At 57.5% G+C, this 56082-nt stretch carries 56 protein-coding genes and 1 rRNA gene (1 of these 57 only partly in view); 42 read left to right on the top strand and 15 right to left on the bottom strand.

Translation table 11 applies throughout. The features are described 5' to 3' along the window. Positions 1 to 82 precede the first annotated feature (82 nt). The 6 genes from rrf (at position 83) to QZ305_RS00645 (ending at position 4707) form a co-directional block, all read left to right on the top strand. Positions 83 to 189: ribosomal RNA gene (gene rrf, locus QZ305_RS00620) — 5S ribosomal RNA — on the top strand. 189 nt (positions 190 to 378) lie between these two features. Next, on the top strand, positions 379 to 957 hold the full coding sequence (locus QZ305_RS00625) for a hypothetical protein (RefSeq protein WP_294729560.1): 579 nt from the start codon (positions 379 to 381) through the stop codon (positions 955 to 957). 224 nt (positions 958 to 1181) lie between these two features. Continuing rightward, on the top strand, positions 1182 to 1910 hold the full coding sequence (locus QZ305_RS00630) for an HAD family hydrolase (protein WP_294729561.1): 729 nt from the start codon (positions 1182 to 1184) through the stop codon (positions 1908 to 1910). Between the two features lie 115 nt (positions 1911 to 2025). Next, on the top strand, positions 2026 to 2784 hold the full coding sequence (locus QZ305_RS00635; protein WP_294729562.1) for a DeoR/GlpR family DNA-binding transcription regulator: 759 nt from the start codon (positions 2026 to 2028) through the stop codon (positions 2782 to 2784). Positions 2785 to 2849: 65 nt separating this feature from the next. Then, positions 2850 to 3698 (top strand): transketolase, encoded by an 849-nt coding sequence (locus QZ305_RS00640; protein ID WP_294729663.1) that lies wholly within the window; start codon positions 2850 to 2852, stop codon positions 3696 to 3698. Positions 3699 to 3702: 4 nt separating this feature from the next. Then, positions 3703 to 4707 (top strand): transketolase family protein, encoded by a 1005-nt coding sequence (locus QZ305_RS00645; RefSeq protein ID WP_294729563.1) that lies wholly within the window; start codon positions 3703 to 3705, stop codon positions 4705 to 4707. 91 nt (positions 4708 to 4798) lie between these two features. Here QZ305_RS00645 and murQ read toward each other — a convergent pair whose 3' ends face one another. The 3 genes from murQ to QZ305_RS00660 form a co-directional block, all read right to left on the bottom strand. After that, a complete protein-coding gene (murQ, locus tag QZ305_RS00650; protein ID WP_294729564.1) occupies positions 4799 to 6109 on the bottom strand; it encodes an N-acetylmuramic acid 6-phosphate etherase in 1311 nt (436 codons plus the stop codon). A 128-nt stretch (positions 6110 to 6237) separates the two neighbouring features. Then, entirely contained in the window at positions 6238 to 7335 is a 1098-nt protein-coding gene (locus tag QZ305_RS00655) for a family 20 glycosylhydrolase (protein ID WP_294729565.1), read from the bottom strand. Continuing rightward, complete coding sequence (locus QZ305_RS00660; protein WP_294729566.1) at positions 7328 to 7693, bottom strand: hypothetical protein; 366 nt, start codon at positions 7691 to 7693, stop codon at positions 7328 to 7330. Before QZ305_RS00660 ends, QZ305_RS00655 begins: the two co-directional genes overlap by 8 nt. Positions 7694 to 7907: 214 nt before the next feature. Here QZ305_RS00660 and QZ305_RS00665 point away from each other — a divergent pair, with 214 nt between their 5' ends. Continuing rightward, positions 7908 to 8198 carry a metal-sensing transcriptional repressor gene (locus QZ305_RS00665; protein WP_294729567.1) on the top strand — a complete coding sequence of 97 codons (291 nt, stop codon included), beginning with the start codon at positions 7908 to 7910 and terminating at the stop codon, positions 8196 to 8198. Between the two features lie 27 nt (positions 8199 to 8225). After that, positions 8226 to 10817: a heavy metal translocating P-type ATPase gene (locus QZ305_RS00670; protein ID WP_294729568.1), complete on the top strand. Its 2592-nt coding sequence runs from the start codon at positions 8226 to 8228 to the stop codon at positions 10815 to 10817. Positions 10818 to 10889: 72 nt separating this feature from the next. Here the strand turns inward: QZ305_RS00670 and QZ305_RS00675 are convergent, their stop codons facing one another. Together QZ305_RS00675 and QZ305_RS00680 are read right to left on the bottom strand one after the other, a co-directional pair. Beyond that, positions 10890 to 11912 carry a HipA domain-containing protein gene (locus tag QZ305_RS00675; RefSeq protein WP_294729569.1) on the bottom strand — a complete coding sequence of 341 codons (1023 nt, stop codon included), beginning with the start codon at positions 11910 to 11912 and terminating at the stop codon, positions 10890 to 10892. A 96-nt stretch (positions 11913 to 12008) separates the two neighbouring features. Then, complete coding sequence (locus QZ305_RS00680) at positions 12009 to 12677, bottom strand: hypothetical protein (protein ID WP_294729570.1); 669 nt, start codon at positions 12675 to 12677, stop codon at positions 12009 to 12011. Between the two features lie 204 nt (positions 12678 to 12881). On the opposite strand from QZ305_RS00680, the gene QZ305_RS00685 reads away from it, so the two are divergent. From QZ305_RS00685 to QZ305_RS00700, 4 genes are all read left to right on the top strand, one after another. After that, positions 12882 to 13880, top strand: coding sequence for a hypothetical protein (locus tag QZ305_RS00685; protein ID WP_294729571.1), 999 nt, complete (start codon positions 12882 to 12884; stop codon positions 13878 to 13880). 217 nt (positions 13881 to 14097) lie between these two features. Continuing rightward, on the top strand, positions 14098 to 14484 hold the full coding sequence (locus QZ305_RS00690; RefSeq protein ID WP_294729572.1) for a YxeA family protein: 387 nt from the start codon (positions 14098 to 14100) through the stop codon (positions 14482 to 14484). A 247-nt stretch (positions 14485 to 14731) separates the two neighbouring features. Next, positions 14732 to 15316 carry a TVP38/TMEM64 family protein gene (locus tag QZ305_RS00695; protein ID WP_294729573.1) on the top strand — a complete coding sequence of 195 codons (585 nt, stop codon included), beginning with the start codon at positions 14732 to 14734 and terminating at the stop codon, positions 15314 to 15316. 225 nt (positions 15317 to 15541) lie between these two features. Beyond that, on the top strand, positions 15542 to 15970 hold the full coding sequence (locus tag QZ305_RS00700; protein WP_294729574.1) for a hypothetical protein: 429 nt from the start codon (positions 15542 to 15544) through the stop codon (positions 15968 to 15970). Positions 15971 to 16056: 86 nt separating this feature from the next. Here the strand turns inward: QZ305_RS00700 and QZ305_RS00705 are convergent, their stop codons facing one another. Continuing rightward, the gene (locus tag QZ305_RS00705; protein WP_294729575.1) at positions 16057 to 17049 is read right to left on the bottom strand and encodes a pyruvate kinase; all 993 of its coding nucleotides are present in this window, start codon (positions 17047 to 17049) and stop codon (positions 16057 to 16059) included. Between the two features lie 112 nt (positions 17050 to 17161). On the opposite strand from QZ305_RS00705, the gene QZ305_RS00710 reads away from it, so the two are divergent. Beyond that, positions 17162 to 18178 carry an aromatic acid exporter family protein gene (locus QZ305_RS00710; RefSeq protein ID WP_294729576.1) on the top strand — a complete coding sequence of 339 codons (1017 nt, stop codon included), beginning with the start codon at positions 17162 to 17164 and terminating at the stop codon, positions 18176 to 18178. A 149-nt stretch (positions 18179 to 18327) separates the two neighbouring features. Here QZ305_RS00710 and QZ305_RS00715 read toward each other — a convergent pair whose 3' ends face one another. The 4 genes from QZ305_RS00715 to QZ305_RS00730 form a co-directional block, all read right to left on the bottom strand. Continuing rightward, on the bottom strand, positions 18328 to 19314 hold the full coding sequence (locus QZ305_RS00715) for a C39 family peptidase (RefSeq protein WP_294729577.1): 987 nt from the start codon (positions 19312 to 19314) through the stop codon (positions 18328 to 18330). Positions 19315 to 19493: 179 nt separating this feature from the next. Continuing rightward, the gene (locus QZ305_RS00720; protein WP_294729578.1) at positions 19494 to 20357 is read right to left on the bottom strand and encodes a DMT family transporter; all 864 of its coding nucleotides are present in this window, start codon (positions 20355 to 20357) and stop codon (positions 19494 to 19496) included. Continuing rightward, entirely contained in the window at positions 20354 to 21130 is a 777-nt protein-coding gene (locus QZ305_RS00725) for a hypothetical protein (protein ID WP_294729579.1), read from the bottom strand. The genes QZ305_RS00720 and QZ305_RS00725 overlap by 4 nt, the downstream gene beginning before the upstream one ends. A gap of 52 nt (positions 21131 to 21182) precedes the next feature. Beyond that, positions 21183 to 22109 (bottom strand): diacylglycerol kinase family protein, encoded by a 927-nt coding sequence (locus QZ305_RS00730; protein WP_294729580.1) that lies wholly within the window; start codon positions 22107 to 22109, stop codon positions 21183 to 21185. A 101-nt stretch (positions 22110 to 22210) separates the two neighbouring features. Here QZ305_RS00730 and QZ305_RS00735 point away from each other — a divergent pair, with 101 nt between their 5' ends. The 6 genes from QZ305_RS00735 to QZ305_RS00760 all read left to right on the top strand — a co-directional run bounded on the left by QZ305_RS00735 (position 22211) and on the right by QZ305_RS00760 (position 28418). After that, entirely contained in the window at positions 22211 to 22639 is a 429-nt protein-coding gene (locus QZ305_RS00735; protein WP_294729581.1) for a potassium channel family protein, read from the top strand. Further along, positions 22636 to 23079, top strand: a complete 444-nt coding sequence (locus QZ305_RS00740) for a potassium channel family protein (RefSeq protein WP_294729582.1) — start codon at positions 22636 to 22638, stop codon at positions 23077 to 23079. The genes QZ305_RS00735 and QZ305_RS00740 overlap by 4 nt, the downstream gene beginning before the upstream one ends. A 292-nt stretch (positions 23080 to 23371) precedes the next feature. Then, positions 23372 to 24193, top strand: a complete 822-nt coding sequence (locus tag QZ305_RS00745) for an HAD hydrolase family protein (protein ID WP_294729583.1) — start codon at positions 23372 to 23374, stop codon at positions 24191 to 24193. Further along, positions 24171 to 24830 (top strand): 2-C-methyl-D-erythritol 4-phosphate cytidylyltransferase, encoded by a 660-nt coding sequence (gene ispD, locus QZ305_RS00750; protein ID WP_294729584.1) that lies wholly within the window; start codon positions 24171 to 24173, stop codon positions 24828 to 24830. Before QZ305_RS00745 ends, ispD begins: the two co-directional genes overlap by 23 nt. Positions 24831 to 24997: 167 nt before the next feature. Beyond that, positions 24998 to 26026, top strand: coding sequence for a hypothetical protein (locus QZ305_RS00755; protein ID WP_294729585.1), 1029 nt, complete (start codon positions 24998 to 25000; stop codon positions 26024 to 26026). A 106-nt stretch (positions 26027 to 26132) separates the two neighbouring features. Beyond that, positions 26133 to 28418 carry an HAD-IC family P-type ATPase gene (locus QZ305_RS00760; RefSeq protein WP_294729586.1) on the top strand — a complete coding sequence of 762 codons (2286 nt, stop codon included), beginning with the start codon at positions 26133 to 26135 and terminating at the stop codon, positions 28416 to 28418. A gap of 222 nt (positions 28419 to 28640) precedes the next feature. Here the strand turns inward: QZ305_RS00760 and QZ305_RS00765 are convergent, their stop codons facing one another. Then, positions 28641 to 29126 (bottom strand): peptidylprolyl isomerase, encoded by a 486-nt coding sequence (locus QZ305_RS00765; protein WP_294729587.1) that lies wholly within the window; start codon positions 29124 to 29126, stop codon positions 28641 to 28643. Between the two features lie 83 nt (positions 29127 to 29209). Between QZ305_RS00765 and QZ305_RS00770 the strand changes: the two genes are divergently transcribed. Genes QZ305_RS00770 through QZ305_RS00785 form a run of 4 tightly spaced genes read left to right on the top strand, consistent with a single transcriptional unit; the run spans position 29210 to position 33534 of the window. Next, entirely contained in the window at positions 29210 to 30037 is an 828-nt protein-coding gene (locus QZ305_RS00770) for an LD-carboxypeptidase (protein ID WP_294729588.1), read from the top strand. Then, positions 30034 to 30804 carry a hypothetical protein gene (locus QZ305_RS00775; RefSeq protein ID WP_294729589.1) on the top strand — a complete coding sequence of 257 codons (771 nt, stop codon included), beginning with the start codon at positions 30034 to 30036 and terminating at the stop codon, positions 30802 to 30804. The genes QZ305_RS00770 and QZ305_RS00775 overlap by 4 nt, the downstream gene beginning before the upstream one ends. Then, complete coding sequence (locus QZ305_RS00780; protein ID WP_294729590.1) at positions 30791 to 32761, top strand: ATP-dependent DNA helicase RecG; 1971 nt, start codon at positions 30791 to 30793, stop codon at positions 32759 to 32761. Before QZ305_RS00775 ends, QZ305_RS00780 begins: the two co-directional genes overlap by 14 nt. Positions 32762 to 32784: 23 nt before the next feature. Continuing rightward, positions 32785 to 33534 (top strand): hypothetical protein, encoded by a 750-nt coding sequence (locus QZ305_RS00785; protein WP_294729591.1) that lies wholly within the window; start codon positions 32785 to 32787, stop codon positions 33532 to 33534. A 191-nt stretch (positions 33535 to 33725) separates the two neighbouring features. Here the strand turns inward: QZ305_RS00785 and QZ305_RS00790 are convergent, their stop codons facing one another. After that, on the bottom strand, positions 33726 to 34124 hold the full coding sequence (locus QZ305_RS00790; protein ID WP_294729592.1) for an HIT family protein: 399 nt from the start codon (positions 34122 to 34124) through the stop codon (positions 33726 to 33728). A 751-nt stretch (positions 34125 to 34875) separates the two neighbouring features. Between QZ305_RS00790 and celB the strand changes: the two genes are divergently transcribed. From celB to QZ305_RS00805, 3 genes are read left to right on the top strand one after another with little or no spacing between them, the layout of a single operon-like run. Next, positions 34876 to 36210 carry a PTS cellobiose transporter subunit IIC gene (celB, locus tag QZ305_RS00795; protein WP_294729593.1) on the top strand — a complete coding sequence of 445 codons (1335 nt, stop codon included), beginning with the start codon at positions 34876 to 34878 and terminating at the stop codon, positions 36208 to 36210. After that, complete coding sequence (locus tag QZ305_RS00800; RefSeq protein WP_294729594.1) at positions 36211 to 37101, top strand: ROK family protein; 891 nt, start codon at positions 36211 to 36213, stop codon at positions 37099 to 37101. It begins immediately after the preceding gene. A 38-nt stretch (positions 37102 to 37139) separates the two neighbouring features. Further along, positions 37140 to 37607: a hypothetical protein gene (locus tag QZ305_RS00805; protein WP_294729595.1), complete on the top strand. Its 468-nt coding sequence runs from the start codon at positions 37140 to 37142 to the stop codon at positions 37605 to 37607. A gap of 117 nt (positions 37608 to 37724) precedes the next feature. On the opposite strand, the gene QZ305_RS00810 is transcribed toward QZ305_RS00805, so the two are convergent. Next, on the bottom strand, positions 37725 to 39518 hold the full coding sequence (locus tag QZ305_RS00810) for a PTS sugar transporter subunit IIA (RefSeq protein ID WP_294729596.1): 1794 nt from the start codon (positions 39516 to 39518) through the stop codon (positions 37725 to 37727). 79 nt (positions 39519 to 39597) lie between these two features. On the opposite strand from QZ305_RS00810, the gene QZ305_RS00815 reads away from it, so the two are divergent. The 10 genes from QZ305_RS00815 (at position 39598) to QZ305_RS00865 (ending at position 50358) form a co-directional block, all read left to right on the top strand. Beyond that, the gene (locus QZ305_RS00815; RefSeq protein WP_294729597.1) at positions 39598 to 39906 is read left to right on the top strand and encodes a PTS sugar transporter subunit IIB; all 309 of its coding nucleotides are present in this window, start codon (positions 39598 to 39600) and stop codon (positions 39904 to 39906) included. A 133-nt stretch (positions 39907 to 40039) separates the two neighbouring features. Continuing rightward, positions 40040 to 42436: a UDP-N-acetylmuramoyl-tripeptide--D-alanyl-D-alanine ligase gene (gene murF, locus QZ305_RS11755; RefSeq protein ID WP_367268815.1), complete on the top strand. Its 2397-nt coding sequence runs from the start codon at positions 40040 to 40042 to the stop codon at positions 42434 to 42436. Next, the gene (alr, locus tag QZ305_RS00830; RefSeq protein WP_294729598.1) at positions 42430 to 43608 is read left to right on the top strand and encodes an alanine racemase; all 1179 of its coding nucleotides are present in this window, start codon (positions 42430 to 42432) and stop codon (positions 43606 to 43608) included. Before murF ends, alr begins: the two co-directional genes overlap by 7 nt. Beyond that, entirely contained in the window at positions 43598 to 44617 is a 1020-nt protein-coding gene (locus QZ305_RS00835) for an acyltransferase (RefSeq protein WP_294729599.1), read from the top strand. Before alr ends, QZ305_RS00835 begins: the two co-directional genes overlap by 11 nt. Before the next feature lie 183 nt (positions 44618 to 44800). After that, positions 44801 to 46408, top strand: coding sequence for an NAD(P)/FAD-dependent oxidoreductase (locus QZ305_RS00840; protein WP_294729600.1), 1608 nt, complete (start codon positions 44801 to 44803; stop codon positions 46406 to 46408). Between the two features lie 91 nt (positions 46409 to 46499). Then, on the top strand, positions 46500 to 46679 hold the full coding sequence (locus QZ305_RS00845) for a hypothetical protein (RefSeq protein ID WP_294729601.1): 180 nt from the start codon (positions 46500 to 46502) through the stop codon (positions 46677 to 46679). Positions 46680 to 46838: 159 nt separating this feature from the next. Then, positions 46839 to 48302 carry an amino acid adenylation domain-containing protein gene (locus QZ305_RS00850; protein ID WP_294729602.1) on the top strand — a complete coding sequence of 488 codons (1464 nt, stop codon included), beginning with the start codon at positions 46839 to 46841 and terminating at the stop codon, positions 48300 to 48302. Further along, positions 48299 to 48823, top strand: coding sequence for a GNAT family N-acetyltransferase (locus QZ305_RS00855; RefSeq protein WP_294729603.1), 525 nt, complete (start codon positions 48299 to 48301; stop codon positions 48821 to 48823). The genes QZ305_RS00850 and QZ305_RS00855 overlap by 4 nt, the downstream gene beginning before the upstream one ends. 3 nt (positions 48824 to 48826) lie before the next feature. Continuing rightward, a complete protein-coding gene (locus tag QZ305_RS00860; protein ID WP_294729604.1) occupies positions 48827 to 49492 on the top strand; it encodes a hypothetical protein in 666 nt (221 codons plus the stop codon). Beyond that, the gene (locus QZ305_RS00865) at positions 49489 to 50358 is read left to right on the top strand and encodes a patatin family protein (RefSeq protein WP_294729605.1); all 870 of its coding nucleotides are present in this window, start codon (positions 49489 to 49491) and stop codon (positions 50356 to 50358) included. The genes QZ305_RS00860 and QZ305_RS00865 overlap by 4 nt, the downstream gene beginning before the upstream one ends. An 82-nt stretch (positions 50359 to 50440) precedes the next feature. Here the strand turns inward: QZ305_RS00865 and QZ305_RS00870 are convergent, their stop codons facing one another. Both QZ305_RS00870 and QZ305_RS00875 read right to left on the bottom strand, forming a co-directional pair. Next, complete coding sequence (locus QZ305_RS00870) at positions 50441 to 50626, bottom strand: hypothetical protein (RefSeq protein WP_294729606.1); 186 nt, start codon at positions 50624 to 50626, stop codon at positions 50441 to 50443. Positions 50627 to 50767: 141 nt separating this feature from the next. Continuing rightward, positions 50768 to 51679, bottom strand: a complete 912-nt coding sequence (locus tag QZ305_RS00875; protein ID WP_294729607.1) for a hypothetical protein — start codon at positions 51677 to 51679, stop codon at positions 50768 to 50770. A gap of 376 nt (positions 51680 to 52055) precedes the next feature. On the opposite strand from QZ305_RS00875, the gene QZ305_RS00880 reads away from it, so the two are divergent. The 6 genes in view from QZ305_RS00880 to QZ305_RS00905 are tightly spaced (each overlapping or abutting the next) and all read left to right on the top strand, a layout consistent with a single transcriptional unit that may run on beyond the window. Continuing rightward, entirely contained in the window at positions 52056 to 52577 is a 522-nt protein-coding gene (locus tag QZ305_RS00880; protein ID WP_294729608.1) for a YqeG family HAD IIIA-type phosphatase, read from the top strand. Then, positions 52570 to 53652: a GTPase gene (locus tag QZ305_RS00885; protein ID WP_294729609.1), complete on the top strand. Its 1083-nt coding sequence runs from the start codon at positions 52570 to 52572 to the stop codon at positions 53650 to 53652. The genes QZ305_RS00880 and QZ305_RS00885 overlap by 8 nt, the downstream gene beginning before the upstream one ends. Beyond that, positions 53652 to 53945: a YhbY family RNA-binding protein gene (locus QZ305_RS00890; protein ID WP_294729610.1), complete on the top strand. Its 294-nt coding sequence runs from the start codon at positions 53652 to 53654 to the stop codon at positions 53943 to 53945. The genes QZ305_RS00885 and QZ305_RS00890 overlap by 1 nt, the downstream gene beginning before the upstream one ends. After that, positions 53942 to 55069 (top strand): nicotinate (nicotinamide) nucleotide adenylyltransferase, encoded by a 1128-nt coding sequence (nadD, locus tag QZ305_RS00895; protein ID WP_294729611.1) that lies wholly within the window; start codon positions 53942 to 53944, stop codon positions 55067 to 55069. Before QZ305_RS00890 ends, nadD begins: the two co-directional genes overlap by 4 nt. Further along, positions 55057 to 55428, top strand: a complete 372-nt coding sequence (rsfS, locus tag QZ305_RS00900; protein WP_294729612.1) for a ribosome silencing factor — start codon at positions 55057 to 55059, stop codon at positions 55426 to 55428. Before nadD ends, rsfS begins: the two co-directional genes overlap by 13 nt. After that, a protein-coding gene (locus tag QZ305_RS00905; protein ID WP_294729613.1) for a class I SAM-dependent methyltransferase crosses the window boundary here: on the top strand, positions 55425 to 56082 show its 5' portion. 47 nt of this gene lie beyond the right edge of the window; 658 of the gene's 705 nt are visible here — the first part of the coding sequence; the start codon lies at positions 55425 to 55427; its stop codon lies off the right edge, out of view. Before rsfS ends, QZ305_RS00905 begins: the two co-directional genes overlap by 4 nt.

Below are 56082 nucleotides of genomic sequence, written 5' to 3' on the forward strand. Positions count from 1 at the left end.
CAGCTTTGCGGAAGACAGGAAACAGGAAGAGATATCGTGTATGGTTTTCAGAGATTGGTAAAGACACGAATCCAGATACAGAAGTGGTCATCATGGCAGAGAGGAAATACCTGTACTCATCCCGAACACAGAAGTCAAGCTCTCTAACGGTGACGATAGCCGAGAGGCAAAAATAACACATGGCCACTGAGAAAGCCGGTATCCGAAAGGGTATCGGTTTTTTTACTTTCAGAATACAGGCTGACAGCACACATCTAATCTCCAGCCCCGGCCAGGGCTGCAGGCCCCATCGGCATCGTCTCCCGGAAACTTCACCGGGCATAAAGAAAGAATCCCGATCTGCGCTTTTTTATAATGGATTTGAAAAGGCAGGTATGTATGTTAGTCAACGAGAGGGATTACAAAGTTGTCCGGCGGTTGCCGGAGGGAAAAGCAGGGAGTTCCTGGGTTGTGACGGATGGCGAAAGGAACTATGTCCTGAAGGAATTCGACAGTGAGCTGGGGTCTCCGGCTGAACTGACCAGGGCACAGAAACTGGGGTCGCAGCGTCTGCGGGCGGCGGGGATCCGGGTTCCGGCGCTGGTGGATGTGGACTATGCCAGAAACAGAATACTCCGGGAGTATATTGACGGGGAAAATGCCTTTGCGCTGGTGCTGTGCCGGAGTGTGGGGGATGACATTGTGCTGCAGCTGTACGACATGAGTCAGAGAGCGGAATCAGCAGGGTGTAATCTGGATTATTTTCCGACGAATTTCGTTCTCGCAAAGGGACAGCTGTGGTATGTGAACTACGATGCAAATCCGTTCATGGAGGAGTGGAGTCTCGACAACTGGGGGATTCAGTACTGGCGGCAGTCACCGGAGCTGGAGCTGTATCTGCGGGAGTACGGTGCAGAATTTACCGGATATGAAACCGGTCATTCCACGGGGGTTCAGGAAACCCCGGCGGGATGCTAGGATGGAGTCACCAGAACACAGGTTATAACCCGATGAAAAAAGCGGGTGATCCGCAGCGGGGCAGGGCGGCGCGTCACAGAAGACGATAAAAGACAGAGAGAAAAGAGCCGGTTCCCAGGGGATAGAATGGGGCTGCCACAGTCAGCGGAATAACACAAGGGAGGGCACAGCAGTCCTCCCATTTTTTGTATGCGGCCGGATCAGAGTGGCGCGGGGGGATGCAGATGATTCAAATCATATTTCTGGACCTGGATGGAACGCTGATTCCCTGTGGTGCAAAAGAGCCGGCTTTCCGGGATATGGAAGCAGTCAGATATCTTCAGAAGCAGGGGATTCTCGTATTTGCGGTGACAGGGCGTTGCGCTTCGCAGGTACCGGAACTGGGGTTTGACGGAGTAATCAGCTATGACGGGGCCTGCATCCAGGACAAGGGCAAGACGATTGTCCAGGGTGGTTTTCTGGAGGGCCGGGAACTGGAGCAGATTCTGGGGTGTGCCCGGGACCGGGGGCACCGGATAGTGATTTCCGGCGGGTCTGCCGATCCGGTGCAGGAGGTGCTGGAGGGAGAGCCGGTACGGCGTCTGCGGGTGCGTCGGGCGTCGCTTCTGGAAGATGAACGGAGTGCAGAGGCGCTGGAAGAGGCGCTGGCGCACGGCTGTTTTGACAAGGGAATGGTCACTGCGCAGATCCTGAAGATTCTGCAGATTCCGGTTTGCCGGAGCATGGCAGTGGGTGATGGGTTCAATGACATGGGGATGCTGGCCGGGGCCGGGATCTCTGCGGCGATGAAGGATGCCCCGGCGCTGGTGCAGGCCTGTGCGGATTTTACGGCGGATGGCGTTCTGGATGCTTTGCGGCAGGCGGGACTGCTGACGGAATTTGTGCAGTCGGAGGCTATGGCTGGCACCGGGGGCACAGATCCGGTTTCTGTGGCGGGGAAGGCGGATGTCTGATGGTCCGGGGCAAGACCCGGATTTTTCGTCTGTTTTCGCAGATTTTCGGTTTGCGGATTCTGATGCCGAAAATCCTGTACAATGAATGAAACGGAACAGAATGGGAGGAATGGGTATGATGGCGGAAGAACGGCTGAGCCGGATTGTGGAGATGACCAATGCCCGGGGATATGTGTCCACGAAGGATCTGGCGGCGCAGCTGCAGGTGAGCGAGCCGACGATCCGGGCGGACTGCCGGGAGCTGGAGAAACTGGGGCGGATCATCCGGGTGCATGGAGGGGCCAAGAGCCGGCAGACCCGGGGCATTCTCACCCGGTCGCTGGAGAAAGCCATGGATGACCGGCAGAATGTGGATGAACGGGAAAAGGACCGGCTGTGCCGCTATGCCGCGTCGCTGGTGCAGGAAGACGACTGTATTTTCATTGACGGGGGAACGACGTTCGCGACAATCCTGCCGTATCTGAAAGGCAAGCGGGTGCGGATCGTGACGCACAGTCAGATCGTGGTGGATTCCTTCGGGGAGGACAACGGCGAGCTCTTTGTGATCGGGGGAAGCTACAGTCCGCAGTACAAGATGAACCTGGGCCCCATCGCGCTGTCCCAGCTGGAATCCTTCAATTTCCAGTATGCGTTTCTGAGCTGTGCGGGAGTGGATCTGACCCGGCGGAAGGCCTATACGGCGGAGCTGGAGACAGCGGAGGTGAAGAAAAAAGCCATGCAGCTGGCGGAGAAGTCATTTCTATTTGTCAACGGGGCCAAGCAGCGGGTCAAGGGGTTCTGCAGTTTCGCGGATCTGGATGACTTTGACGGCATTGTCACGGACAGTGCGGATCAGGATGTGCCGGAGAATTTCATTGTGCTGGAAGAGAGTTGATCTCTTCCTTTTCTTTTTCTCCGAAAACGAAAAATCACGACAACTATGGTTGCGCAGATTTTCGAATACTGGTATATTCTAGGTGTAAACAGCAGAAAACGAAAAGGAGCATCGAAATTATGAAAACCAGTCTTTTGGAAACACACAGCCGTCTGGCCCGGCGGAACATTGTGGAAATGATTGCCGCTGCGGGATCGGGTCATCCCGGGGGTTCACTGTCCTGCACGGATATTCTGACGTGGCTGTATGACTGCCGCATTGATCTGACAAACCCGGACAGAGACCGGCTGGTTCTTTCCAAAGGACACGCGGCACCGGCGCTGTATGCGCAGCTGGCGGTGCATGAACGGATCACCAGGGAGGAAATGCTGTCTCTGCGGAAACTGGGTTCCCGGCTGCAGGGGCATCCGAACATGGAAGATCTGCCGGATGTGGACATGAGCACCGGTTCGCTGGGACAGGGCCTGTCTGCTGCGGTGGGCATGGCCTGGGGGGACCGGTATCTGGGAAAGAACCGGCGGACCTGGTGTGTCTGTGGTGATGGCGAACTGGAGGAAGGACAGATCTGGGAAGCAGCCATGGCGGCGGGCAAATTCGGTCTGGACAACCTGACGCTGTTTCTGGATCTGAACGGACTGCAGATTGACGGATCTGTCAGAGAGGTTGGCGGTGCCAATGATTACAGAGGCGCGCTGGAGGCCTTTGGCTGGCATACAGCAGAAATCGATGGTCATGATTTTGCGCAGATTGAAGCCGCGGTGCAGGAGGCCGAGGCAGTGCCGGGTCCTTCGGCGATCATCTGCCGGACGGTGAAGGGCAGGGGCGTGTCCTATATGGAGAACGAAGCGGGCTGGCATGGAAAAGCGCCCAATGCAGCGCAGCTGCAGCAGGCACTGGTGGAACTGGAGGCATAAGACAATGAAACAGGCAACAAGAGAAGCATTCGGAGCGACGCTGGCACAGCTGGCGGCGCAGGACAGAAACATCGTGGTGCTGGATGCGGATCTGGCTCCGGCGACGAAAACAGGGGAGACCCGGAAAACCGCACCGCAGCAGTTTCTGCAGGCGGGCATTGCGGAGGCCAACATGACGGGAATCGCGGCAGGTCTGGCGGTATCCGGTCTGAAGCCCTTTGCGTCCAGCTTTGCGATGTTCCTGGCGGGCCGGTCTTATGAGCAGATCCGGAACTCCATTGCCTATCCCCATCTCAATGTCAAACTCTGCGCCACCCATGCGGGGATCACCGTGGGGGAAGATGGGGGAAGCCATCAGTGTCTGGAGGACATCAGTCTGCTGCGGGTGCTTCCGGGGATGATGGTGCTGCAGCCGGCAGATGGCCCGGAGACGGCGGCGATGGTGAAATGGCTTGCTCAGCAGGAGGGCCCGGCCTACCTGCGGCTGTCCCGGGCGGCGGTGGAGCAGGTCTATGAGCGGGAACCGGTATTCGATCCGAAGGCTGTGCCCATGCTCCGTCCAGGGCAGCGGATTGCTTTCGTGGCCAGCGGTGTGATGGTCCGGGAGTGCCTGGAGGCTGCGGACCGGCTGGCAGAGCAGGGAATTGAAGCGGCTGTGTATGACCTGCCGGTGATCAAGCCCCTGAGCACAGACCGGCTGAATGACATCATTGCCGCTTATGACAGGGTGTATGTGGCGGAGGAGCATCTGAAAGCCGGCGGCATCGCTTCCGCGATCCGGGAAGAGGTGCTGGAACCTGGAAAGGTGAAATCCATTGCCATTGAAGACCGGTTCGGTCAGAGCGGATCGGTACAGGATCTGATGGAGGAGTACGGTCTGAGTGCTTCCCGGATTGTCCGCCGGGTTCTGGCGGATGAAGCGGCGGGAGAGGGCAAGACGCCCGCTGCCCGCATCACCATTGCTGTCCCGACTGCTGGCGCACGTGTGCAGACCGGCAGCATCGGCTGAAGATTCACGGAATAAAACCCCGGAGTCGCACGGATATGGTGCAGTCTCCGGGGTTTTTGCATGGTTGCGGGAAAAGCATCAGGGCCGTCAGTCAGAAACCGGCACCGGGTATCTGTTCCAGGCGGCCGCCGGCTTTGTCCAGCAGTGCCAGGGCTTCTTCTTCGGTTGTCTGCAGGCGGTGCATCACGGCGGCGGTTTTCACAGACCGGCCGGGTACCAGCAGCCGGCTGGTTTCTGTGGCGGTACAGCCGGTGATCCGCCGGAGCATGACGGCAGCCCGCTCCTGCAGCTTTTCGTTGTCCGGACGCATATCCACCATTTCATTGCCATAGACACAGCCCAGGCGGGTGAAGGCAATGGTGGACAGCATGTTCAGGACCAGCTTGCAGGCGGTGCCGGCTTTCAGACGGGTGGATCCGGTGACGACTTCCGGGCCGCAGACCAGAGACAGGACCGGTGCCACGGCGGCAAAGGGAGACTCCCTGGTGCAGACAATAGCCGCAGCCTGCGCTTCATGCTCCCTGGCACAGCGCAGGGCACCCATGACATAGGGAGTCCGCCCGCTGGCAGCGATTCCCAGCACAAAATCCCGGTCATCCGGCTGCAGGGCATCCAGGGCTGCAAATCCCGCCTCTTCGGAATCCTCCGCGGTTTCATCGGGAATTCCGAAAGCGGAAAGACCACCTGCCACCAGACCGGTGACCCGTCCGTAGTCCACGCCGAACGTGGGGGGACATTCCACTGCATCCAGAACCCCCAGCCGTCCGGAGGTGCCGGCGCCAGCGTACACCAGGCGGCCGCCCCGGTGAAGACAGTCTGCGATGTCCTCTGCCAGGGCAGCGATCTCCGGTGCTTTGTTTTCCAGAACCTCCAGCACCTTCCGGTCTTCCCGGTTCATGAGCCGCACGGCTTCCAGTGCAGACAGGGACGAGAACCTGGCGGAAGCAGGATTGGGCTGTTCGGTGATCCGGTCCGGTTCATCCTCCAGAGCCAGCCGCATCCAGACGTGGGGAACCCCTTCGTCTTCCAGATCCGGTTCGCTCACAGGGATGCAGCCGTTCTTTTCATAAAAAGGTTCCGCCTGCACCTGGGCATGAAGCAGGATCTGACCCGCCCGCCGGTCTCTGGCCAGATCCGCTGCCCTTTTCAGCAGAGCCGAAGCGATGCCATGGCCCCGGTAACCGGGCAGAACAGCCAGCCGCTGCAGGTGACAGCCGTCTGTTTTCATGAGCAGACGGCAGGTACCGGCTGGCTGATCCTGTACCCGGGCCACCAGATGCAGTGCCCGGCTGTCCTCTGCGTCGAATTCCTGCGTGAAGCCCTGTTCCTGCAGAAACACCTGTTCCCGGATGGTCCGGGCTTCGTCCGGCAGAAAACTGTATTCGCCAATTTGTAATGTCATATCTTTTTCCATATCTCCATGATACCGGTTTTTGCAAAAAAAAGACCGGTTTTCAGCTGCAGACGGGCACAATGCCATCTGCAGCCGGAAACCGGCTGATTTGTTTGTGTCAGGTGCCTGCAACCCTGTCACGTTCCGGCTGCCTGACCGTTTTTCCGTCCCCAGGCTTCCATCCGCGGCAGCATGCCGTTCATGACCTGTGTCTGGGACTGAGAACCGGGGATGTCGCTCCAGATGCAGAAACAGCTGCCGCTGATGCGGGATTCATCCACGGGCCAGCCCAGAAACCATTGCGGTGTCCATTCCCGGTCAATGGCAGCCGCGCATCCCCCGGGATAGGAAAGATCCGGGTCCAGGATGTAATACAGATAGAAATTCATGCAGTTGATGATCTCATGACGTTCCTGGATCTGCCGGGGTGTCAGGGGCCCGAGCATCCAGTACGACACAGTGATTCGGCTGTTCAGGGACAGCACGCTGTCCCGGATCATGTCGGAATACATGCGGGTCTGGTCATATCCCAGGGAGCGGACAAACGCATCCGTGGCATTCATGTACAGCACGAATCCGTCATAGGCCGTGCACTGCAGGTTTCCGGTTTCCTGCTGCGCCAGATTTTCCCAGCTTTCCGCCCGGGACCACTGGGAACGGGCAAAGACTTCATCTCCGCCGATGTCAAACTGATGGCTCCCGGTCCGGGCAAACAGGTCTCCGTATTCCCGCAGCAGGGACCGGACAAAGGCCACGCCTTCCGGATTGGCAATGTCCAGACAGCCCGGGGCGAATCCGGTGCTGATGTCATGACCAGTCTGCTGTCGGTACCGTTCGAGAACATAGCGCATATGACCCGGGGAATCGAAGGAGGGAATCAGCTCGATGCCTTTTTCCTGTGCCGCGGCACCAATCTCCAGCACCTCATCCTGGGTCAGGACTTTTCCCGGGTCCGGATCGGGAACCGAAGGATTCAGGCTCCAGGCATTGTCGGATCCAGCCAGCCAGGGGTACTGCCTGGATTCCAGACGCAGTCCCATGTCATCGGAAAAATGCAGGACAAGTTCATTGGCCCCGCAGTCCTCCATGTGATCCAGCAGATCCAGGATCCACGCCTTCGAATAATACTTCCGCCCGCAGTCCAGCAGCACCGACCGGTGCGCTGAGGGAACCGGAGTCTGTGGAAACAGCAGGGAAGCGATGAACAGGGTAATGGCTGCGAAGAGTTTACCCACGGTGCTTTTTCAGGGAAACCGCAATCAGCAGACCCAGCAGCACGGATCCCGCCAGGTCCACCCAGAACAGAGCCCAGGTGCCGCTGACGGAAAACGCTACCAGAATGTTGAACGCCAGGGCAATGGTGAAAGCGGTCTGGATCATGAGCAGCCGGACATCTTTGGTGTATTTCCGGCTCTGGAAAGGCGTGGCAAACGCCTGCAGCCCTTCCTGTTTCGCATACAGGGAAATGATGCTCTCCAGCACAATGATGACCAGGGCAATGATCAGACACCAGAGCCAGCCCGAGGGACGGATCCAGAAGGCGGACCCGGCAAGCAGCGCCTGCCACAGAAGAAGATACCAGTAGGCATTCATACAATCACTCTCATTTCAATCTCAGTTTTATTTTACCGCCGCTCCGGGCGCAAACCCTGCCAGGTGACTGCAGCTCATGCCGATGGTGGCCAGGCGGTATCCGATGGCGGGCACCAGGCAGGAACCTCCGGGAGAGCCGGCGCATACTTGTATGGAAGAAAACCGGACAATTCTCCCGCTTGTCATATACCCCCCGGGGGTATATACTCAAGCCATGGAACAGGAAAAGAAACGGCTCATCGACCGGGATCCCGCCGAAAAGCAGGCACTGATCCGGCGGCTGCACCGCATCATCGGACAGCTGGAAGGCATTGAACGCATGATTGAGGAAGACCGCTGGTGCGGTGAAATTCTGAATCAGACAGCCGCGGCGCAGAAAGCCCTGCAGTCTGTGGGATATCAGCTGCTGGACAGTCACATGCGCAGCTGCGTGGCGCTGCGGATCCGGGAGGGCGATGAAGAGGTGCTGGAGGAAGTATCCTCCCTGGTCCGCAAACTCAAATAAAGCCGGACAGACAATGGAGGCAGATACATGAAAGAACAGTTTGATGTCACGGGCATGACCTGTGCAGCCTGCGAAGCCAATGTCACCAAAGCGGTGGCCAGGCTGGCAGGGGTGCAGGATGTGAACGTGAGTCTTCTCAACAACACCATGATGGTGACCTTTGATCCGGAAGCCACGGATACCAAAGCGATCATGGAAGCGGTGGACCGCATCGGCTACGGGGCCACGCCGAAACAGGCAGCCCAGGCGGAGGCCGCCTCCGGCAGCACCGGGCCTTCCATTCAGCAGGAATGGGACGCCAGACAGGCAAAGCTGGAAAACGAACAGGCGGGCATGAAACGGGACATGTGGTGGTCTGTCATCCTGCTGGTGCCCCTGATGCTGGTCTCCATGGGACCCATGATCGGTCTGTCGGTTCTCGCCGGACATGACTGGGGCATGGTATCCGCCATTGTGCAGCTGGTGCTGACCACTTACATTCTTTTCTTCCAGCGGCACTTCTTCACCCACGGCCTGAAAGCCCTGGTGCGGAAGGCCCCGAACATGGACAGCCTGGTGGCCATAGGCGCCGGTGCGGCGTATGTATACGGGCTCTGGAACATGTGCGTCATGGGACATGCCCTGTCGGTCATGGACATGGAACTGGCCCATCAGATGCAGCACAGTCTGTACTTCGAGAGTGCTGCCACCATCGTCACCCTGGTGTCCATTGGCAAGTATCTGGAAGCCCGGAGCAAGGCGAAAACCGGGGATGCCCTGGGCAAGCTGGTGGATCTGGCACCGAAAACCGCCACACTGTGGCGGGATGGTCAGGAAGTGGAAGTCAACGCTTCGGACATTCTGGCCGGTGACATCGTGGTGATGAAACCCGGACAGTCCGTGCCGGTGGATGGCATCATCACTCAGGGGGAAGGCACCCTGGATCAGGCGGCAATCACCGGTGAATCCGTGCCGGTGGAGAAAACCGTGGGCGAGACCGTCATGACGGCGACCATCAACACCAATGGAACCTTCCGGTTCCGGGCGACGAAAGTCGGCAATGACACCACGCTGGCTCAGATCATCCGGCTGGTGGATGAAGCCGGCAGCACCAAGGCCCCCATTGCCCGGCTGGCGGACAAAGTCGCCGGTGTGTTCGTGCCGGTGGTCATTGTCATTGCCCTGATTACTCTGGCTGTCTGGCTCATAGCCGGAAAGGATTTCGCCTTCGCCCTGTCGGCCGCGATCAGCGTGCTGGTCATCTCCTGCCCCTGCGCCCTGGGGCTGGCCACGCCGGTTGCAATCATGGTGGGCACCGGGAAAGCTGCGGAATACGGCATTCTGGTGAAATCCGCCGAGGCGCTGGAAACGCTGCACACGGTGAACACCATAGTGCTGGACAAAACCGGCACCATCACCTCCGGCAAACCCAGTGTGCAGGACATTGTGCTGCTGGATCCGGCTCTGTCAGCAGATGAATTTCTCGCCCTGGCAGCTTCCATTGAATCCGGCAGCGAGCATCCCCTGGCCAAAGCCGTCACAGCCCTGGCAAAGGACAAAGGGCTGGAAATCCGGACACCGGACTCCTTTGCGGCCACCGGCGGCAGAGGCATTCAGGCGGTGCTGAACAAAGACCGGTGGATTGCGGGCAACGCCGCGTTCATGGGGGAAGAGCACATTGTATTATCCAGTCAGGCAGTCGCTGCTGTGGAGCGGCTGGCATCTTCCGGACAGACCCCGCTGATTTTCGCCCGGAACCGCCGTGTGGCAGGGATTCTGGGTGTCGCGGATACGATCCGGGAATCCAGCCGCCAGGCCATCCGGGAATTCCGGCAGAAGGGCATCCGGGTGGTCATGCTGACCGGGGACAATGAACGGACGGCAAAAGCCATCGCAAAGGACCTGGATCTGGATGATGTAATTGCAGATGTGCTGCCCACGGGCAAGGAAGCTGTGGTTCGTCAGCTGCAGGAAGAAGGCCGCAGGGTGGCCATGGTGGGAGATGGCATCAACGATGCCCCGGCTCTGGCCAGAGCGGATGTGGGCATTGCGATCGGTGCCGGTACGGATATTGCCATTGACAGTGCCGATGTAGTGCTGATGAAGGATGACCTGATGGATGTGAACACCGCCATTGATCTGTCTGCGGCGGTGATCCGGAACATCAAGGCGGATCTGTTCTGGGCGTTCTTCTACAACATCCTGGGCATTCCTGTGGCGGCGGGTGTCTTCTACCCGATGTTCGGACTGCTGCTGAATCCGATGATCGGATCGGCGGCCATGTCCCTGAGTTCTGTCTGCGTGGTAACCAACGCCCTGACGCTGCGGTTCTTCAAGGCGAAGCAGGTGCAGATCAGTCAAACGCAGACAGAAACGCAAAAAGAACCGGAGATTCAGATCATCCGGGAAGAAACAAAGGAGGAACCAATGATGACAAAAACCATGAAGATTGAAGGCATGTCCTGCATGCACTGCGCAGGCCGGGTGGAAAGCGCTCTGAAGGCTGTGCCCGGTGTGGCGGATGCGAAGGTGAACCTGGAGAAGAAGGAAGCGGTGATCACGCTGTCCGAAAACGTCCCCGCCAGCAGGCTGATGGGTGCCGTGGAAGAAGCCGGATACGAGCCGGTTTCCCTGAGCTGAATACAGAAAGAACAAGGAAAAACCTGGCTGTTCATGGTGAGCAGCCAGGGCTTTTGCGTGGGGAAGGGGGATTCAGGCCTCAGAGAGCGGATGATACCCTCTTTTCCGCATCCGGGCGTTGCTGGCGCTTTTGATCCGGCTGATGAGCCGCTTCTGCTCATGATCCGACAACGCCGGATGCGAGGCTTTGACCCAGGCTTTCAGCAGCACCTGATTGTAACGGATCTTGATGGATTCCATCATGGCTGTTTTCCGGATTTCGGACATGAAGGGTGTATCCTGGAGAATCTGATAAATTCCGGCCAGATCAATGCGGGGGAATACCTCGAGGATGGCCTGCTCCAGCTCCGGATTCGGTGATTCCAGCACATCCCGGAAGGATAACCGGCGGCGGTTGTCTTCGGTGCCGAATGGTGTATACAGATTCAGACTTTTGCCTGTAAAATCGCCTGTCCCGATTTCCTCCTGCAGCTGTTCGTCACTGGTCACAGCCAGGAGCGATGATCCGCAGTCGTAGACCGGTGAAGGATATCTGCTGCCGTTCCGATCAATGACCATGCCCCAGTTTTCCAGATGGCGGTCACAGTTGCCAATGAGATAGTCCAGTACGAACATCTTCCAGAAATGATGAATGGCCGCCTTTTCCAAATCGGGATTTTCCAGTTCCCGAATGATTTCACAGATCTCCTGAATGGTCAGCCGCCCTGTTTTCCTGGCGGGTTTCCAGGGATCGCTGGTGTGAATGAATTTCATCGGATACAGTTCCAGACCATCGTTTCGGAAATCCCGGCAGGCAACGGCGATCAATTCTGTTCCATGGGACACACATGTGCCCAGATAGGTTTTCTGAGCAGGAATGCCGATGGACTCGCAGATGTGGCAGCCTGCATATTCGGAAAACTGATTGTAAATGTGGGACAAAGAACTGCGGCGTTCTCTGACAGGATCCGGGTACTTCAGCATATATACGACACCATCCAGAATCAGTCGGCGTTTCCGCTCCGATCCGCTGTAGTTGCCCCAGACATTGCGGCCGGACGAAAAATCGAGTGTGTCGCCGGTTGTGCCAGAGATTGTCGAAAAGTCACTGTGCATGGTATTCACCTCCCTGCGGGTTTGGGCCTGATCTGTCTTTAATGAAAATCATACACAATCACAAACCTATTAGACAGAGAGGAATATACCGGTAATTTAGCTATATAACTTGGTTGTTTCCTGTAGTTCCAGAAGTTTATCGCCAACATTGTTAGAGATTCCGTCCAGCCTGTTTTGTTCCATATCCAATAGCTCATCTATAACTGGATTGATTTTGGATATGATTTCATCTACATCATCCAATATTTGATCACACCGTTTTTGGCAATCCATGGAAGGTTCAGTGGTAATCCCATAGGCATCAAAAGCATGTCGCAGCGTACGCATTTTTAAAATAGCGACTTCGCAAGCTTGGTCGACAGCTTCCCCATAGCGAGATTTTGTCACTTCTGAGTTCCCAAAAGTCTTGTCGAGGAAAACATGGAAGTCTGCTTTCTTCTTTAGGATGGTTGCTTTTTTGGATTTCATCTCACTTATTTTTTGTTCGTAGTAAGGGTGCTTAGGGGGATTAGATTCAGCTTGTTTTAGTGGTTGCTTTTCTATCTGTTGTTTAGATGGTTCGGGTATAGGAGATTGGCTGGAGCCTGTGGTGCTGGAAGGAGATGAAGTGGTGGTGTGGCTGCATGACATAATGATTATGACTACAATAACAATTCCGATTATCATCAGAATCACCCACCAATATTTTAGGAGAACGGCAATAATGCATAAAAGAATGAGGCCACCAAGGAAACTTCCTCCCCCATCACTTGTTTTTCGACTCATAAATTTCTGTCCAACTTTCTTTTTGCATCGTAACATGATGGAAAAAATATGAACATAAAATATCTGAGAATATATGGGCAAGTATCTCAGATGAAAAGTTATTGGATCATAAGTAAGCGCTTATAATTTTTTTGTTTTCTTTGACTATTCTGCTGACGAAACTTCGTTGCTGAACTAAAATGAAGCAGAAGGGAAGTTGAAAAGATGAAGAAAGTGAAGCCAGCTATTTTTTTTATGCCACTTATTATTTGTGGATGTAGTTCTCCAAAGGACATAGAGTTATCTAAAGAACCAATTCAGGTTGAGTTTGGTGAATCCGTTGAAGATAGTATTCAGAGTGCGATTGACAGTCCGGATAAACTACCGGATGATTTGAAAATATCTATTGACGGAAATGTAAATCCGACTTCTCTACCATTGGGCGAATATTCTGTAACCATTGGCGGAAGTGGATTAACAGAAAAAGAGGCTACTTTAATCGTCCAGGATACGAAAGCCCCTGAGATTTCCTTAATCAAAGAAGATATACCTGTAAATTATTCTGGTGGAGTAGATACACTGATCAACGTTAATGATTTGGATAGTGATATTAAAATTGAGTCGGATTGGGATGATAAAAAGATTTCGAGTCCCGGATCAATTGCATTTAATGTAAAAGCAACTGACAGTTCAGGAAATGAAACAAGCCAATCTTACACAGTAACTGTTCACGATTATGAAACCGAGAAAAAAGCGGCTGCAGAAGCTGAACAAAAAAGAATAGAGGAAGAGAAGAAAAAGCAGGAAGAAGAGGAGAGAAAAAAGGCGGAAGAAGAGAAGAAGAAATACGAAGGTGAATTTGATGGCGTTACATCGTCAAAGCTCAATGAAACAAAAGATGGAACATATGGATCATATTATGAGCTGGAAATTTTTATGGATGATGATTACGCCTATTCAGCTGTTGGCTCTCCAAAGAAATCAATTCAAGAGTTATACGACTTTTACGATAAAAAATATAATCTGAGCCAGTATTCTGAACAGAGTGATTCCAATGGGACGCAACCATATATCTCCATGATGACAGGATATTATCCAAATGGTATGACTGCCTTTATATATTGGTTTGGTCATACAGAGGATACCGGCCTTTCCTCACATTCAATTACATTGTTTGCTGATGAAGGCCAGTTAACTGAGCGAATTCCATACTCTGTCCGCTAGGCTGTTGTGCCTAACAAATTGATTCGGAAGGGAAATGGAAAAACCAATAACATTGATTATTTAGCTTTCTGAATCTGTTATTTAGCCGATAGTTACCTTTGACATGCTTTCGGCTCTTTCTGTTTTTCCCATCTTTTCCTTTCAACATTGTCATCCACCTGTAAGCCCGCAGGCAGTCCATACATGAAACAATGGAACCGGACAAGGAGGCAAGGCAATGAACCACATTCATACAACCCGTTTCTGCTCCCGGGCCGTCGCAAAAGTCTGCACAGCCGCAGCGCTGCTGACAGGCGTCATGACCATGACCGGCTGCATGGTGGCCAGCGATACCTGGTATGCCAGAGTCGAAGAAGGAGACCGGAGCGATCATGATACCGGCAGCATGCCTTTTGACTTTTCCGGTGCCGGCGGCATGGACAACAGCTACACCCTGACCGCCCGGAATGATGAAGAGGATGAGGCGGAGCTGACCTTCGGCAGCGATGATCCGATACCGGACGGCACCTGGCTGCAGATCGAAACACAGATGCTACGGGGTGTCACCAGCTGGAAAACGGTGCAGGAAGCAGATGTGCCGGAAAAAGCCAGAGAGGACAAGTGACATGGGGGACTGCACGGCCCGGGCATCCGGCAAGCCATGGACTGGACTTCATGACATAATCCTGTGTATTGCAGAAAGAAGGTTCGTGGGGAAGCCTTCTTTTTTATCCGGTGCATGCTCTGTCAGAACCGCCGCAGGCGGTTCCATCGGCAGGGAAAAGAGGTTTGGAATTTGCTAAGGAAATGTTCAGAAACAGATGCCGGGTGTGTTAAGCATTGCCCGGTAACATAGGGGACAGGTGATGAATATGACAGCAAGAAAAGGCATAGAGATCAGTACATGGATAGGAACCGGCGCACTGCTTCTGCTGCTGGCGTGGTTCGCGTCCCGGGGCTATCTGACAAATCCCGAGGCACTGCAGGCGCTGCTGAAACAGGCAGGCTGGGCGGGTCCGCTGCTGTTCATGATCCTGCAGGTGATGCAGGTGGTGATTCCGGTGATTCCCGGCGGTGTGTCCAGTGCGATTGGTGTGCTGGCGTTCGGGCCGTTCTGGGGGTTTGTGTACAACTATATCGGCCTGGTGGCGGGGAGTATCCTGGCGTTCTGGCTGGTGCGGCGGTACGGGCAGCCGTTTCTGAAGAAGATCACGGCACCGGAGACCTATGACAAATACATTGGCTGGCTGGATAAAGGGAAGAAATTCGACTGGTTTTTCGCTGCGGCGATTTTCCTCCCCTGTGCCCCGGATGACATTCTGTGCATGATCGCGGGTCTGACGAAGATGAGCTATGCGAAGTTTGTCACGATCATCGTGCTGGGCAAGCCGCTGGCACTGATTGCCTATTCCATGGGACTGACGTCGATTCTGCAGTGGGTGGGAACGCTGCTGTAGCCGCTGTTTCTGTCTGGACTGCCTTCTTCTGTTCTGCATTGTGAAAGTTCAAAGAACCGCCGGTTTTCCAGGGGAAAGGGAAGCCGGCGGTTCTGTGCTGTCCGGCGTTTGTGTTCCAAGGCGGGAATGAAGAGTGTAGGAGGTGAAGCTGTCCTGAAAGGACTGAGGATGTTACAATGATGATAAAGGATCTGCGGAAAGATGCGGAGGGAAAGGATGAGGGTGATGAGCGGGGAACTGAACAAGGAAGAAGCCCGGGAGCAGGTGACGGAAGGAAGGGAAGCCGGTGCGGCGGCGGGCATGGCAGCTGAAAAGAGCCCGGAACTGCCGGTGTGCGAACAGCCGGGGATTCCGGGAAGGAGCCGCAGGAGGCACAAAGACCGGAAGCGGCTGTATGCCTCTTTGCTGTCCTGCATCCTGTGGGTATCTGTGCTGGATTTTCTGGTGAAGATCCTGACGGGATTTGTGACGACAATGGCGTACTGGACGGGTACGGCCATCAGCGGTCTGGCTGTCTGGAGTCTGCTGCTGACGCTGTGGAATGTGGTGGTCCAGTCCATGACGCCGCTGTATGTTGCCTTTGCAGCGCTGGCGGCGGACCGGCTTATCCGGGTGCTGAGCAGATCGGTGGAGGAGAAGGAAGAGACAGAATGAGGCTGGTTTCCGGGGTTTCCGGAGACAGACAGAAACCCGGGATCCGGCTGACAGGCGGTCAGCGCAGATCCCGGGTTGTTTCTGTTTTATAAACGGTGATGCTGCCGGTATTCTTCAGCCTGGCGGGCCAGAGCGCAGAGGGTTTCCATGGCTTTCACAGGCCAGCGCCCGGCAGCGGTTTCGTTGGTGAGCATCAGCGACCAGGCACCTTCCAGGGCTGCCCGGAACACATCGTTGGCTTCAGCCCGGGTGCAGACCGGGGATTCGGTCATGGAAGCCAGGAGCTGGGTGACCACCATGTAGGGTTTTCCGGCTTTCCGGCAGCGGGTTTCCAGATCCAGCTGCGCGGCAGGCAGTCTGATCAGACCCAGGTTCTGGCCCAGATCCCCGCGGGCAATGACAATCACATCCGCCAGCGGCATGATTTCTTCCAGGTTCCGGCACCCCTGTTCGTTTTCGATTTTCGCATAGAGTTTCAGGTTCAGCTTCCGTTTTTCCAGCTCCTGCCGGACAGCCCTCAGGTCCTGACCGGACTGCACAAAGGGGACCATCAGCGCAGTGACGCCGCAGGCGGCTGCAGCATCCAGATTGTCCATATCTTCGGGGCACAGGGGACTGTCCTGCTGATCCAGATTCTCCAGAGACAGGCTTTTCCGGCTTTCCAGCAGACCGCCCTGGAGGACTTCACAGGTCCAGCCGCTTCCGGGAAGCAGGGTACGGGCTTGCAGAATGATTGCCCCGTCATCCAGGAGAATGCGCATGCCGGGTTTGATCCGTCTGGTGATACGCCAATCCAGGGGAATGGCGGTTCCCAGGACAACTGTGCTGCCGGTTTCCAGTGTCATGGCCGGCATATCGCCAGTCCGCAGTTCCCGGCCTTTCAGGTCAATGAGCAGGTCCACCGGTCTGCCCGCGGCTGTCTGTGCCTGATGCAGAGAGTCAATCCAGTCCGCACGCTCTTTCAGTGAACCGTGGGAGAGATTCAGCCGGATGCCGGTCATGCCGGTTTCAATCATGGCCTGCAGTGTCCGGGTATCGTGACAGGCGGGACCCAGGGTTCCGAACAGTTCGAGTTTCATGTCAGGTTCCTTTCTGTTTGTTTGAATCAGTCTGAGCGTAGAACAGAAAGCCGGCGCAGGCAACCGGATCAGCAGAAAACAGCTTTGACCGCCATGCAGGTAGAATGAAGTCATGACACTGACACATCACACCAGACGGGTGCTGCTGGATATGGTCCGGCTGGGAGCCGGGGTGATTCTGGCAGTGGGCATTGCCCGGGCACTGAATCTCTCCAACAGCTACTCCGCGGGAACCATTACGCTGATCACCCTGCTCACCAGCAAGAAGGAATCCCTGCGCCAGAGTCTGTGGCGCCTCATCACGTTTTTCATCACCGCAGCGATCACAGCCCTTGCCAGACTGGTGATTCCCTGGCCGGTGGTCTGTTTCGGGCTTTCGGTGATGCTGTTGTACGGGATCTGCGAAAAGCTGAACATTCTTCCGGTGCTGGCGGTCAACGGGGTCATCTGTTCTCATCTGGTGACCATGCCGCATTTCTCCCCCGGGTTTGTGCTGGACGAATTTCTGATGGTGCTGACGGGCGTCATCATCGCGCTGCTGTGCGGGCAGATGTATTCCGGGAAGAATGCCCGGGGGCAGCTGCGGCGCCGGATGAAGCGGGATGACGGGATCTTGGCAACATGGCTGTATGAGCTGGCGAATGCTCTGGAACTGGGAACCGGCGGTCTGCCGGCTTTGACGGACTATGAAAAGCAGCTGCAGGAAGACCGCGCCCTGGCAGCGGATTATCTGGAGAATTCCTATGCCTCCCATGCGGATTATTTTGCGGAATACTTTGACATGCGCATCAAGCAGGTGGAAGTGCTGAAAAATCTGGAATGGGAACTGGCCAGCTATCAGGTTCCCCCGGCCCAGACCCGGACCATCGCCGGGTTCATCCGCTATCTGGCGGGGTATGTGCAGGAAACCAATGAACCGAAGGCCCAGGAGGACAGGCTGAAGGATCTGCTGGGGCATCTGCGTCACGAACAGCTGCCGGCGACCAGACAGGAATTTGAGCACCGGGCCATTCTCTACCATATTCTGATGACGATCCGGGAGTTCATCGATCTCAAGCGGCAGTTTGTGGAGGGGCTTTCCAGCCGGCAGCGGGAAGAATACTGGAAGCAGCAGGACCAGCGTCACTAGCTGCATCAGCGGATACGAAAAAAGCCTGCGGCGTGAATGCGCTGCAGGCCTGATTTCGTTTAATCCGGGAACACCGGGGTGGACTCTGTTTGTCACACGCCACTGTTTCACCAGAGCGGCGTGTAACCGTGACGGCTCATCCTTCACGGTTACTGGCCGACCTGGTCGCGCCAGTAAGCCCAGGCATACCCGCACTGATCGGCCACTGTCTGAGCATCCCAGAGGCGGGTGTTTTTGTCCGAGTTGGGGTCCAGCACCTGGAACTGTCCGTTTTCCATGCCCGTGACCACGATGAAATGTCCCACCCGGGTGAAGTCGCCGGGATTCATGGACAGAACCAGAATGTCTCCGGCATTCAGGGCGGCTTCCATCATCTCCCGGGTGGGGGCGATGGATTCGAACTGAATGCCCCAGTTGTTCGCCGCGTCTCCCAGCAGAGAATGCGCCGTTCCGATGCCATCCACATAGTCCCCGGCCTGTTCGGAGAACTGAGCCACCGCATAAGGGGTGATGGCGGGATCCTGATTAAGATAAGAGAACACCATGGACAGGCAGGTGGGCGCACAGCCTGCAAAGAGCATGTTGCTGGTGCCGTAGGGCAGATACGCCCAGCGGGCATCCCACTGCAGCAGATGCGGAACGGTTTCCAGGGATTCGCTCAGCGCCCCGGGCTGCGGCGTATTGCCATCCAGCTCGTGCAGCCGGGAGACGATTTCCTGACGCTGGTCATCCCGGGACAGGAAGGTCATATAGTCCGAAGGAATGCTCTGGTCATCCCAGAGATCCAGAAAGCGGACGCCGTCTGTTTCCGGATGGGTCTGCTCCACCCGGGCCGCCACGTCATCCGGAATCTCCGTCTGTTCATTGTTGTACTGTTCCAGGTCCTGATAGGCGGCTGCGTTGTCTGCGGCCACCATGGCCATGAAGGTGTCATAGTCTCCCTGATCCAGATTCCGGCTGTTGGTTTCCTGAGAGAGCCGTCTTTCCAGGTCCTTTCTGGCACTGACAGCTTCCGCCAGCGCTTCATGCCGGGCTGCCTGCGTGCTGTAGTACCCGGCCGCCAGCACGCTCTGAAAAATGGCGAACACAGCCACGGTGGCCAGCGCAATGCCCACCCACAGATAGGTATAACTCATACGCCGGCTCCGGGCCGGTTTCACGTTCTTCACAGATGATCAACTCCCCTTTTCTTCCACGCCGGCAGCAGATCGCGTCTGCCTGAACAGGCAATCACATTCTACTCTGAATTCTGCCGTGCACAGAGTAATATTCTACCGGAATGTGAGGGAAAACACACCACTGGCTGCCACTCTGGTTACAGGGTGCAAAGCATGCCGCCCAGGATCACGCCGGCGCAGAGCATGGCCTGCCACAGGGTAACCGGTGTCCCCTGAAACAGCCAGGCCAGTACCGGTGCCCAGGCGCAGAAGGTGATGTTCAGCGGCATGGCTCTGGCAGCCCCGAGCCGGTGAATGGCCAGATAATAGCACAGGTAGCTGGCGGTTCCCGCCAGACTGGCTGCTGCCAGCAGCCCCAGGCTGCCGCTCATGGCCTGCGCATCCCCAAAGCCGTGAAACAGCGGCAGCACCGCCAGCCAGAACACCGTGCCGGAAACCGACTGACGCAGCAGCAGGGCCACATCATTGTCCACGGAATCCGCTTTCTGCACCAGCAGCCCTTCGCAGGCCCAGCCGGTGGCTGCCAGCAGTCCGAAGCCAAGACCCGGCCAGAATCCGGATCCCTGCACAGCGCCTCCGGACAGCAGCATCAGACAGCCAAGTGACAGGATCATGCCTGTTATCTGCCGGCGGGTGATGGGTTCATGAAACATCAGCGCCCCCGCCAGCAGCCCCAGTGCAGGATACAGAGAAGAAACGGAAGCCGCCAGTCCCGGTCCCAGATACCGGATTGCCATGACATATCCGGCCATCCCCACGGGTCCTCCCAGCAGGGCTGCTGTCATGATCCGGCGGCCATCCCGGTGCTTCACAGCCCGCAGGACAGCCGGCCAGCGCCGGCGCAGGGTGGTCAGCACCGCCAGCCACAGGGCACTGCCCAGATCATGGAACGCCGTGGCAGCCAGCGGGGCTGCAAAGGACATGGAAAAGGGCGCCAGGACCAGGGAGAGTATCACTGTATCCAGCGCCCAGAGAAATCCGCCGCAAAGTCCGCTGATCAAAGCTCCGGCCTCACGATGCGCATCAGCTCTTCCATGAGCCCCGGCAGTTCGGCGGCGGACTGGATTTCCGGCACCAGCTCCGTTCCGTCTTCCCGGAACCCGATCACAAACACGCTGCCTTCTTCATCCATCGGCGGCAGGTCATGCTCCTCACAGTATTTCGTTGCCACAAACGCCAGCTGGCGCAGGGCCATCCGGGACAGGGGGATCGCCGCTTCCACATCCGCGAACCACCGGCCCATGTCCGGATCGTAGTCCGCTGCGATCACCAGCACATAGGGGCTTTCCGGCAGGGCCCGCAGCCGTCCCCAGGTTTCGTTCTGCAGCAGGAGAATGGTTTCCAGCACGGAATCGATCCAGCTCAGTTCGTCTTCCGTTTCCCGGATCCGGCTTTCGTAGGCATCCCAGAAACGGGAAAACGGGAAGTCCAGAAAGGAAGGACTCCAGGAGCACAGCGCCTGCTGGAACCACTGCCGGCAGACCTCCGGGGCAATCCCGGCTTCTTCCAGTTCCTGCAGCATGTAGATGGATTTGATGAGACCCGGCAGCCGGGTTTCCACATACCAGTTCCGGGTACTCTCCAGCTGCCCGCTGTTTTCCAGATCGATGCCCTGCATATCCGCCGGATCGGGTATGTCTGTCCACTGTTCCAGAACAGCCGGATCTTTCATCAGCTCCCTGGTGCGGCCCCCTGCCTGTTCGCTGACACTGGACACCAGTTCCAGCAGCCGGATCTGACGGGGTGTCAGATCCAGAAATGTGCGTTCTTCCATATATCGTTCCTCTGTCATTCTTCTTTGTTCATGGCTGTCATGGCCTGCTGCATCACAGGCCGGGTTCCCGGACCAGCCGGAGAAACCCCGGCAGGCACCGGATATCCGCATGACTGATCTCGCCGCCGTATTCACCGTCCAGCGTCCAGATCGCGGGATCGCTGTCGATCTCCAGGTGATCGGTCTGTCCCCATTCAAAGAAAGGAGAAGAGAAATCCCGGCTGGCCAGCGCCCGCAGAATCTGATTCAGTTCCGTCAGATTCATGGGCCGGCGGATGCACAGATATTCCAGCAGCCCGTCATTCAGATCGGTTTCATCCGGGACCAGAATATCCGATCCGCCCACAGAGAGGGAATTGCACACCATGACAAAGGTGAAATCGCCGGTTACGGTCCGGTCTTTATCGGTGATTGTCATCTTCACCGAGTTGTTCTCCCAGTGGGCAAAGTCAATGGACTGGATCGCCGCGGCGACATAGGCCAGCGTGCCGAACCGCTTTTTCTGGTCCTGGGGTGTATCCCAGGCAGCCTGGGTCCCGATTCCCGCTGCGGCGACATAGGTGAAGACTTCGCCGTTGAAACTGCCGGCGTCCACCTGCCGGGGACTTTGCTCCAGGGCGGTTTTCATCGCCTGCAGCGGATCCTGGGAGAGGCCATGGGTGCTGGCAAAGTCATTGACCGTGCCTACAGGGACATAGCCCACAGGCAGATCCGTGTCCTTCAGGCCGTTGGCCACTTCATGAAACAGGCCGTCTCCGCCCGCTGCAATGATCCGTTCATAGAACCGGTGATCCCGGCGGATTTTTTCCGTGGCATCCCGGGACCGCTGTGTGGGATGCACCTCTACGCGCCTGCCCGCTGCCACAGCCAGAGAAATCAGATCGTTGAGCGAATCCAGGATCCGGCTGGATCCGGAATGCGGATTGTAGACAAACAGGACCGGCTTTTGTGCCGGCATCTGATCCTTCTTTGTTTCCATGTGTTTCATTATACGCTGAATCCGTCCTGGGTCTGCCTCTGTCTGATGCAAAAGAATGCCCGCAGCAGCCCCCGGCGTCCGGACTGGCTTATCATGGAGTCATGAAAGAATTTCAAGTGATCCGGACCATGATCCGGAAAACCGGGATGAGCCGGTTTCTGACTGGATTTGCCATATTCTATGTTCTGTTCTGTTTTCTCATTCAGCTCGCCGATCCGGCGGTGGAAAGCTTCGGCGATGCACTGTGGTTCGGCCTGAATGTGATCACCACCATTGGCCTGGGAGACTATACCGTCACCACACCCCTGGCCAGGATCCTGGTGGTGCTGCTGGGCCTGGGAGGCATTCTCATGTTCGCGTTCATCCCCGGCGTCATGACTTCCTATTATCTGCAGCGGGTGCAGACGCAGAAAGATGATTCTCTGAATCAGTTCTACAGCAAGCTGATCCGGGCTCCGGAGCTGACCGCTCAGGAAAAGAAGGAAATTGCCGCCCGTACCCGGGCAGCCAGAAAGAAGGTGGGGAAATGATCCGGGGATTCCAGCTGTTCTGGCTGATCCTGGAACGCCTGCATCTGAAGAAGTTTCTGTTTGTGTTCCTGCTCTGGTATGTCATCGCCTGCACTCTGCTCTGGATCCTGGATCCGGCCATCACCACCCTGGGTGACGGCTTCTGGTTCGGGTTCATTCTCGTGACCACCATCGGCTTCGGGGATTTCACCGTGACAACCCTGCCTGCCCGCATTGTGGCGGGGATCCTGGGGCTCTACGGGGATCTGGTGATCACCTTCCTCACCGGCGCCATCACATCCTGGTTCTACGAAAAGTTCCAGGGCTTCCAGGGACACTCTGTGGGCGCTTTCGTAAACCAGCTGGAGCATATGGATCAGCTCTCCGACGAAGAACTCCGGGAGGTTGCAGCCAAAGCGAAAGCTCTCCGTCAGCCTTCCGGGCACCAGGATCCGCAGTAACCGGAAAACGCCTGTCCACTGGATGCATGGACAGGCGCTGTTTGTATGCAGCATGCCGATGGCTGCCGGGGCCTGGATCAGAGAGGAAGGTCCAGTGCTTTGAAGCTGAAGGAGGGGAGGGGCTCAGGCTGGCGGATTTACACAAATTCTTCGGAAAAAGTGTAAAATTTCGCACTTTTTCTCGGGAAAAAGTGTATTCGTTCATAGTAAACAAATGCTGTCTCCCGCACTGCATGGCATTTCTGCTTTCTGAAAGGGTTTTCTGCTGAGCCTCGGGCGGTATACTGATGTCATGAAACAATTGCCGAAACTGGTTCTGTGCGACATAGACGGAACAATCGTGAACTCCAGCTGGGACATGACCCCGGCGGTCAGGGAGCTGTTCATGAAGCTCCATGACAAAGGCGTCTGGACGGGCATCGCCTCCGGGCGTCCGGTGGATGACATTTCCTTTCATATCCGGAAATGGAATCTTCCCTTCGACTTTGACATCCTGGTGGGACTCAATGGCTGCGAAGTGGTCAACCGCATCACCGGGACACAGACGCTGACCCATACCCTGCGCGGAGACCAGCTGCGCATGGCCGTGGATGTGATGCGCCGGCAGGGATTCGACTTTATTCCCTTTGTCTATCAGGGAGACCGGATCCTGGCAGAAGACATCACCGAGGTGATCCGCACCTCTGCCCTGAAATCCGGCAAGACACCGGTGAAAGCCAGTCTGGATCAGATTTGTCAGGACAATGCGAAAATCATGCTGCGGACGCAGAACGAAGAAGAAACTGCCCGCATGGAGGCATATATCGCCGCCCATCCCATCGAAGGCATCAAAGGATTCCGGACCCAGGCGACGCTGCTGGAGTTCGCACATCCGGAGATTTCCAAAGCCGTGCCCCTGCCGCAGATTGCCGCGGATCTGGGCATTTCCCTGTCCCAGGTTATGGCCTGCGGCGATACCACCAATGACAACGAGATGCTGCAGACTGCGGGCATCGGGGTGTGCCTGGCCAACGGCACCCCGGATACGAAAGCCTGTGCTGATTTTGTGACGGACCTGGACTGCGACCACGACGGTCTGGCGGTGTTTTTCCATGAACAGTATCCCCAGCTATAGCGCCCTGGTGCTGGCAGCGGGACAGGGAACCCGCACGGGTCTTGCCTACAACAAAATGTTTTACCGCCTTCCCGGGGGAAAAACAGTGCTGGAAGAAGCGCTGCGGCCGTTTCTGGCGGACGAAGCCTGCCGCCAGATCATCATCACCGGGCAGCCCGGTGAGCTGGAGGATCTGCGGCGGCTGGCACCGGATCTGCGCTGTCAGGTGGTCGCCGGGGGCGATACCCGGCAGGAGAGTGTGCGGCTGGCACTGGATCATGTCACGGAACCGGTGGTATTCATCCATGATGGTGCCAGACCCTGGCTGCAGAACCGGGAACTGGAAAAGCTGAAGCAGGTCATGGTCACGGAAAAAGCGGCGCTGCTGGCGGTCCCGGTCACGGATACCATCAAGGAAGTCCGCCAGGGTCGGATTGCCGGAACCCCGGACAGAACGCTGCTCTGGGCTGCCCAGACTCCCCAGGCTTTTGATACCGCCCTGATCCGGGAGTGCCATGCCAGAGCCCTGCAGGAAGGGGCGCAGGTCACGGATGATTCCATGCTGGCAGAACGCTGGGGACAGGTGAGCGTGGCCGTGGTCCCATCCGATCCGGCCAACCGGAAAATCACCGTGGCCGCAGATCTGGAAGTCGGATGAAAGGCCCATGCCGCGGAGTGATCTGTGGTTTTTGCTGTGTGTGGCCGGGTGCTCCGGCAGACATCGGCAGGGGAATTCACCATGGTCGAAAAAAGCCCGGGATGACGATAAGATGACACAGAGAGCCTGCTGCCGGATGGCGCATAACGCAGGCAGGAGGACGGCAGATGAAAACAGGAAAGCTGGCGATGACAGGGGCCATGGTGCTGGCTCTGGCACTGGGGGTGATGCCGGTGCAGGGAAAAGAAGTGAAGACGGATACTGCGCCGGAGATGTACAGGACGGTGCAGGAAATGGGTCAGGCGCTTGCATCGTATCCAGCGGTGAAAAAGCTGGCGCTGGATCCGTATAAATCGGAGGCGGAGGAAGGGACGTATGTGATTCCGGGGCTGAACAGAAGCGCTTCGCTGAATCTGTCGGGGAAGCCGGCGTCCTGCAGGACGATGACACCGCAGGGGATCACGGAGACGGACAAGTACCTTCTGATTTCGGCGTACTGTCATGATCACATCCATCATTCGGTGATCTGGGTGCTGGACAAACAGACGCATGACTATGTGAGGACGGTGGTTCTGGAGGGAATGCCCCATACCGGCAGCATTGCCTGGGATCGGAACCGGAATGTGATCTGGGTGGCGACGCATGAACATGGCAAGGCCACGGCCAGTGCCATTCCTGCAGAGGTGCTGGATACGGCGACGGAGCAGAAAGCGGTTGCCTGGGACAGGACTTTCGAGCTGGAGGGCCTGCCGGTGGATTCCTGTCTGTGCATGGATGGTGACTATCTGGTGGCGGGGTCCTTCGAGAAGACCGGAGATGTGCACATTCGCTGGTATGAGGTGGATGACAAGGGGCTGCATGGGGGAGAGGAGAAGATCCATCCGGGGGCGTCCCGGAAATTCGGTGCCAATCTGCAGGGGATCGCCGTGGTGGACGATCATATTCTGACGGCGGCTTCCGATGGACCGAATCTGGCTTCCACGCTGAGTGTGTTTCCCAAAGACATGAAGGATCTGGACAAGGCATCGGCGGTGGTGACGCTGCCGCCGCGGCTGGAGCAGATTTCGGTGTCTCTGTCCGGTTCCAGGCTGTATGCGAATTTTGAGAGCGCGGCTTCGGCTTACCGGGATGAAGGCGTGGTGGTGGACCGGATCCTGTCTCTGGATCTGGACAAGGTGCTCAGGGAGGCGGCATAAAGCACACTGCCGCGGCTGAGCCAGGTGAGCCGGCTGCCCTGCCGGATCTGGCGCGGTCCGGGAGGGGGTTTGGGATGGCGGCCTGTGACTGGAAAGGCGGTACCGGATGAAACATTCCTGTCGTGATATATTCCTGCGTCAGACATTCACGCTGTTCAATGGGGTGAACCTGGTTCTGGCGCTGCTCATTGCCTGGACCGGGTCCTGGCAGAATCTCTTTTTCACGGGGACAGTGCTGACCAACTGGCTGATTGGCATGGTGCAGGAGATCCGGGCGCGCAAGACTCTGGACCGGCTGGCACTGCTGCATCAGGATGTCTACACGCTGGAAAACGGCAGCCGGATCCGGCGGGATGACCTGCAGCCGGGTATGGTTCTGGTGCTGGTACAGGGGGATCAGGTTCCCTGTGATGGCCGCATTGTGGCGGGTGTCGGGGAAGTGGATGAGAGCCAGCGCACGGGGGAAAGCGAAGAAGTGCTGCGGCAGCCCGGGGATCAGCTGTATGCGGGGACCACGGTGATTTCCGGCCGGCTGTCTGTGAAGGCTGTGAAAACCGGTCAGGAAACCGCAGCGGGGCGCATGATGCAGGAGGCCCGGGGGCACAAGACGTTCAGCAGTCCGCTGCGGCAGGCGATTGATACCATTGTGCGCTTCTGCACGCTGGCCATTGTGCCCTGCGGTCTGCTGCTGTTCGCACGGAGTGTGTTTATCAGTCATGTGCCGGTGAAACAGGCCATCAATTCCATGGCTGCGGCGCTGATCGGCATGATTCCCGAGGGGCTGGTGGTGCTGACTTCCATTGCCCTGGCGGTGGCCAGTGTCAAGCTGGCGCGCCAGCAGGTGCTGGTGCAGCAGCTGTACTGTTCGGAGACGCTGGCGCGGACGGATGTTCTGTGTCTGGACAAGACCGGGACGCTGACGCAGGGAAAAATGACGATGACAGGAGTGATCCCGGAACCCGGGTGGGATCAGATGAAGGTCCGGCGGATCCTGGCGGGGCTTTATGCGCAGCTGCCGGATTCCAATGCCACGGCAGAGGCAATCCGGGCGGGGTGCCGGGATGTGATTCCGGAATCCTTCCAGGTGCAGTCCATGACCCCTTTTACCTCCGCGACGAAGTATTCCCGGGTGGTGACAGCCCAGGGGACCTGGCGCATCGGGGCGCTGACAAGCATTCTGGCTGATTCCATGCCCGCTGCGGTACAGGCAGAAGATGCCGCCGGCGGTCAGGAGAGTTCCAAAGATCCGGCGGGTGGGATAACGCCGGATACCCGGGAAGCAGGATTCGGGCCGGACCTGGAGCGGGTGCTGCGTGAGCAGCAGGCCTGGGCAGCCCGCGGGCGGCGGGTGCTGGCGCTGGTTCTGGATGCGCATGTGGTGGCTCTGATTCTGTTTCAGGATCCCCTGAAGCCGGAGGTCGGCCAGACTGTGGAATACTTCCTGAAGCAGGGTGTGTCCCTGAAGGTGATCTCCGGTGATGACCCGGCAACGGTGCAGGCGATTGCCAATGAAGCAGGGATCCCGGGTGAGGCGGTGAGCATGCAGGATGTGCCCGGGGACCGGATTCCGGAACTGATGCAGTCTCACTCGATATTCGGCCGGGTGCGCCCGGAGCAGAAAAAAGCCATGGTCCAGGCGCTGCAGGCGGCGGGACATGTGGTGGCCATGACCGGTGACGGGGTGAATGATGTGCCGGCGCTGAAAGCCGCGGACTGCAGCATTGCCATGGGTGCGGGAGCCCAGGCGGCCCGGGCGGTGGCGTCGATGATTCTGCTGAACAATCAGTTTGATGACCTGCCGCAGATCGTGATTCAGGGACGCCGGGTCATCAACAACATTCAGCGCACGGCGAGTCTGTTTCTGGTCAAGACGCTGTTTTCCTTCGGGCTCACGGTGCTGACGCTGCTGTTTTTCAAGGTCTATCCCTTTGAGCCGGTGCAGCTTTCGGTGATTTCCGCTCTGGCCACGGGGATCCCCAGCTTTGTGCTGACGCTGGAACCCAATGATGCCAGAGTCACGGGGGACTTCCTGAAAAATGTGCTGTCCCGGGCGGTTCCCGGTGCATTCAATGTGCTGCTGATGGTGAGCCTGGCCCGGCTTGTGCCCGGTTCCCAGGGGCAGTTTTCCACCATGGCCACGCTGATGGCGGGCATGAATGCGCTGTGGGTGCTGTTCTATGTGTGTCAGCCCATGACCCGGATCCGGCAGGTGCTGGTGGCTGTCATGACGCTGGGGTTTGCGGCTGCGGTTCTCTGTTTCGGGCGGCTGATGTTCCTTGTGCCCCTGACGGCTCTGCAGACTGGCGTGGTGGTGATCTGCGGCTTGTGCATGCCCTTTGTGCTGAAAGGGCTGCAGGTGCTGGAGCGCCGCCTTCTGCGTGCAGGTGTGTAGGCTGGACTGGCAGGGCTGATGCTGATGGATATCGAATGCTGGCAGTCAGCCTGCAGACAGAGGTGAGAGATGCGAAAAACCGTCAGTACGGGCTGTGGGTCCGTTCTGACGGTTTATTTCGTGCACCGGACATGGTGCACTTTCAGCTGGTGAGAAACCAGCTTCGACTGACTGGTCAGTGGACTGGACGGGACAGCAGCGCTGTTCATCCATCAGTCCGTCTTATTCCTCTGTAACGCGGATGGACTTGATGACCTTTTTCTCTTTGGGAGCATCGTTCCAGTTCGTGGGTGTGGAAGCGATTTTGTCCACCGCATCCATGCCCTGGGTGATCCGGCCGAAAGCCGCATACTGGCCATCCAGATGCGGTGCGTCCTGATGCATGATAAAGAACTGACTGCCGGCGCTGTCCGGATCCATCGCCCGGGCCATGGACAGAACACCCCGCTCATGCTTCAGGTCATTTTTGAAGCCGTTCCCTGAAAACTCACCGGGAATTGTATATCCGGGCCCACCTGTTCCGTTTCCGGCGGGATCACCGCCCTGAATCATGAAACCGGGAATGATCCGGTGAAAGGTCAGTCCGTCATAAAAGCCGTCATTGGCCAGTTTTTCAAAGTTTTCCACAGTCTTCGGCGCGATTTCGGGGTACAGTTCGCCCTTCATGACATCGCCGTCATCCATGGTGATGGTGACTTTTTTCGTCATAAGAGAATTCCTCCTTTTCCTCCATCTTAGAAAAACCCGGGGCTGCAGACAATCGCAATGCCGCCGGATGGTAAAATGTTTTTATGACAACAAAACAGACAGAGAAGAAACCGGAAGCAGCCGGCAGACTGAAAATCGGCCTGCTGGGACTGTCGGATCCGGCCCCCTGGCCCGCGGATCTGATGGAAGCCCTGGATTTCTGCGACCTTCATATCTCGCCCATACTGGCTCAGCCCAGTACCGGGCAGCAGCGGGCTGCCATCTGGAACAGCTGGATGCAGCAGGGAGACTTTGACTGGATCTTTGATGTATCCGGCGGCAATCTCTCCACGCTGGCTCTGCCCTATCTGGACCTGGATCTGTACAGGTCCTGCCGTACCATCTTTGCCGGATACAGCGATCTGACACCGGTCCTGAATGCGCTCACCGCAGCGACCGGAAAGGAAACCCTGCTGTTTTCCGCCTGGCAGAACATCAGCGTCCTGCAGGCATTTCTCCGGGACGGGGACCTGAGGCTCGTCCGTCCCCAATGGCAGGCTGTGGGATCCTTCCCCCTGCGGCATCTTTCCGGATCCACGGTGACAGGCGGCAACATCCGGTGCCTGCTCAAACTGGCAGGAACACCCTGGTGGCCGGATTTCCGTGGCCGCGTGCTGTTTCTGGAAGCCCGCTCCGGCGACGCCTTCGCCATCGCTTCCATGGTCGCGCATCTGTGCAATGCCGGGGTGATGAATCAGATCGCTGTACTGGCTCTGGGACAGTTTACCCAGCTCAAGGATCCGCTGCCTGTGGTCCAGACTGTCCTGGAACAGATGGGCGTCAGCCGGGATCTGCCGGTGGTGGTCACAGAAGAGGTAGGACATGCCCCGGGGTCCCTGGGGCTGTGGATCGGAAAGGAGCTGTTTTCATGAAACTCATCCGTTCGCTGTTCGACCGAAGAGCACTGCTGCCGGCAGCGGCGCTGCTCATTCTTTCCGGCGTCTATGAACTGGGTTATTATGCCATCTTTGCTCTGCCGCTGCCTGCTGTCGGGCAGGGAGCGCTGTTCATTGTCTGGTATCTGGCTGCCGGGGTGGCTCTGTACTGTCTGATGACTGCCGCCTGGCGCCGGAACCGGGAACAGACAAAGCCGGCAGCCGCAAAAACCGGCAGACGAAAAGCGCCGAAGGTTCCGGAACCGGAGCTGACTGTATCCGGTGCGCTGCGGTCTCTGGCTCTGGCCGCCTTTTATCTTGTGCTGGTCTATGGCATTCTGCGCCCGTTTTACGGACTGGCAGCCAGCCACAGCTGGGTGCTGGTTCCGGTGGAACTGCTCTGCGCGCTGGTGCTGATTTTCTGCGGTCCGCTGACGGTGATCTGGAATCAGGCTGCCGCCTGCCGGCAGCGGCCATGGCAGCTGCTTTCCGGGCTGTGGAAGTGCCGCAGTCTCGTCAATGGCTGGTGCTTCATTGTGCTGGTGCGCATGGCGCTGGACACGCTGCTGGGGGGGCTGTTCACGCTGGCTTTCGGGGTAAATGCCTTTTCCCTGAGCACCCTCATGCTGTTTCAGGGGGATCCGCTCTCCAGCGCCGCTCTGTACGCCTCCGGCGGCTTTGCCGGGGCAGCGCTTCTGTTCTGTCTGACAGGCTGCCTCTATGCCTGGATGATGGCGGGCTGGTTCCTGCATGGAACTGAATGAACTGAAGCTCACCGCCCGGCGGTTCGGGCTGCTTCAGAAAATGGGCATCACGACCCTGGAGCAGCTGCTCAAAACCTATCCATTCCGGTATGAAAGCCACCAGATGCTCCCCTTTGATCAGTGGGAGAAAGGAGATATGGTGGGATTTGCCGGACTGATTGCCAGCCGGCCATCTGTGATTCGTCTGGCAGGCAACCGCACCATGACCCGGTTCACGGTGATCAGCTGGAATCAGGAAATTCAGGTCACGGTGTTCAACCGGCCCTGGCTCAATGCATTTCCCTTCGGCCAGACCATTTACATCCGGGGTACGTATCAGGGAGCCGGAAAAGTCACTGCCCTGCAGGCGGGAAGAAAACCGCCGGAGGAAGGACTGATCCCGGTGTATTCCATGATCAAAGGCATGAAGCCCCAGGATATGCCGGCCATCATGGACAAAGCCCTGGAGCACCTGGATCAGCTCCCGGATCTGATTCCTCCTGCTCTTCGGCAGCGTTACCGGCTGCTGGACAAAAACACCAGCTACCGGTGGATTCACCATCCGCCTGATGAAAAGCGGCTGCATCTGGCGATCCGGACGCTGAAATACGAAGAGTTTCTGTGTTTCCAGTGTGCCGTGCAGTCGGAGAGTGCGCTGGGTGTGCGCAAGCAGCCCCGGATTTTTGACCAGAATCTGGCGGAAGCCTTTCTGGCGCAGTTTCCCTATGAACTGACAGCCGATCAGCAGCAGGCAATCCAGGATGTCTGGAGCGACCAGCGCCGGGATACGGCCATGTACCGGCTGGTGCAGGGAGATGTGGGATGCGGAAAAACCGTGGTGGCCATGGCTGCCATCAAAACCTGTGAACTCTCCGGCGGTCAGTCGGCCATGATGGCACCTACGGAGATTCTGGCCCGGCAGCATCTGAAAACCCTGACAAACGCCGGAATCCCGGCGCGGCTGCTGGTGTCTTCTCTGCCGAAAAAAGAAAAGCAGGCAGTGCTGGAAGGACTGAAGACCGGGGCGATCACCGTGGTGGTGGGAACCCATTCCCTGTTTCAGGATCCGGTGGAGTTTGCCAGTCTGGGTCTGGTGGTGGCGGATGAGCAGCAGCGGTTTGGGGTGGCTCAGCGCCGGCAGCTGCTGGAGAAGGGAAAAGGTGCGGATTTTCTCATGATGAGTGCCACACCCATTCCCCGGACCTATGCGCATTTTCTGTACGGTGATATCTCGCTCTCGGCGGTCCGCACGATGCCGGCCGGGCGCAGACCGGTGGATACCCGGTATGTCCGGGGGAAATCCATGAAGCCGGTACTGTCCCAGGTGCTGGAGGGGCTGCGGGAAGGGCGGCAGTGCTATGTGGTGGCGCCGGCAATTGATGAAAACCTGGAGCTGGATATCAAAGGCGTCACTTCCCTGTATGAAGGGATGGCCCAGGTGCTGGGAAAGGACTGGGAGATCGGTCTGCTGCATGGCCGGATGACCGCGGCTCAGAAAGAGGATGTCATGACCCGGTTCAAGGAAGGAACCATCCGCATTCTCGTGTCCACCACTGTCATTGAAGTGGGAATCGATGTGGCGGATGCCACGATGATGGTCATCTATGATGCGCACCGGTTCGGTCTGTCCACCATTCACCAGCTGCGGGGACGCTGTGCCAGAGGACCGGTCCAGGGCCGCTGCTGGCTGCTGTCCAATACCCGGGACACGTCTGCCATTGAACGGCTCCAGAAGCTGGAGGAGCTGAAGGACGGATTTGCGATATCGGAATATGATCTGCAGCTGCGCGGGCCCGGAGACCTGCTGGGGACCAGACAGTCGGGTCTGCCTGCCTTTGTGCTGGGGGATTTTGAAAAGGATCCGGCCATCATGGAGGCCGCGGTGCAGGATGCGGCTGCCGAACTGGCCACCCGCAGCTGGCCGCCGCTGATGGAGTACGTCAGACAGGCCCGGGATTCGGTGCGGTACATGGACTGACGAACTGGTGGTATCATGGATGCATGAAAACCGGAGCTGTAAAAAACAAACTCATATACTTCGCCTTTCTGCTGTCCTGCTGTATCGGGCTGATGCTTGTGGGATATTTCGGATTCCTGCAGACGGTGAACATTGATGTGATGCTGGGAATCCAGTTTGTCTATACCGGAGAAAGCGGTCAGGCGCAGGTCAGTGCAGTTTCCAAGACCGATGACCTGAACCAGCGCATTCAGGAATTCATGCAGACTGTGACCTACACCATTGAGCCTGCGGAAGGATTGTCCAACGGGGATACGATCACCGTGACAGCCCTGTATGATGCGGATATGGCGGCGGAATATCATTTTCAGCCGGTGAACACCCGGGCAGATTTTCTGGTGGAGGGGCTGCCGGAGCGGTATGCCAGTGTGGCTGAAGTTCCGGAGGACTACATCCGGGAGAGTGAAGTGGCTGCTTCCCAGTATCTGCATGTCCAGAATCAGTCTCCGGTGTACGGCGCGTTCCTGCAGGGCAGCAAGCCCGGGGTCCGGGACCGGATTCTGTGGATGTATGAACGGGAGAACGGGGAATATGAAATCGTGCTTGTGCCGGACATCAATGATTCGCAGAACGTGAACCGGAAAGCCATCAGCAGTCAGCAGGCGTACCTGTCCCGGAAGGAACAGGAAAAGCGGGATTTTGCCGGCTATGTCCGCCGGGTTTTTGAGGCCGACTGCACCATTGAAGAACTTTCCTGGACCACCCAGCCCAGCCAGCCCGGCCAGCCGGAGTGACACGGTATTCCGTGTCATTCCGGCACGCTGGGCTGTGGAGAAGGAGGCGGCTTCATCCGGAGTTGGAGTCGTTAAGCCGGATTTTGGGTCGAGGATAAGCCGGCTGCCCCGGGGATGGACCTGTCAAGCTGAAAGAAACAGAAGCAGAACAGGGGGATGACCGTGAGTGGTCATCCCCCTGTTTCGGGTGCTTATCTGATTTTTGCCAGGACCTGATCCAGATCCAGGTCCATCGGACCGAATTCCAGAGTCAGGGCCTCCTTCGTCCGGTCATCATACCGAGGAATGAGATGAACATGAAAATGATCCACGCTCTGTCCTGCACTCTCTCCTGCATTGGACAGCAGGTTCATGCCGGAGGCACCAAGTTTTTCCTGAAGAATTTTTCCCAGGGCGCTGGCTGTGCCGAACACCTTTCCGATGATGGCGGCATCGGCCTCCATGAAGTTTTTCACGTGGGTTTTGGGCACCACCAGGGTGTGACCGAAGGAAGTGGGATTCACGTCCAGAAAGGCGATGACATCCTCGTCCTCAAACACTTTTTTGGCCGGAATGCGGCCGGCAGCGATTTCGCAGAATATGCAGTCCATGTTCCATGCTCCTTCCCGTTCTCGGGTTGTTCCGTTGCGGATTTCGATGTAATGAAAAGCCAGGCTAAGGGGATGCCTGGCTTTTCAAATTAAGGGGATAGAAAATAGTATGAATTAGCCTAGACTGAATCATACCGGCAAGGTCTTCTGCTCCTTGCTTGTTTAGAGTTTAACACAGGGTATACCAGTAATTGTGTGATAAATATGGAAAAATATGTGAACAGGCGATTTTAAGGCCAAAATCAGGGGAGAAGCAGCCGAATACTGCAAAAATCTGCCACTGCTCTCCCACCTGCACCCCAATTCTGAGATATTTCTGAAGAAAAACAAGACAAATACCCACCAGCGCAAACAGTTTGAAACCGCTTGCATTCAGGCGAACGGGGAAGTGTGGGCAATTACGTGTGAAGAACTGTCAGGATTTCTTCACAGATTTCATCCTGCACACTGAATCCGGCATAGATCCGGCACGGGAAGCACGACCAGGCCGGAGGCAGCAGAGCCGGATGGCGGGTCCTGTCAGTCATTGGCCGGAGAGGAAAAACAGACGCCAGCCAGCTGACAAGGCACAGATTCCGAAAACAGACAGAGTTTTTCCGGGGAGCAGGAAAAAGAATGAATGAAATCAAACGCTTACATAGGTAAGATTGTGTTGTACAAAACGTATAGACAAATAGAGTACATGTCTATATCAGAAGAAAGGAATCCACAGTATGACACATTGTATCCTGACTGCGGCAAGGTGCGACCGATGAGTGCCGGCTTTGCAAAATTCCGTGACCCGCTGATGAAGCTGGGGGAAAAGTTCGCGCAGAACAAAACACTCCAGATTCTTCGCGATGCATTCATGCTGGCATTCCCGCTGACGATTTTCGGATCAATCACGCTGGTCATCGCCAACTTTCCGTTCCTGGACAAGATTCTCGGGGAGCAGGGAGCCGCAACGCTGAATGCACTGCTGGGGCCTGCTTCCACTGCCACGATGTCCATTGCCACGGTGTTCACCGTCCTGGGCATCGGGTATTATTTCTCGAAGGACCGCAAATGCGATCCGATTTTCGGAGCAGCCATCTCTCTGGCGGCGTTCATCATGATCACCCCCATGGAGGTGGAGCATGTGCTGGAGGATGGAACGGCTGTCATGGTGGGCAGCGTGCTGGCCATCGACCGGCTGGGTGCCAGAGGCATGTTTGTGGGCATGCTGGCGGCGTTTCTGGCTGCCTTCCTGTACTGCTGGATCACAAAGAAGAACTGGACAATCAAGATGCCGGCTTCTGTGCCGCCTGCAGTATCCAAGTCTTTTTCTGCCCTGATTCCGGCCTGTCTCACCTTGACGGTGTTCCTGGCGGTGCGGATCGGCTTCACGTTCACGCCCTGGGGCAATATTCACGATTTCATCTATGAGCTGGTGCAGGCACCGCTGACCAGTCTTGGCAGCAGTCTGATTGCCACCCTGCTGGCGATTTTCTCGATTCAGATTCTGTGGTTTTTCGGTCTGCATGGGCAGATCATCGTGAATTCGGTGCTGGATCCGATCTGGAATACACTGACGATGGAAAACCTGATGGCGTTTCAGGCGGGCGAAGCCCTGCCCAACATCGTCACGAAGCAGTTCATTGAAATCTTCACGGTGGGCATCGGCGGTTCGGGGATGACCCTGGCTGCGGTGATCATTCTGGCGTTTTTCTGCCGGAGCCGGCAGCTGAAGCAGGTGGGACGTCTGGCGCTGCCTGCAGCCTGCTTCAACATCAACGAGCCCATCATTTTCGGTCTGCCCATTGTGCTGAATCCGACGATTCTGATTCCCTGGATCCTGGCGCCGGTGATCAACGTGTGCATTGTGTACTTCGCCATGGCGACAGGACTCGTCCCGCTGACCACCGGAGTGACGGTTCCCTGGACCACACCGATTTTCCTGTCCGGCATGCTGGCGACCAACTCATGGCAGGGTGGTGTGATCCAGCTGGTGGAACTGGCAGTTGTCTTTGTGTGCTGGCTGCCGTTTCTGAAAGCCCTGGATCGCACGGCTCTGCAGAGCGATATCCAGGAAGAGGATGACAGCGTCTTCGATCTGGGGGATGAGTGAATGAAGCCGGTTCTCTGCTTCGATATCGGCGGCACGCTTGTCAAATATGGCCTGGTGGATGAAACCGGCCGCATCCTGACAAAGGGACGGTTTGCCACGGACCGTGGAAATGGGCAGACGGTGCTGGCGGAGATTGACCGGATCATTGAATCCTGTGATGTCCGGGGGGTGTCCTTCAGCTGTCCGGGGTTTGCGGATGATGAAACCGGCGAGATCGCTGCGGGGAATGTCATTGCCGGTTTCAATGGTCTGAACCTCCGGGAACGCATCGGTGGCCGGCATGGACTGCCGGTGGCGGTGGAAAACGATGCCAACTGTGCCGCCCTGGCGGAATATGTCTTCGGAGCGGGGCAGGGGTCCCGGGGGCTGGCTGTGATGACACTGGGCACCGGTGTGGGCGGAGGTCTGGTCCTGAACGGAAAGCTCTGGAAGGGGAACCGCTCCATGGCCGGGGAATTCGGGTTTCTGTTCGTGCATGGCATTCACACGGATTGCCCCGAGGAAGAAATTCTGTCGGCTCATGGCTCGGTGCGGGCGCTGACAGAAGCGGTGAACCGGGAGCTGGGCACGGATCTGGATGGCCGGGAAATCTTTGACCGTGCAGCAGCTCAGGACCCGATATGCCGGAAACACATCGCGCATTTTCTGGATTCTGTGGCGATGGGGGTCTATAACGTGGCCTACACGCTGGCGCCGGATACCATTCTGATTGGCGGTGCCATCAGCAGCAGAGAGGATCTGCTTCCGGAGATCAGACAGCGGGTTTCCGCTCTGACGCCCTCTTTTTCCCTGGACCTGAATGAAACCACGAAGATCGACCGCTGCCGGTTCGGCAACGACGCGGGGCTGATCGGGGCCTGCGCCAGTTTTCTTCAGTCGGATTTCAGATAAATGCACAAGCTGCCCTCCTTTCTCTCTCTGAGGGCGGCTTGTTTTTTTGTCTGGTCCTGGGGGCTGAATTTGTGACCGGCGCCCTGGCGTGGATCGCTGCACAGGTGTTCCCGGCTCAGATCATGGCGCTGTTCGGGGCAGCCAGCGAGAGCGTGTATTATGTGCAGTTTGCCATGAAGGCATTCCGTGTGTATCTGTGTCTGCTGCCGCTGGCAACGGTGAACAAAGGCGTGTTCATCTTTCTGCAGGCCATGGGCAAAGCCGCGGCTTCCACGTTTCTGTCCATGGTCCGGGAACTGGGGTTCGGCGTGGGATTTGCCCTGCTGCCCTGGTTTTACGGGCTGGATGGTGTGCTGTATTCCATGCCGCTCAGCGATGCCCTTACCTTTGTTCTGTCGCTGATCATCGTTGTCCGTACGCTGAAATCACTCCATGGTCCGGTCTGTGACCCGGTGTGCCGGCCTGCCGGAGTCTTACATCCGGCGGGTGTCTGCCGGGGAGCCTGAGAGCAGAATCACAGAAACACAGACAAAAGAGCCGCAGTCACCGGCTTGAGACTGCGGCTCTTTTGCCTGCATGGATCTGTTTCCGGATCACGTCTTCATACCCGGATGCGGCTTTTCTCAGAGGGATTCCAGACTGCAGACCCAGGCACAGAACTGCCGGTAGTCGCTGCATCTGGTCAGCGAGCGCAGACAGGATTCATCCTGCAGCAGCCGGATGAGCGGTTCATAGACTGTATGAAACAGCCGCGTGTCATCTGCCCGGGGACAGAGAAGAAACACCGCATACACCCGCTGACCATTCCAGTCCATGCCTGCCGGGTCAATGTGCACGGCGGCAGCGGAGACCAGAGCGGCGGGTTTCTGCGGATGCGGGATCGCAAACCCGCCGTAGGCTGTGGAAGCAAACTGTTCCCGTTCCAGTACCAGACAGGCCAGATCTTCTTTCGCATATCCGTGATCCACGAGTCTTTCTGCCATCTGTTCGATCAGTGTGGCTGCATTCTGGACGTTCCCTGTGGAAAACAGGTCCGGAGCAGTCAGGGAGAGAAGGCCCTGGATCAGGCTGTTTCCGGCAGCCGGATGCAGCGCCCGGGCGATCCGGTCCAGATCCTGAGGATTCAGGAAAGGGGATACCACCAGGGCATGGCGTCCCGGGAGTTCCATGGCTGATACGATCAGACCGGTTTCGGGCACATCCTGCGGGGTGTGCTCTTCGATCAAAGCCTGGTGACCGAACTGTGCCTGCAGCCGGTCCAGAAACTGCTGCTTCAGCCCATGCCAGGCGGGACACACCGCCAGGATCTTCGGCTGTTCCTGCTGCCAGGCCAGCTGCGTGCCGATGTGCAGGGCAAAAAATGCTGTTTCGTTCTCATCCAGGGTACAGCCGAAGGTTTCCGAAAAGGAAACAGCGGCTTCCACGGCCATCTCGAAAATAAGGGGAGAAGCGGCCCGGATATTCGGCGTCATGGGATTGGGAATCTGGGCGTGGCTCTTCATGCGGTACAGCAGCTGCTGGGCATGGGCTTCAAACAGAGGCAGAAAGGAAGACCGGCTGATTTTCACGAAATACCGGTCTTCCAGATACTGCGTCACGGATTCGCACCAGGCGTGGATTTCCGGACTGACCTGCTGACATCCTGTTGCCTGCAGCGCCATTTCGTCCAGATCCCGAGCATCGCTGACGGACAGGGAAATGCCGAATTCTTTCTGCAGCAGTCCGGCCAGCTGCCGGCCTTTTTCCGTCTGCGGCCAGGCGGACCGATCCTTCTGGCGGCGGCAGACAATCAGCACGGTGTGACTCACCAGATTCACGAACCGCAGTTCGTTGGCATCCGCCTGCCACTGTTCCAGCAGCCGCGTCCACACTGCGGCGGTCCGGTCCACGATCCGGGCAGCGAAGACAGTCCGGAGAAAATCCAGATGGATGTATTCGCCGGGGGCCTGCTGCCGCAGCAGCCGGGAAATCACCTTCCGGACGGATTCTTCATCTCCTGTGCAGGTGATGCACCCTTTGCGCAGTCCAAAGCGCAGTCCATCGGCCTGATGCGCCCGGTTCATTTTCACCAGATCCTGCCGCAGCGTGGAGGCACTGACCGCCAGCAGATCGCAGACCTCCAGCAGCTCCGGCTCCTCGCCGTCCAGCAGGACGCGCCGGATGATCCAGAACGCCCGTTCTTCGTGTGTCTCCGGCATGAAGGCGCCTTCCTGCAGCAGAGCCCGGGCTTTCCCGCGGCCGGCGAGCACAAATCCCCGGGATGTGGACTGGATGAATGTTCCTTCCGGATCGATTTCGTGGATGTAACTGCGGATGGAACGCTCCGATATCTCCATGGCAGCTGCCAGCCGGGCTGCCGGAACCGGCTGGCGGGCCTGCAGCAGCAGACGGAGCACTTCCAGTTGTCTGTGGTTCATGCTCATCAATACTATAATAATATAGAAGCACCGGGACTGTCAGCCGCCCCGAGTGGCTGCACCGGAAAAGGAGGCGCCTATGACTGTCTATTTGTGCTGTGTATCCGGGTTTTCCTCCAGCATCATGGCCAGAAATCTGGAAATCTGGCTGCAGGAGCGGATGGAAGAAGAAGTGCTGGTGGAGCCTGCCTCCTACCGGATGATGAAAGATGAAGGCGCCCTGGCGGACATCATTCTGCTCAGCCCCCAGATGGCCTGGGCCCGGCAGGAACTGTCCGGTCTCTTTGCGCCGGTGCCCGTGCTCACAGTGGGAATACAGGCATACGGGCTGGGGCAGCCGGATGAGATCGGCAGGGAGATTCTTGGCCTGGCAGCTGCCGGACTGTGAGAGGCACGTCTGTCTTTGCCGGCAGTAAACCGCATACAGAAAGACCTTTTGACACAAATGCCGAAGGTGCCGCCCCCGGGGCAGCCAGCGGCTTTTTGCATGCTATAATGGTACGCGACAAAGAGGATTCAACATGATCAGAAAAACAATGCGGGACCTTGCGGCCATGGCCGGCGGGGTCCTGATTCAGGATACCGGCGCCCTGGTGCAGGGCGCTGTCACAGACTCCCGGCAGGTCACGCCGGGTTGTCTCTATGTCCCGGTGCAGGGAGCCCGGGTGGACGGCCATGACTTCATCGAAGATGTCCGCAAAAACGGGGCCGCCGCCGCGCTGTGGCAGAAAGACCACAAACCCTATCCGGCGCAAATCGGCCTGATTCTGGTGGAGGATACCGTGGCGGCACTGCAGAACATTGCCCGGGCCTGGCTGCAGCAGCTGCAGCCGTTCACCATCGGCGTGACGGGCTCCAACGGGAAAACCAGTGCCAAGGACATGCTGAAAGCGGTCCTGTCCCGGGCAGGGCGCACGCAGGCCACCCGGGGCAACCGCAACAGCGACATCGGTCTGCCTCTGACGGTTCTCGAATTCGATCCGGATATCGAGATGGCGGTGCTGGAGATGGGCATGGAGAATTTCGGGGAGATCGAAACCCTCACGGGGATCGCCCCGCTGGATGCGGCTGTGATCACCTCCATTGGCAGCGCCCATATGGAAAACCTGGGATCCCGGCAGGGGATTGCCCGGGCCAAAATGGAAATTCTGCGGGGACTGAAACCCGGCGGGCTGTTTCTGTATCTGGCGGATTCCCCGGAACTGGCCCGGGAGCTGGAACGGGAAGAAAACCGGCGGTTCATTGAAGAAAACGGCATTGTCCTGATTCCCTTCTCCGCCGCAGACATCGACCGGGTGCAGGTGGAACAGGGCGGCATGGCCTTTGACTGGAAGGGACAGCGCTGGCAGCTTCATGCCCTGGGCAGTTTTCAGTGCGTGAATGCCCTGCCGGCTCTGATTCTGGGAGTCCGTCTGCATGTACCCGCTCCGGATCTGCATCAGGCGCTGGCTACCCTGGAACTCACCGGGATGCGCACAGCCCTGAAACCTGCCGGCATGGCCCACATTCTGGATGACTCCTACAAGTCGAATCCGGAAAGCGCCGTTGCGGCGCTGGACACCCTGGCAGCTCTGCCCGGGAGCCATGTGGCCGTTCTGGGGGATATGCTGGATCTGGGTCCGGAAGAAACCGCGCTGCATGCCGCGGTTCTGGATCATGCAGCTGCCCTGGGCATTCCGGTGTTCACCACCGGTCCGGTATTCAGCCGGCTGAACCAGGGGTGGCATCCGGATCAGGACGCACTGTTTGAAACCCTGAAGCCGATGCTTCAGGACGACACGGTGATCCTTGTGAAAGGCAGCCGGGCCCTGGCGCTCGACAAACTGGCCCGCAGGCTGGAGAAAGAAGGCAATGAAGCGATGAACAAAATCAAACTCGCCGTACTGTTCGGCGGTCAGTCCAGTGAATATTCGGTTTCTCTGCACTCTGCAGCAAGCATGCTGCGCAATCTGGACCGGGACAGCTATGACCTGTCCCTGATCGGCATCACCCCCCAGGGCCGGTTTCTGGAATACACCGGGGACATCGACCACATCGAACACGATACCTGGAACACGCCGGAAACCACCACACCGGTGGCCTGGGTCCACGGCGGCTATGTGCGGCCCGAAAGTGCCGATCCGGCCGCTGTGCGCGAACTGGATACGGTCTTCCCGGTGCTGCACGGCAAAAACGGCGAAGACGGCACCCTGCAGGGCCTCATGGAACTGATGAACATCCACTGCGTGGGCTGTGACGCACTGGCTTCGGCCATGATCATGGACAAGGAAATCACCCACATCATGCTGGATGCCCAGGGCATTCCCACCGCGAAGTATGTCTGCCTGAAAGCAGGCATTCCGTTCTCCGCAGAAGAAATCCTGGAAACGCTGCCGCTGCCCTGGATCGTGAAACCCTGCAACGCCGGCAGCTCCTACGGCGTGCACAAAGTGGAATCCCTGGAGGAATTCGACGAAGCCGTTCGGGATGCCTTCAAGTGGGACGGCCGGGGCAAGGTCCTGGTGGAAGAATGCATTCCCGGATTTGAAATCGGCTGTGCCGTCATGGGCAACCGGGAACCCTTTGCCGGTGCAGTGGACGAAATCGAGATCCACGGCGGCATCTTTGATTTTGAAGGAAAATACGAAATGAAGGATTCCGCCATCTACTGCCCCGCCAGAATCACCCCGGCAAAAACCGAAGAAGCCCGCGCTCTGGCCACTGCTGCGTATCAGGCCATGGGCTGCACCGGATTCACCCGGGTGGATATGTTCCTGCAGCCTGACGGACGCATCCTGATCAATGAACTGAACACCATCCCGGGCATGACCGCCACCAGCCGGTACCCCAGCATGATGGCCGAAGCCGGCGTTCCCTTTGGGCGCCTGCTTCAGGACCTGATCAGCCTGTCTCTGGAAAAAGAGGTGGGACAGTGCTAGATACCGCCGGAGAGCGTGTCTGGACCGAAGTGGACCTGGATGCCGTGGCCCACAACCTGGCTCAGGTCAGAAAACTGATGGGTCCCACGAAAATCATGGGCATCGTCAAGGACGACGCCTATGGTCATGGCGCCGTGGCCTGCAGCCGGGTGCTGGAGAAAAACGGCGTGGATTTCTTCGGTGTGGCCACACTGGAGGAAGCGCTCCAGCTGCGCCAGGCCGGCATCCGCTCGGATATTCTGATCCTGGGCTGGACCGATCCTGCCAAAGCTGCAGTGATTGCGGAAAACAACCTCATCCAGACAGTGGTGGACGTGGCTTATGCCAGAGCTCTGGCCGCCACGGGAATCAGACTGCGGACCCATGTGAAAGCCGATACCGGCATGAACCGCATCGGCATCTCCTGGCAGCTGCAGAACAAGGACCTGGACGGGTTCTTCGAAGTCTACAGCATGAAAACCCTGTCCAATGAAGGCATCTTCTCCCATTATCCCGTCAGCGACGACCTGAAGGAAGACGCCCGTCAGTTCACGGAAAAGCAGACCTGGCTGTTCCAGGAACTGCTGTCCATGCTCCGGGAAAACGGCATTGATCCAGGTCTGGCCCACATTCAGAACAGCTACGGGATCCTGAACTACGGGGACATGGGATTTGACTACTGCCGCCCGGGGCTGCTGTACATGGGCGTCACCAGCGACGACGCCATTCCCGTGGTGCATGAACTGGACTTCATTCCCGCGCTGTCCCTGCGCACCCGCGTCACCATGGTCAAGGACCTGAAACCCGGGCAGACTGTCTCCTACGGCCGTCACTACACCGCTGAAGAACCCGTGACGATCGCCTCCCTGGGCATCGGATACGGAGATGGCCTTCCCCGCCTGATCTCCAACAAAGGACTCACGGTGCTCATCAACGGACAGAAAGCCCGGCTGACAGGCAACATCTGCATGGATCAGTGCATGGCGGATGTCACCGGTCTGGATGTTCATCCCGGGGATGTGGTCACGATCATCGGCCAGGACGGGGACCAGCGGGCCACCGTGGACGAAATCACCCGGCTGTCCCAGTCCATCAACAACGAGACATTCTGCCGGATCACCGCCCGGGTCCCCCGGTATTTCACAGGCACCGGAGATGCTGCCGGCATGAGAAAGGGAAACCATGGCAGCTAAGCGTCAGTACGGCGCCATTGACATTGCGCGCTACATCTCTGCTCTGCTCGTGGTCGCCATCCACGTCTATCCCTTTGTGGACATGTCGCCGGTCTTCAACGAATACTTCATTGCCCTGGTCTGCCGTCTGGCTGTTCCGTTCTTCTTTGTTGTCTCCGGGTACTTCTTCTTCCGGAAAATCCGCCGGGGCAGCATGGAAGAGAATCAGGAAAAGCTGAAAGCCTACCTGTGGCGCATTGGCAAGATCTACCTGATATGGACCGTGATCTATCTGCCCTACACCATCTGGAACTACGCCGCCGCCGGTTTCTCCTGGCAGTCGGTGCTGTCCTGGATTCGGGACTTTTTCCTCAACGGTTCCTATTACCACCTCTGGTTTCTGCCCGCCATGATGCTGGGCATGGTCATTGTGTGGCTGCTGTATGAGAAAAAGGGGATGATGTTCACCCTCAAAGTCTCCCTGGGGCTGTATTTCATCGGGTATCTCATCAACATCTACGCTCCTTACTGGGAAACGCTGCCCTATATCTCGATCCTGTACGGATTCTTTCAGAAGACCCTGGTCACCGCCCGGGACGGATTCTTCTTCGCCCCCATGTTCCTCTCCCTGGGCCTGCTGCTGGCCAAAACCAGACGCGTCAGAGCCCGGGCCGCCGGAACAGCCTTCGGCATTTCCATGCTGCTGCTCGTGGGAGAAGTGACGATCTACGGCAAACTGGGAATCCTCCAGGATCTCTCCTGCATGTTTCTCATGCTCATCCCCGCGGTGTTTTTCCTCGTGGACTGGCTGCTGGGGCTGCGGCTGCCCCCCAATCCGGCCTACCGCACCCTGCGCCGAGACAGTTTGCTGATTTACACCAGTCACATTCTCTTCGCCAGGATCCTGCTCATGATCCTGCCCGGCGCTCATCTGGCGGTGTATTTTCTGACTCTGGCCTGCGCCCAGGGATTCGCCTTCCTGGTGACCTCCAACATGAAACGCTGGCCGGTTCTGAAGAATCTCGTCTGACACCCACCCCGGAGCCTGCACTGGTCCCGGGGTTTTTCCTGTATGCCGATGCGGCCTGCGGCCTGAGACAGGGCCGGATCCTGCGGAAAACAGCCCATTGGTGGTGATTTTGTGCGATTTGTTTGGGAGAGGGCGGGCAACACCGTACACTGATGAAGTAGCAGGAGAAAGAGAGGCAGGATCATGCTGAGAATATCCCAGGTGAAGACCAGAGACACCGACAGACGGTCCATTGAACATGCCCTGATGAAAAAGCTGGGGCTGAAAAACGGCGACTTGAAAGACTGGAAGATCTACCGCCGGTCTGTGGATGCCCGGCATCACGACGTGACGTTTTCCTGGATCATCGACGCCGATATCCGCGGTGAGAACCGGTATCTGACCAGAAAAGATGTCAGACAGACGCCCCAGGCGCCGGCTCCTTTCGTTCCGAAAGGCGTGATTCCGCTGACAGTTCCTCCGGTGGTGGCAGGCTTCGGGCCCGCGGGGATGTTTGCGGCACTGGATCTGGCAGAACATGGCTACCGCCCCATCGTGCTGGAACGGGGCCGGAAAATCGAAGACCGGCGGAAAGACGCGGACCATCTCTGGAAAACCGGCGAACTGGATCCGGAATCCAATGTACAGTTCGGAGAAGGGGGAGCCGGTGCCTTCTCGGATGGCAAACTCACCACCCGCAGCCGCGACCCGCTGGTGGATGAAATGCTGGAGAAACTCCATGCCCATGGGGCGGATGCGGATATTCTCGTGGATGCCTATCCCCACATCGGCACAGATGCCTTTGAGAGCATTATCCGGAGCATCCGGAACCGGATCCTGGAGCTGGGCGGCCAGATCCGGTTTGAGTCCCGGCTGGAGCAGGTGAAGATCGAAGATGACCGGCTGCAGGCCATTGAAGTCAACGGACGGTGGGAGCCCTGTCAGGCGCTGATTCTTGCCCTGGGGCATTCAGCCAGCGACACCCTGCGCCGGCTGCATGACAATGGCGTGGCCATGGAAAGCAAGCCGTTTCAGGTGGGGGTCCGCATCGAGCATCCGCAGACGTTCATCAATGACGCCATGCTGCATGATTTCAGCCAGGACCCGCGGCTGATTCCCGCCCGGTACACCCTGACGGCCATGTCGGACAACGGCAAGGGGATCTATACGTTCTGCATGTGCCCCGGGGGCTATGTCATTGCCTCCAGCGCCCAGCCCGGACAGCTGGTGGTCAACGGAATGTCCTACGCGGACCGGGCGGGAAAAAACGCCAACAGCGCGCTGCTGGTGCAGGTGAATGAAGAGGACTACGGTCCGGCGCTGTTTGCGGGCCTGGAGTATCAGGAAGCCATCGAACGCAAAGCCTTTGAACTGTCCCGGGATTACCGGGCGCCGGTGCAGAAAGCGGCGGACTATCTCACGGGCACCGTCAGCGACACGCTGTCCACAGCCCCGACCTATGAGCCGGGGACAATCATGGCGGATCTCAACGGACTGTTCTCGGACAAAGTGAATCACGCGCTGCATCAGGGCCTGGAGGATTTTGAGCGGAAGGTACCGGGGTTTCTGGAAGGGACCATGACCGGTGTGGAAACCAGGGCTTCCAGCGCGCTGCGCATTCCCCGGGACCGGGACACCCGGATGGCGGATGACGGAATCTATCCCGCGGGGGAAGGCAGCGGGTATGCCGGCGGCATCATGACCAGCGCCATCGACGGGATCAAAAGCGCCCGGGCGCTGATGGACCGGTATGCCCCCGCTGCACAGATCCAGGCCGGATCCGGTCCCTTTCTGACAGATTCAGACAATTGACTGACCAACCGGGTCAATGCAATTCCGTTCATGGTTCAGATATCCTATAATGAGTGAAAGAAATTGAAAACGAAAGAAAGGAGCCTGAAACATGAACATCAGCGAAATCATGGCAGAGACGGGTTCAATCATCGTCGGTCGTGATGCGCATTCGAGAATCATCGTCCGTTCCAAGCAGGACGGAAGCATCTGCTGGTACAACAGCCTTGAGCTGGCAGCCAACCGGGATGCGAGAATCCGGGACCTGCACCTGGACGCAGCAGTTCGATAGAAACAGCATCACAGCCGGATCATCCGGTCTCAGATACAGAAACGCGAAGCCGACAGATACTGGCTTCGCGTTTTGTCTTTTCGCTGCAGGTCCGGGTTCCATCTTCAGAAGCCGGGCAACTCAGGGTCAAATCCGGTCGCAAGCTTCTACACTGGTACCATGAAACACATGAAACTTCCTGATTTCGATACTGTGCCTGCCGCGTTTGACTGGGTGGTGCGGCAGTATGGTCACCGGACAGCGGTTCTGGATGATGCCACCGCCTGGACCTATGAGCAGCTGGATGCCCTGTCGGACTCCCTGGCTGCCATGCTGCCGGAGGAGTCCTGCATCGGCGTGATACTGGATCATGGCCTGGTGATGATCGCCGCCATTCTGGCGGTGCTGAAAGCCGGAAAAGCCTATGTGCCGCTGGAGCCGGATTTTCCGCCGGAGCGCATCCGGCAGATTCTGACAGAAGCCGGGGTTCACACGGTGATCACGCAGCCGGATCATGTATCTGTGGTGCCGGAAGGAACTGTCGCCCTGTGTCCGTCACTGCCTCTGGAACCGGTGGCGTTTGAGCCGCCTGCCATCAGCGGGGAGGATCCTGCCTATATTCTGTATACTTCCGGGAGCACAGGCCGCCCCAAGGGAGTCTGTGTCAGGCAGCGCAATCTGATGCATTATGTCCGGGCGTTTCACCGGGAATTTCACAATGGCCCGGACGATGTCATGCTGCAGGGGTCTGTGTGCACGTTTGATATCTTTGTGGAGGAAGTGTTCACGACGCTGCTTGCCGGGGCGACGCTGGCAATTCCCGCCACCGGTGATTTTCATGAACGGATGCAGTACTGTCAGGATCATCAGGTGACGCTTGTGTCGGGTTTTCCCTGGCTGGCAGCGCAGATGAACCGGGAGCGGATCCTGCCGGAGTCATTGCGGCTGCTGATCTGCGGCGGGGATACACTGCATCAGGATCAGATTGACTGGATCAGGGAACAGATTCCGGTATACAACACCTACGGTCCTTCAGAGACTACGGTGTGCGCCAGCTACTACAGCACCTGGAAGCAGAAACCGCTGGGGGACGGAACCTATCCCATTGGTCATCCGGTGGCCGGGGCGGCGCTGGAGATCCTGGATGAACAGGGCAATGTGGTGGCACCGGGTCAGACCGGCGAAATCTGTGTGTATGGAAATGGTGTGTCCGCGGGGTACATCGGGGATCACGAAGCGGAGAACCGGATGTTCGATCATGACATGTATCATACCGGGGATCTGGGGTATCAGCTGCCGGACGGGAATTATGTCTTTGCCGGGCGGCTGGACCACCAGGTGATGATCTACGGAAAGCGGGTGGAGCCGGAGGAAGTGGAACGGGTCATGGAGCGCTGTCCCGGTGTCCGGGAGGCTGTGGTGACCACCTGGATGGATGACGCCGGCAGCAGTCATCTTCACGGATGGATTCAGCCGGAGCCGGATGCGGAGCCGCAGCTTCGGGAGACGCTGAGCGCGTTCATGGAGCGGTATCTGACCGGGTATATGATCCCGGAAACCGTGACAGTGGTATCCTCGTTTCCCAGGACGGCCAATGGAAAAGTGGACAGCCGGGCGCTGAAAGCCGGGGGCAGGGACGCATGATCCGGGAAGCCGGGAGCCGGGATCTGGAGATCCTGCTGGACTGGCGGATGGAGACGCTGGAGCACGTGTTTGCAGGATGCTCTCTGGAGGGACTGCGCAGCGCCAACCGCCGGTATTATCAGGGACAGCTGGGAACCGGTCATATTGCGTGTTTTGCCCTGGACCGGCAGCTGCTGGAGCCTGTGTCCTCCAGGGAACCGGCTGGCAGCTGGCACCAGGCCATTGTGGGCTGCGGGGGATTGTGTCTGCAGCAGGAGATGCCCAGCCCGGACAATCCCTCCGGACGCTGCGGATATCTGATGAACATTTATGTGAGAGAACCCTGGCGGAAACAGGGGTACGGTTATGAAATCGTGCAGTGGCTGATGGACCAGGCCTGGCAGCATCAGGCGGGAAAAATCTGGCTGGAGGCCAGCGACGCGGGCAGGCCGCTGTATGCAGACATGGGATTTGCGGACATGGAAGACATCATGGTCATTGAACCGGCACGCTGGGAAGAGACAAAGGAAATGGGGGAATGAAACATGATGGAAACAGTGAAGAGTTTTGACGGAAGGCGGTTTCTGCTGCGGCAGCAGGAACAGAAGGAGAATCTGCCGCTGGTGATCTGCATCTTCCATGCCCAGGCCACAGATGCGATCCTGGAAGCAGTGGACCGGCCGCTGAACATACTCATGCCCCTGGACCTGCAATGGGATGAGGATCTGTCCCCCTGGCCGCAGGATCCGGTGGTGATGGCCGATGACCACTTCACCGGACAGGCGCCGGCTTTTGCCCGGACCGTGGCAGCTGCCGCTGACTGGGCCCGGGAGGTCACAGGCAGCACCTGCAGCATTCTGGCGGGGTATTCCATGGGCGGGCTCTTTGCGCTGTTCGCTCCCACAACCGCCGGCAGCTATGACGCGCTGGTCTGCGCTTCGGGCTCGGTGTGGTTTCCGGGGTTCACGGATTATATGAGAGATCACGCTTTCCTGCACCGTCCCCGGGCGATCTGGCTGTCCCTGGGTGACCGGGAAACGAAAGTGAAGAATCCGGTGCTGCAGACCACCTGGTCCTGCATGGAGGAACTGAAGGCCGTCTTCACGCAGGAAGACATCTGCTGCTGCCTTCAGCAGGAGAAAGGAAATCATTTTCAGGACGCAGCCGGCAGAGTGGCCAGGGGCATACTCTGGAGTCTGGAGCAGCTTTGAAGACCGCCATTATTGATGTTGGCGGCGGCATGCAGGCGGCTTTTGCCGCCGGGGTACTGTCCGGTCTGGAGAAAGACCATATTTCCTTCGATCTCTGTTACGGTGTTTCGGCGGGTGCAGCGAATCTGGTGAACTACCTGGCCAGGGACATGGAAGCTTCCCGGGCGTTTTATATGGATCCGGATGCCAGGAAGAAGGTATTTTCCTTCAGCAATTATCTGACCAAAGGCTCGTATGTGGATCTGGACCGGGTCTACGACGATCCGGAAAAACTGGCCAGAGCCCTGGCTTCCCGCAGCGAGCTCACGGTTGTAGCCACCAATGCCATGACGGGGGCGCCGGCGTACTTTGCGAAACGGATGCTGGAAAAACACGGGATGGAAATCCTGAAGGCTTCCAGCAGTCTGCCGCCGGCATGTCCGCCGTATCTGGTGGGCAACATTCCGTATCTGGATGGGGGAATTGCGGATCTGGTCCCGGTACGCCGGGCTTTGGAGCAGGGGGCGGAGAAAATCGTCCTGCTGTCGACGTATCCCATGGAAGAGGAAGCCAATCTGGAGAAATTTCACAATGCAGCCCTTCTGTTTGACTGGAAGTATCCCGGTGCAGCCAAAGCGCTGCGGGAAAATGTGATCCGTTACAACGAATCAGTCCGACTGGTCAAGGAGCTGCAGGCCCAGGGGAAACTTCTGTCCATCTACGCCGATGATGTTCATGGGGTACAGGCTCTGAGCCGTGGTGTGGAAGGGATTCCCGAGTTATGGGAGCAGGGAGAGGCAAAAGCCCGGCTGGTGAAGGATTTTCTTGGTGCGGATCTTGGCTGGACATGGTGGAAGCGTCTGACTCATAAAGCCTCCGATGCATAGGAAAGCCGGCAGGCAGAGACAATAAGGGCAGCAGCTGCTGTCAAAAAGGCCTGCACCCGAAACGAGGTGCAGGCCATAATTGTTATCGGGCGGCAGGATCGGGTTTTCCGTTCTCCAGCTGAGCCGTCACCTTCTCAAAGGCATTCGGATCTACTGAGCGCAGCAGGTTGAGAATCTCACGCTGCCCTTCGGAACGTCCTTCAGCACGTCCTTCAGCTTTGCCGACATCTTTGCCATCCGCAAAGAAAATGTTGTTTTCCTTTTGCATCGTATCAATATCCTCTCTTTCCGCCTGCCCATTGCATCGGGTTGCCTCAGGCAATCCAATGCAAAAGGCAGGCTGCAGGCACAGAGGCTTCATCTGAAAGCCAGAAAGCCTGCATCGAAACAGACGATGCAGGCAATAAAGTTACTTGCCGGACACGGCAGGCTTGGAAGCTTCCAGCTGAGCCGTCACCTTCTCAAAGGCATTCGGATCTACTGAGCGCAGCAGGTTGAGAATCTCACGCTGCCCTTCGGAACGTCCTTCAGCACGTCCTTCAGCTTTGCCGACATCTTTGCCATCCGCAAAGAAAATGTTGTTTTCCTTTTGCATCGTATCAATATCCTCTCTTTCCGCCGTATTCAGATGAATTCCCTGGCTTTCCAGATACGCGTAGTCCCGCTTGTCATCCGGAAGCAGAAACACGTTGTACAGAACTTTCTGCAGGTCTGTTGCGTCTGCAGGCGGAATGCCGAACTCCACCGTCAGAATGGTCGCCACAGGCCGGGTGACCAGCTTTTTCATATGGTTCCTGTTTTCTTCAGTATACCATTTCTCCGGCTCCTCAAAAAATGAAGGGAGATACCCGCCGCTGGCAGAACCCGGCACGACCTGAGGCGTTTTGTCGATTACCTTTCCCATCCGGGGCAACAGCCATATGGAAACCAGCTGAGGGCGGTCTTCGTACCGGTGCACCGGTTTGAATGTATCCAGCAGACCGTGGGCATAGACATTCTGCCGGTTTTCGATTGGATAACCGGGGTGCTTTTCCAGCTGCATTTCAAAATGCAGAAGAAATCTGGAAATCCGGGGCGAATCCTGCTCAGGCAGATCCGCGGACCCAAGGGAATCCGCATGCAGAATGTGGCCGCCGAAGCTGAATTCGGTATTCCGCAGCGTGATGGCCCGGCGGGAATCCCGGTGAAAACAGGGAACGATCTGCGCAACCTGAAGGGAATGAAAATCAGGATGAAGCTGATTCAGGATAAAAGCAGCCAGATCTGCAATCTGGATCACTTTTTTGAACGGGTTGTCATACACATACAATGCATCATTCATGACATACGCTCCTTTCGTGCAATGCAATCACGTTTCCAGAACCGGTTTTGGACTATACAGGACGTCTGCTTGTAAACGTATTGTATCTTTGTGTGCAGGAATACGCAACATAAATCCGAATCTACGTGGCTAATCCCATTATAAATGCGTGAATATAGCATAACTGCCGTTAGTTTGGTGCAGAAATGCAGCAGGCTGTTATTTTAACCGTCACTTTGCCTTATCCGGCCCCGGCCATATCCGCAATCTGCATCCCGCCATTCACCGCATCCGGACACCAGCCTGCACGACCCTGTGTCCCTGTGCCAGGACGGGCGGCTGTACAATCTCCGGCACGAAACGTAAAATGGAACTAATGCCGGAGGGAGGAAATCCCGTGTTATTTCGACCAGACTACTACATATCTCATTACTCGAACCTGGACCTGGACAAGCTGAAACGCCAGGGCATCAAACTGCTGCTCTGCGACATCGACAACACCCTGGTGGCCTGGAACGATCCGGACAACAACGTCAAGGTGAAGCGCTTCATCGGCAGGGTGAAGCGTGCCGGCCTGAAAGTTGCCCTGGTATCCAACGCCATGCCAAAGCGCGCCAGCCGGTTTGCCCGGGATCTCGGCGTGGAAAAGGTGTTCTGCCTGTCCTGCAAGCCGCTGCCCCGGAACCTGAAAAAAGCCATGCGGTTCTATCACGTAAAACCGGAAGAAACCGCCCTGCTGGGGGATCAGCTCATGACCGACATCCTGGGAGCCAACCTGGCAGGGGTGTACTCGATCCTGACTCATCCCATCACCGAAAGCGACAAGTTCGACACCAGAATCAACCGGTTCTTCGAAAACCGGATTCTGGACCACTACGAAAAGAAAGGCGCGTTCAAAAGGAGGAAATTCGATGACTGAATACTGCAAAGGGTGCGGCGTGCAGCTGCAGAACGAAGATCCGGATGCCCTGGGTTATGTCCCGAAACTGGATGCTTCCTATTGCCAGCGGTGTTTCCGCATCCGCAACTACGGTGATGTGACCATCGACATGAAACAGGGCATCGAATCTTCGAAGACCCTGGACAAAATCAGCGAAGTGGACGGCACGGTCTTCTGGGTCGTGGATCTCTTCGCCTTTGAATCCAACCTCATCTCCCGCCTCAACCGCAAGCTCCCCGGCAAGGACATCGTGCTGGTGCTCACCAAGCGGGATGTGCTGCCGGAGTCTCTGACAGACGAAAAAATCTACGACTTCGTGGACCGGCGGCTGAAGGATGAAGGCATCGAAGTCAAGGACATGCTCATCGTGGGCGGCCTGCTCAAACACGGGGAAATGGCACAGGAATCCATCGACAACCTGAAAGCTGCCATGGAGTATTACCGCAAAGGCGGCAATGTCATCTTCATGGGGACAGCCAATGCCGGCAAAAGCACCCTCATCAATCAGCTGCTGCACTCCGGGGATCTCACTGTATCCCGGAACCCCGGCACCACCCTGGACCTGATTCCCATTGAACAGGACGGCTGGACGATCTACGACACCCCGGGCATCGAAAACCACCACAGTCTGCTGTCGGTTCTCCCGGCGAAGGATCTCAAAACCGTCATTCCCACCAAACCCATCCGGCCTTTTGTCTCGCAGATCTATGAAGACCAGTCCTTTGCCGCCGGCGGCCTGGCACGGCTGGATGTGCAGACAGACGGCAAAGCCACCGTGGTGGGCAACTTCTCCCGCAGTCTGCCCATTCACCGGGGAAAACTGGCCAAAGCCGATGAACTCTGGACAAAACACCTCAACGGCATGCTGTCCCCCGCGGCAGACACCAGTCTGCTCACCCTGCACACCTGGCATGCCCCGAAGCTGCATCCCGGTGAAAAAATGGATGTGGACATTGCGGGAATCGGCTGGTTCACGGTATCCGGCGATATCAAGGACGTGTATGTAAAAGCCCACAAGGGCGTGGATGTAACATTTCGAAAGGCGATGATCTGATGCTGCTCAATGCATCTCAAAAGAAAACACTCCGGAGCCTGGGACAGGGCATGCCGGCGCTGCTGCAGATCGGCAAGGACGGTCTGAGCGAAAACACCGTAAAGAATCTGGACATTCAGCTGGATGCCCATGAACTCGTGAAAATCAATCTTCTGAAAACCGCACCGCTGGATGTCCGGGAAGCCGCCATCGACCTGGCGGCGGCCACCGGCGCCAATGTGGTGCACATCATCGGACGCACCATTCTGCTGTACCGGCCCACGAAGGAAAACAAGCTGGGCATCCGCCTGTGAGCACAGCGGACTGCGGCGTGTTTGTGCCGCCGGTGCCCACCGCCGGACTGATCAGCCGCATTCCTCCGGTGCTTCTGCCCCGCCGGCGCATCGTGCTGCTGGGAGGATCCTTCGACCCGGTCCATGCCGGGCATCTGACCATGGCACGCGCTGCCCTGGATCAGCTGGAGGCAGATGAAGTGTGGTTCATTCCTGCCACACAGGCGCCGCTGAAAAGCCGCCCCCTGACTCCTGGTGAACACCGGCGGAAGATGCTGGAAATCGCGCTGCAGGATGAACCCCGGATGCGGGTGGAAACCTGTGAGCTGGAACGGGAAGGAGAGTCCTTCACCATTGACACCGTGCGGTACCTGAAAAAGGAACATCCGGACTGTGATTTCACCTTTCTGGTGGGCAGCGATCAGGTGGAGCAGTTTCACAAATGGAAAGAAGCCGATGCGCTGGCGCGGCTGGTGAAGTTTGCGGCTGTGGCCCGGGATGGGCGCAGTCCCCGGACAAAATATCCCATTCACTACATTCACATGGATCCCGTGCCGGTCTCCAGCACGGAAATACGCCGGGGCAACCGGCTGAATTACGTTCCCCAGGCACTGCTGGACTACTTTTACGCCAACCGGCTCTACTGCAAGGAATTTGTGCAGAGCCGCGTTCCCCAGCACCGCTATATGCACAGTCTTTCCGTGGCCAGACTCACCGAACAGTTTGCCGCGGCCGCGGGACTGGACGCCAATCAGGCCTGGCTGACAGGCCTGTTTCATGACGTCTGCAAAGCCATGCCCGCAGACCGCATGCGGCCCTGGCTGGAAGCCGTCTGTCCCCAGGAACTGACCATGCACCCCGCTGCCTGGCACAGCTATGTGGGGGCGCAGGTGACGGACCGGGTCTTCGGCATCCACGATCCCCGGATCTCCAACGCCATTTTCCACCATGTCAAGGGAACCAGCGACGATCCCCTGGCCATGTGTGTGTTCTGCGCCGACAAACTCGACCCGCTGCGGGGCTACGACAGCTATGATCTGATCGACCTGTGCTGCAGGGATCTGAAAGCCGGCTTTGAAAAATGCAGGGAAACCAACCGCGAATACGTGGATTCCCACAGGAAGGATGCAGTATGGACAAACTGACAGACGTCGTCATCGACGCCATTGAAGACAAAAAAGGCACGGACATCCGTGTCTACGACATGAAGGATCTTTCTCCGTTCATGGACACCATGATCGTGTGCAGCACCAGCAACCTGCGGCAGAACAACGCCGTGGTGCAGAGCATCAAGGACAAGCTCAGGGAAGAAAATCTGAACTGCGACATGCGGGTGGAAGGCCGGCAGGACTCCAAATGGATCCTGGTGGATCTTCAGGATGTGGTCGTGAATGTCTTTGTGCAGGACGAACGGGAGTTTTACGGACTGGACCGGCTGTACAGGGATGTGTTCATTGACCGCACCGAAGAAGCCGGTCGTCCGGCAGAATCCGGACAGGCATGAACTACGGCATTCTGGCCCGGTATTACGATGCCCTGGTCAAGGACGACGAAGCCACCCTTCAGTGGGTGAACTGGATCGGCCGCCGGGGCAGAACGCTTCTGGACTGCGCCTGCGGATCCGGGGAAATCACCCGGCAGCTGGCCGGCCTGTATGAACAGACAGCCGGCATGGATCTCTCTCCGGACATGATCCGGGCTGCATCCGCCAAGGACCCGGAAAACACCGTCACCTGGCTTGCAGGAGACATGACAGATCTTGACTCTCTGGGAACCTGGGACGTGATCACCTGTCTGTGCGATTCCGTCAACTACCTGGACCGCCAGGGATTCATACAGTGGCTGGACCAGGTCCATGATCATCTCAATGACGGCGGATGGCTGTGCTTTGACATGCACAGTCTGGACCGGCTGGAGGAATTTGACCAGGGGTATGTGGAAACCGGCACCTTTGACGACGGGACCCAGGTGCAGTGGGTGATCGAAAGCGAAGAAGACCGGCTGTACCAGGACTTCGCCTTCTATCTGACGGACGGGACCACCCTGCAGGAACACCATGTGCAGCATGTCCATGATCCTGCCTTTGTGGAAGAAGAACTGAAACGGCGCTTTGACATCGCAAGCGTCACCACGGACTTCGACCTGCCCGGGCTGCAGC

The sequence above is a fragment of the uncultured Faecalibaculum sp. genome (genome assembly GCF_910588395.1).
In the GTDB taxonomy this organism is placed as follows: domain Bacteria; phylum Bacillota_I; class Bacilli_A; order Erysipelotrichales; family Erysipelotrichaceae; genus Faecalibaculum.

Excerpts from the sequence above, each read along its gene's own strand:
- QZ305_RS00625 (WP_294729560.1), top strand. The coding sequence starts at position 379 with ATGTTAGTCAACGAGAGGGATTACAAAGTTGTCCGGCGGTTGCCGGAG.
- QZ305_RS00850 (WP_294729602.1), top strand. The coding sequence starts at position 46,839 with ATGAAACACATGAAACTTCCTGATTTCGATACTGTGCCTGCCGCGTTT.
- QZ305_RS00680 (WP_294729570.1), bottom strand. The coding sequence starts at position 12,677 with ATGAGTCGAAAAACAAGTGATGGGGGAGGAAGTTTCCTTGGTGGCCTC.
- QZ305_RS00665 (WP_294729567.1), top strand. The coding sequence starts at position 7,908 with ATGGAACAGGAAAAGAAACGGCTCATCGACCGGGATCCCGCCGAAAAG.
- QZ305_RS00695 (WP_294729573.1), top strand. The coding sequence starts at position 14,732 with ATGACAGCAAGAAAAGGCATAGAGATCAGTACATGGATAGGAACCGGC.
- QZ305_RS00710 (WP_294729576.1), top strand. The coding sequence starts at position 17,162 with ATGACACTGACACATCACACCAGACGGGTGCTGCTGGATATGGTCCGG.
- QZ305_RS00870 (WP_294729606.1), bottom strand. The coding sequence starts at position 50,626 with ATGCAAAAGGAAAACAACATTTTCTTTGCGGATGGCAAAGATGTCGGC.
- QZ305_RS00810 (WP_294729596.1), bottom strand. The coding sequence starts at position 39,518 with ATGAACCACAGACAACTGGAAGTGCTCCGTCTGCTGCTGCAGGCCCGC.
- QZ305_RS00645 (WP_294729563.1), top strand. The coding sequence starts at position 3,703 with ATGAAACAGGCAACAAGAGAAGCATTCGGAGCGACGCTGGCACAGCTG.
- QZ305_RS00835 (WP_294729599.1), top strand. The coding sequence starts at position 43,598 with ATGGCAGCTAAGCGTCAGTACGGCGCCATTGACATTGCGCGCTACATC.
- QZ305_RS00660 (WP_294729566.1), bottom strand. The coding sequence starts at position 7,693 with ATGAATGCCTACTGGTATCTTCTTCTGTGGCAGGCGCTGCTTGCCGGG.
- QZ305_RS00690 (WP_294729572.1), top strand. The coding sequence starts at position 14,098 with ATGAACCACATTCATACAACCCGTTTCTGCTCCCGGGCCGTCGCAAAA.
- QZ305_RS00635 (WP_294729562.1), top strand. The coding sequence starts at position 2,026 with ATGATGGCGGAAGAACGGCTGAGCCGGATTGTGGAGATGACCAATGCC.
- QZ305_RS00765 (WP_294729587.1), bottom strand. The coding sequence starts at position 29,126 with ATGACGAAAAAAGTCACCATCACCATGGATGACGGCGATGTCATGAAG.
- QZ305_RS00860 (WP_294729604.1), top strand. The coding sequence starts at position 48,827 with ATGATGGAAACAGTGAAGAGTTTTGACGGAAGGCGGTTTCTGCTGCGG.
- QZ305_RS00725 (WP_294729579.1), bottom strand. The coding sequence starts at position 21,130 with ATGGAAGAACGCACATTTCTGGATCTGACACCCCGTCAGATCCGGCTG.
- celB (WP_294729593.1), top strand. The coding sequence starts at position 34,876 with ATGAGTGCCGGCTTTGCAAAATTCCGTGACCCGCTGATGAAGCTGGGG.
- QZ305_RS00800 (WP_294729594.1), top strand. The coding sequence starts at position 36,211 with ATGAAGCCGGTTCTCTGCTTCGATATCGGCGGCACGCTTGTCAAATAT.
- QZ305_RS00855 (WP_294729603.1), top strand. The coding sequence starts at position 48,299 with ATGATCCGGGAAGCCGGGAGCCGGGATCTGGAGATCCTGCTGGACTGG.
- QZ305_RS00815 (WP_294729597.1), top strand. The coding sequence starts at position 39,598 with ATGACTGTCTATTTGTGCTGTGTATCCGGGTTTTCCTCCAGCATCATG.
- ispD (WP_294729584.1), top strand. The coding sequence starts at position 24,171 with ATGAACAGTATCCCCAGCTATAGCGCCCTGGTGCTGGCAGCGGGACAG.
- QZ305_RS00745 (WP_294729583.1), top strand. The coding sequence starts at position 23,372 with ATGAAACAATTGCCGAAACTGGTTCTGTGCGACATAGACGGAACAATC.
- QZ305_RS00730 (WP_294729580.1), bottom strand. The coding sequence starts at position 22,109 with ATGGAAACAAAGAAGGATCAGATGCCGGCACAAAAGCCGGTCCTGTTT.
- QZ305_RS00685 (WP_294729571.1), top strand. The coding sequence starts at position 12,882 with ATGAAGAAAGTGAAGCCAGCTATTTTTTTTATGCCACTTATTATTTGT.
- murQ (WP_294729564.1), bottom strand. The coding sequence starts at position 6,109 with ATGACATTACAAATTGGCGAATACAGTTTTCTGCCGGACGAAGCCCGG.
- QZ305_RS00785 (WP_294729591.1), top strand. The coding sequence starts at position 32,785 with ATGAAAACCGGAGCTGTAAAAAACAAACTCATATACTTCGCCTTTCTG.
- QZ305_RS00735 (WP_294729581.1), top strand. The coding sequence starts at position 22,211 with ATGAAAGAATTTCAAGTGATCCGGACCATGATCCGGAAAACCGGGATG.
- QZ305_RS00790 (WP_294729592.1), bottom strand. The coding sequence starts at position 34,124 with ATGGACTGCATATTCTGCGAAATCGCTGCCGGCCGCATTCCGGCCAAA.
- QZ305_RS00670 (WP_294729568.1), top strand. The coding sequence starts at position 8,226 with ATGAAAGAACAGTTTGATGTCACGGGCATGACCTGTGCAGCCTGCGAA.
- QZ305_RS00875 (WP_294729607.1), bottom strand. The coding sequence starts at position 51,679 with ATGAATGATGCATTGTATGTGTATGACAACCCGTTCAAAAAAGTGATC.
- QZ305_RS00715 (WP_294729577.1), bottom strand. The coding sequence starts at position 19,314 with ATGAGTTATACCTATCTGTGGGTGGGCATTGCGCTGGCCACCGTGGCT.
- QZ305_RS00845 (WP_294729601.1), top strand. The coding sequence starts at position 46,500 with ATGAACATCAGCGAAATCATGGCAGAGACGGGTTCAATCATCGTCGGT.
- QZ305_RS00755 (WP_294729585.1), top strand. The coding sequence starts at position 24,998 with ATGAAAACAGGAAAGCTGGCGATGACAGGGGCCATGGTGCTGGCTCTG.
- QZ305_RS00740 (WP_294729582.1), top strand. The coding sequence starts at position 22,636 with ATGATCCGGGGATTCCAGCTGTTCTGGCTGATCCTGGAACGCCTGCAT.
- QZ305_RS00890 (WP_294729610.1), top strand. The coding sequence starts at position 53,652 with ATGCTGCTCAATGCATCTCAAAAGAAAACACTCCGGAGCCTGGGACAG.
- QZ305_RS00840 (WP_294729600.1), top strand. The coding sequence starts at position 44,801 with ATGCTGAGAATATCCCAGGTGAAGACCAGAGACACCGACAGACGGTCC.
- QZ305_RS00885 (WP_294729609.1), top strand. The coding sequence starts at position 52,570 with ATGACTGAATACTGCAAAGGGTGCGGCGTGCAGCTGCAGAACGAAGAT.
- QZ305_RS00760 (WP_294729586.1), top strand. The coding sequence starts at position 26,133 with ATGAAACATTCCTGTCGTGATATATTCCTGCGTCAGACATTCACGCTG.
- murF (WP_367268815.1), top strand. The coding sequence starts at position 40,040 with ATGATCAGAAAAACAATGCGGGACCTTGCGGCCATGGCCGGCGGGGTC.
- QZ305_RS00700 (WP_294729574.1), top strand. The coding sequence starts at position 15,542 with ATGAGCGGGGAACTGAACAAGGAAGAAGCCCGGGAGCAGGTGACGGAA.
- QZ305_RS00780 (WP_294729590.1), top strand. The coding sequence starts at position 30,791 with ATGGAACTGAATGAACTGAAGCTCACCGCCCGGCGGTTCGGGCTGCTT.
- QZ305_RS00770 (WP_294729588.1), top strand. The coding sequence starts at position 29,210 with ATGACAACAAAACAGACAGAGAAGAAACCGGAAGCAGCCGGCAGACTG.
- QZ305_RS00775 (WP_294729589.1), top strand. The coding sequence starts at position 30,034 with ATGAAACTCATCCGTTCGCTGTTCGACCGAAGAGCACTGCTGCCGGCA.
- QZ305_RS00630 (WP_294729561.1), top strand. The coding sequence starts at position 1,182 with ATGATTCAAATCATATTTCTGGACCTGGATGGAACGCTGATTCCCTGT.
- QZ305_RS00705 (WP_294729575.1), bottom strand. The coding sequence starts at position 17,049 with ATGAAACTCGAACTGTTCGGAACCCTGGGTCCCGCCTGTCACGATACC.
- rsfS (WP_294729612.1), top strand. The coding sequence starts at position 55,057 with ATGGACAAACTGACAGACGTCGTCATCGACGCCATTGAAGACAAAAAA.
- QZ305_RS00675 (WP_294729569.1), bottom strand. The coding sequence starts at position 11,912 with ATGCACAGTGACTTTTCGACAATCTCTGGCACAACCGGCGACACACTC.